The 51171-nt window shown below is 54.1% G+C and carries 48 protein-coding genes, 1 tRNA gene, 1 pseudogene and 1 riboswitch; of the genes and pseudogenes, 28 read left to right on the top strand and 22 right to left on the bottom strand.

Annotated features, from left to right (window positions below; genetic code table 11):
- Positions 1–76: 76 nt before the first annotated feature.
- From IGQ15_RS10430 to murQ, 4 genes are all read left to right on the top strand, one after another.
- A complete protein-coding gene (locus IGQ15_RS10430; RefSeq protein ID WP_297051521.1) occupies positions 77–382 on the top strand; it encodes a DUF1877 family protein in 306 nt (101 codons plus the stop codon).
- A gap of 192 nt (positions 383–574) precedes the next feature.
- Complete coding sequence (gene pdhA, locus IGQ15_RS10425; protein WP_297051519.1) at positions 575–1603, top strand: pyruvate dehydrogenase (acetyl-transferring) E1 component subunit alpha; 1029 nt, start codon at positions 575–577, stop codon at positions 1601–1603.
- Between the two features lie 54 nt (positions 1604–1657).
- Positions 1658–2227: a glyoxalase-like domain protein gene (locus IGQ15_RS10420; RefSeq protein ID WP_297051518.1), complete on the top strand. Its 570-nt coding sequence runs from the start codon at positions 1658–1660 to the stop codon at positions 2225–2227.
- On the top strand, positions 2224–3150 hold the full coding sequence (murQ, locus tag IGQ15_RS10415; RefSeq protein WP_297051516.1) for an N-acetylmuramic acid 6-phosphate etherase: 927 nt from the start codon (positions 2224–2226) through the stop codon (positions 3148–3150). The genes IGQ15_RS10420 and murQ overlap by 4 nt, the downstream gene beginning before the upstream one ends.
- Here murQ and IGQ15_RS10410 read toward each other — a convergent pair.
- Complete coding sequence (locus IGQ15_RS10410; protein ID WP_297051515.1) at positions 3147–3431, bottom strand: hypothetical protein; 285 nt, start codon at positions 3429–3431, stop codon at positions 3147–3149. The genes murQ and IGQ15_RS10410 overlap by 4 nt on opposite strands.
- Positions 3432–3581: 150 nt before the next feature.
- Positions 3582–3666: transfer RNA gene (locus IGQ15_RS10405), tRNA-Ser, on the bottom strand.
- A 36-nt stretch (positions 3667–3702) separates the two neighbouring features.
- Here IGQ15_RS10405 and IGQ15_RS10400 point away from each other — a divergent pair.
- Entirely contained in the window at positions 3703–4317 is a 615-nt protein-coding gene (locus tag IGQ15_RS10400) for a cobalt-precorrin-8X methylmutase (RefSeq protein WP_297051513.1), read from the top strand.
- Complete coding sequence (gene cbiE, locus IGQ15_RS10395) at positions 4314–5561, top strand: precorrin-6y C5,15-methyltransferase (decarboxylating) subunit CbiE (protein ID WP_297051511.1); 1248 nt, start codon at positions 4314–4316, stop codon at positions 5559–5561. Before IGQ15_RS10400 ends, cbiE begins: the two co-directional genes overlap by 4 nt.
- On the opposite strand, the gene IGQ15_RS10390 is transcribed toward cbiE, so the two are convergent.
- Positions 5552–6082 carry a pentapeptide repeat-containing protein gene (locus IGQ15_RS10390; protein ID WP_297051509.1) on the bottom strand — a complete coding sequence of 177 codons (531 nt, stop codon included), beginning with the start codon at positions 6080–6082 and terminating at the stop codon, positions 5552–5554. The two genes, cbiE and IGQ15_RS10390, sit on opposite strands and share 10 nt — an antisense overlap.
- 122 nt (positions 6083–6204) lie before the next feature.
- Here IGQ15_RS10390 and IGQ15_RS10385 point away from each other — a divergent pair, with 122 nt between their 5' ends.
- The 6 genes from IGQ15_RS10385 (at position 6205) to IGQ15_RS10360 (ending at position 10125) form a co-directional block, all read left to right on the top strand.
- On the top strand, positions 6205–7737 hold the full coding sequence (locus IGQ15_RS10385; protein WP_297051508.1) for a SagB/ThcOx family dehydrogenase: 1533 nt from the start codon (positions 6205–6207) through the stop codon (positions 7735–7737).
- Entirely contained in the window at positions 7734–8180 is a 447-nt protein-coding gene (locus tag IGQ15_RS10380; protein ID WP_297051506.1) for an Rrf2 family transcriptional regulator, read from the top strand. The genes IGQ15_RS10385 and IGQ15_RS10380 overlap by 4 nt, the downstream gene beginning before the upstream one ends.
- Before the next feature lie 42 nt (positions 8181–8222).
- Positions 8223–8627: an FHA domain-containing protein gene (locus IGQ15_RS10375; protein ID WP_297051504.1), complete on the top strand. Its 405-nt coding sequence runs from the start codon at positions 8223–8225 to the stop codon at positions 8625–8627.
- Between the two features lie 118 nt (positions 8628–8745).
- Entirely contained in the window at positions 8746–9081 is a 336-nt protein-coding gene (rplU, locus tag IGQ15_RS10370) for a 50S ribosomal protein L21 (RefSeq protein WP_297051502.1), read from the top strand.
- 1 nt (position 9082) lies between these two features.
- On the top strand, positions 9083–9346 hold the full coding sequence (rpmA, locus tag IGQ15_RS10365; RefSeq protein WP_297051500.1) for a 50S ribosomal protein L27: 264 nt from the start codon (positions 9083–9085) through the stop codon (positions 9344–9346).
- A 183-nt stretch (positions 9347–9529) separates the two neighbouring features.
- Positions 9530–9642, top strand: a riboswitch (Glutamine riboswitch).
- 39 nt (positions 9643–9681) lie between these two features.
- Positions 9682–10125 (top strand): DUF4278 domain-containing protein, encoded by a 444-nt coding sequence (locus tag IGQ15_RS10360; RefSeq protein WP_297051498.1) that lies wholly within the window; start codon positions 9682–9684, stop codon positions 10123–10125.
- A gap of 93 nt (positions 10126–10218) precedes the next feature.
- Here the strand turns inward: IGQ15_RS10360 and IGQ15_RS10355 are convergent, their stop codons facing one another.
- Entirely contained in the window at positions 10219–11553 is a 1335-nt protein-coding gene (locus tag IGQ15_RS10355) for an alkaline phosphatase PhoX (protein ID WP_297051496.1), read from the bottom strand.
- Between the two features lie 145 nt (positions 11554–11698).
- On the opposite strand from IGQ15_RS10355, the gene IGQ15_RS10350 reads away from it, so the two are divergent.
- The 3 genes from IGQ15_RS10350 (at position 11699) to IGQ15_RS10340 (ending at position 13773) form a co-directional block, all read left to right on the top strand.
- Entirely contained in the window at positions 11699–11959 is a 261-nt protein-coding gene (locus IGQ15_RS10350) for a sulfiredoxin (protein ID WP_297051494.1), read from the top strand.
- Positions 11960–12022: 63 nt separating this feature from the next.
- Entirely contained in the window at positions 12023–13195 is a 1173-nt protein-coding gene (locus tag IGQ15_RS10345; RefSeq protein ID WP_297051476.1) for an ABC transporter ATP-binding protein, read from the top strand.
- On the top strand, positions 13192–13773 hold the full coding sequence (locus IGQ15_RS10340; RefSeq protein WP_297051474.1) for a helix-turn-helix domain-containing protein: 582 nt from the start codon (positions 13192–13194) through the stop codon (positions 13771–13773). The genes IGQ15_RS10345 and IGQ15_RS10340 overlap by 4 nt, the downstream gene beginning before the upstream one ends.
- Here the strand turns inward: IGQ15_RS10340 and IGQ15_RS10335 are convergent.
- Both IGQ15_RS10335 and IGQ15_RS10330 read right to left on the bottom strand, forming a co-directional pair.
- On the bottom strand, positions 13655–14062 hold the full coding sequence (locus tag IGQ15_RS10335; protein ID WP_297051472.1) for a ferredoxin: 408 nt from the start codon (positions 14060–14062) through the stop codon (positions 13655–13657). The two genes, IGQ15_RS10340 and IGQ15_RS10335, sit on opposite strands and share 119 nt — an antisense overlap.
- A 12-nt stretch (positions 14063–14074) precedes the next feature.
- On the bottom strand, positions 14075–14866 hold the full coding sequence (locus IGQ15_RS10330) for a proteasome-type protease (RefSeq protein WP_297051469.1): 792 nt from the start codon (positions 14864–14866) through the stop codon (positions 14075–14077).
- Positions 14867–15004: 138 nt separating this feature from the next.
- On the opposite strand from IGQ15_RS10330, the gene IGQ15_RS10325 reads away from it, so the two are divergent.
- From IGQ15_RS10325 to IGQ15_RS10315, 3 genes are read left to right on the top strand one after another with little or no spacing between them, the layout of a single operon-like run.
- Positions 15005–16618 (top strand): cation:proton antiporter, encoded by a 1614-nt coding sequence (locus IGQ15_RS10325; RefSeq protein ID WP_297051467.1) that lies wholly within the window; start codon positions 15005–15007, stop codon positions 16616–16618.
- Complete coding sequence (gene crcB, locus IGQ15_RS10320) at positions 16615–17046, top strand: fluoride efflux transporter CrcB (protein WP_297051465.1); 432 nt, start codon at positions 16615–16617, stop codon at positions 17044–17046. The genes IGQ15_RS10325 and crcB overlap by 4 nt, the downstream gene beginning before the upstream one ends.
- Positions 17033–17422 carry a CrcB family protein gene (locus IGQ15_RS10315; protein WP_297051463.1) on the top strand — a complete coding sequence of 130 codons (390 nt, stop codon included), beginning with the start codon at positions 17033–17035 and terminating at the stop codon, positions 17420–17422. Before crcB ends, IGQ15_RS10315 begins: the two co-directional genes overlap by 14 nt.
- On the opposite strand, the gene acnB is transcribed toward IGQ15_RS10315, so the two are convergent.
- The 3 genes from acnB to pheS form a co-directional block, all read right to left on the bottom strand.
- Positions 17419–20025 (bottom strand): bifunctional aconitate hydratase 2/2-methylisocitrate dehydratase, encoded by a 2607-nt coding sequence (gene acnB, locus IGQ15_RS10310; RefSeq protein WP_297051461.1) that lies wholly within the window; start codon positions 20023–20025, stop codon positions 17419–17421. The two genes, IGQ15_RS10315 and acnB, sit on opposite strands and share 4 nt — an antisense overlap.
- Before the next feature lie 136 nt (positions 20026–20161).
- Positions 20162–20797 carry a ParA family protein gene (locus IGQ15_RS10305; RefSeq protein ID WP_297051459.1) on the bottom strand — a complete coding sequence of 212 codons (636 nt, stop codon included), beginning with the start codon at positions 20795–20797 and terminating at the stop codon, positions 20162–20164.
- 12 nt (positions 20798–20809) lie between these two features.
- A complete protein-coding gene (gene pheS, locus IGQ15_RS10300; protein ID WP_297051458.1) occupies positions 20810–21820 on the bottom strand; it encodes a phenylalanine--tRNA ligase subunit alpha in 1011 nt (336 codons plus the stop codon).
- Positions 21821–21946: 126 nt separating this feature from the next.
- Here pheS and IGQ15_RS10295 point away from each other — a divergent pair, with 126 nt between their 5' ends.
- Positions 21947–23311 (top strand): CPBP family intramembrane glutamic endopeptidase, encoded by a 1365-nt coding sequence (locus IGQ15_RS10295; protein ID WP_297051456.1) that lies wholly within the window; start codon positions 21947–21949, stop codon positions 23309–23311.
- Here IGQ15_RS10295 and IGQ15_RS10290 read toward each other — a convergent pair.
- Positions 23308–23811, bottom strand: a complete 504-nt coding sequence (locus IGQ15_RS10290) for a L,D-transpeptidase (protein WP_297051454.1) — start codon at positions 23809–23811, stop codon at positions 23308–23310. The genes IGQ15_RS10295 and IGQ15_RS10290 overlap by 4 nt on opposite strands.
- 87 nt (positions 23812–23898) lie before the next feature.
- Between IGQ15_RS10290 and IGQ15_RS10285 the strand changes: the two genes are divergently transcribed.
- From IGQ15_RS10285 to IGQ15_RS10270, 4 genes are all read left to right on the top strand, one after another.
- Positions 23899–24540 (top strand): cofactor assembly of complex C subunit B, encoded by a 642-nt coding sequence (locus IGQ15_RS10285; RefSeq protein WP_297051452.1) that lies wholly within the window; start codon positions 23899–23901, stop codon positions 24538–24540.
- 59 nt (positions 24541–24599) lie between these two features.
- The gene (gene hemF, locus IGQ15_RS10280; protein ID WP_297051451.1) at positions 24600–25616 is read left to right on the top strand and encodes an oxygen-dependent coproporphyrinogen oxidase; all 1017 of its coding nucleotides are present in this window, start codon (positions 24600–24602) and stop codon (positions 25614–25616) included.
- Positions 25617–25629: 13 nt separating this feature from the next.
- Positions 25630–26955 (top strand): cytochrome c biogenesis protein, encoded by a 1326-nt coding sequence (locus IGQ15_RS10275; RefSeq protein ID WP_297051449.1) that lies wholly within the window; start codon positions 25630–25632, stop codon positions 26953–26955.
- A 66-nt stretch (positions 26956–27021) separates the two neighbouring features.
- Positions 27022–29268, top strand: coding sequence for a heavy metal translocating P-type ATPase (locus tag IGQ15_RS10270; protein ID WP_297051448.1), 2247 nt, complete (start codon positions 27022–27024; stop codon positions 29266–29268).
- Positions 29269–29399: 131 nt separating this feature from the next.
- On the opposite strand, the gene IGQ15_RS10265 is transcribed toward IGQ15_RS10270, so the two are convergent.
- The 7 genes and pseudogenes from IGQ15_RS10265 to IGQ15_RS10235 all read right to left on the bottom strand — a co-directional run bounded on the left by IGQ15_RS10265 (position 29400) and on the right by IGQ15_RS10235 (position 38866).
- Positions 29400–30008 (bottom strand): type II secretion system protein, encoded by a 609-nt coding sequence (locus tag IGQ15_RS10265; RefSeq protein ID WP_297051445.1) that lies wholly within the window; start codon positions 30006–30008, stop codon positions 29400–29402.
- Positions 30009–30069: 61 nt separating this feature from the next.
- A complete protein-coding gene (locus tag IGQ15_RS10260; RefSeq protein ID WP_297051443.1) occupies positions 30070–30657 on the bottom strand; it encodes a prepilin-type N-terminal cleavage/methylation domain-containing protein in 588 nt (195 codons plus the stop codon).
- A gap of 13 nt (positions 30658–30670) precedes the next feature.
- Positions 30671–31696 carry a prepilin-type N-terminal cleavage/methylation domain-containing protein gene (locus IGQ15_RS10255; RefSeq protein ID WP_297051442.1) on the bottom strand — a complete coding sequence of 342 codons (1026 nt, stop codon included), beginning with the start codon at positions 31694–31696 and terminating at the stop codon, positions 30671–30673.
- A 12-nt stretch (positions 31697–31708) separates the two neighbouring features.
- Positions 31709–32362, bottom strand: a complete 654-nt coding sequence (locus IGQ15_RS10250) for a hypothetical protein (RefSeq protein ID WP_297051440.1) — start codon at positions 32360–32362, stop codon at positions 31709–31711.
- Between the two features lie 20 nt (positions 32363–32382).
- Complete coding sequence (hpsA, locus tag IGQ15_RS10245) at positions 32383–37563, bottom strand: hormogonium polysaccharide biosynthesis protein HpsA (RefSeq protein ID WP_297051438.1); 5181 nt, start codon at positions 37561–37563, stop codon at positions 32383–32385.
- Positions 37564–37804: 241 nt separating this feature from the next.
- A pseudogene (locus tag IGQ15_RS10240) lies at positions 37805–37945 on the bottom strand (DUF2887 domain-containing protein); the annotation flags it as partial.
- A gap of 3 nt (positions 37946–37948) precedes the next feature.
- The gene (locus tag IGQ15_RS10235) at positions 37949–38866 is read right to left on the bottom strand and encodes an Rpn family recombination-promoting nuclease/putative transposase (protein WP_297051435.1); all 918 of its coding nucleotides are present in this window, start codon (positions 38864–38866) and stop codon (positions 37949–37951) included.
- 132 nt (positions 38867–38998) lie between these two features.
- On the opposite strand from IGQ15_RS10235, the gene IGQ15_RS10230 reads away from it, so the two are divergent.
- Positions 38999–39319: an MgPME-cyclase complex family protein gene (locus IGQ15_RS10230; RefSeq protein ID WP_297051433.1), complete on the top strand. Its 321-nt coding sequence runs from the start codon at positions 38999–39001 to the stop codon at positions 39317–39319.
- Here IGQ15_RS10230 and IGQ15_RS10225 read toward each other — a convergent pair.
- Together IGQ15_RS10225 and IGQ15_RS10220 are read right to left on the bottom strand one after the other, a co-directional pair.
- A complete protein-coding gene (locus IGQ15_RS10225) occupies positions 39316–42807 on the bottom strand; it encodes an AAA-like domain-containing protein (RefSeq protein ID WP_297051432.1) in 3492 nt (1163 codons plus the stop codon). The two genes, IGQ15_RS10230 and IGQ15_RS10225, sit on opposite strands and share 4 nt — an antisense overlap.
- A gap of 10 nt (positions 42808–42817) precedes the next feature.
- The gene (locus tag IGQ15_RS10220) at positions 42818–43618 is read right to left on the bottom strand and encodes a helix-turn-helix domain-containing protein (RefSeq protein ID WP_297051430.1); all 801 of its coding nucleotides are present in this window, start codon (positions 43616–43618) and stop codon (positions 42818–42820) included.
- A 140-nt stretch (positions 43619–43758) separates the two neighbouring features.
- On the opposite strand from IGQ15_RS10220, the gene purC reads away from it, so the two are divergent.
- Together purC and IGQ15_RS10210 are read left to right on the top strand one after the other, a co-directional pair.
- Positions 43759–44490 (top strand): phosphoribosylaminoimidazolesuccinocarboxamide synthase, encoded by a 732-nt coding sequence (gene purC / locus IGQ15_RS10215; protein ID WP_297051428.1) that lies wholly within the window; start codon positions 43759–43761, stop codon positions 44488–44490.
- Between the two features lie 13 nt (positions 44491–44503).
- The gene (locus tag IGQ15_RS10210) at positions 44504–45487 is read left to right on the top strand and encodes a glucokinase (RefSeq protein WP_297051425.1); all 984 of its coding nucleotides are present in this window, start codon (positions 44504–44506) and stop codon (positions 45485–45487) included.
- A 3-nt stretch (positions 45488–45490) separates the two neighbouring features.
- On the opposite strand, the gene IGQ15_RS10205 is transcribed toward IGQ15_RS10210, so the two are convergent.
- Positions 45491–46426: a DUF1517 domain-containing protein gene (locus IGQ15_RS10205; protein ID WP_297051423.1), complete on the bottom strand. Its 936-nt coding sequence runs from the start codon at positions 46424–46426 to the stop codon at positions 45491–45493.
- 244 nt (positions 46427–46670) lie between these two features.
- Here IGQ15_RS10205 and IGQ15_RS10200 point away from each other — a divergent pair, with 244 nt between their 5' ends.
- Together IGQ15_RS10200 and IGQ15_RS10195 are read left to right on the top strand one after the other, a co-directional pair.
- Positions 46671–47138, top strand: coding sequence for a DUF4079 domain-containing protein (locus IGQ15_RS10200; protein WP_297051421.1), 468 nt, complete (start codon positions 46671–46673; stop codon positions 47136–47138).
- Positions 47139–47304: 166 nt separating this feature from the next.
- Positions 47305–48375 carry an ABC transporter ATP-binding protein gene (locus IGQ15_RS10195; RefSeq protein WP_297051419.1) on the top strand — a complete coding sequence of 357 codons (1071 nt, stop codon included), beginning with the start codon at positions 47305–47307 and terminating at the stop codon, positions 48373–48375.
- Here the strand turns inward: IGQ15_RS10195 and IGQ15_RS10190 are convergent.
- Together IGQ15_RS10190 and IGQ15_RS10185 are read right to left on the bottom strand one after the other, a co-directional pair.
- Positions 48372–50573, bottom strand: coding sequence for a transglycosylase domain-containing protein (locus IGQ15_RS10190; protein ID WP_297051417.1), 2202 nt, complete (start codon positions 50571–50573; stop codon positions 48372–48374). The genes IGQ15_RS10195 and IGQ15_RS10190 overlap by 4 nt on opposite strands.
- A gap of 81 nt (positions 50574–50654) precedes the next feature.
- A complete protein-coding gene (locus IGQ15_RS10185) occupies positions 50655–51017 on the bottom strand; it encodes a single-stranded DNA-binding protein (RefSeq protein ID WP_297051415.1) in 363 nt (120 codons plus the stop codon).
- Positions 51018–51171 lie beyond the last annotated feature (154 nt).

Raw genomic sequence — 51171 nt, 5'->3', positions numbered from 1 at the left:
ATAAGCACTTCGTGCGGAGTTTAAGGGGGAACTTCAAGCAGTTCACACTGAGTTAAAGGGAGACTGACCCAGTTGCATCCTAGAAACTGCATGGCACGGTCTGCATTGGTTATTCACCGGCACTGCCGATGGGGGTGACGAGCCTTGGTGCTATCTCCTCAAAGGAGGAACAGAAATGACCACTGAAGACAGGGTGGACAGTGTGCCCCGTTTCCTTGATCGCCATCAGGTGAATGCTTGGCATCAAGCCTTGCAATCGATCACTGAAACGACCCTGGCACAACGTTTTGACCCAGAGGCAATGGCTGCCGCCCACCTCTATCCCTCCTCTCTTTGGAGCCGCAGCAATCAAGAGCCTTGGCAACTTCTTTGGCGATCCTAATTGCGATCTACGGGACTTTTTCGCAAACCAGCAAGGGGCAGGGGTACTCATTTACTTTGATTAGCAGAGGCTGGCATCCCCTTGTTGGCCCTATATTTAAGAAAAGGGCTGTAATTTGAGTACAATAGGGTGATGCCAACGGCGGCTTGCCCTGTTGGTACGGCGTTTACCCTAGGTTGATCACTGCCTGCTATGGTTCAAGAGCGTAGTCTGCCCTCTTTGTCCATTCCCCAAACCACGATTACTCGTGAGCAGGGGTTAATGCTTTATGAAGATATGGTACTGGGGCGCATCTTTGAAGATAAGTGTGCCGAAATGTACTACCGAGGGCGGATGTTTGGCTTTGTCCACCTCTACACCGGTCAAGAGGCTGTCTCTACAGGTGTGATCAAGGCGATGCGTCCTGATGATTACGTGTGCAGTACCTATCGCGATCACGTTCATGCCCTGAGTGCCGGTGTTCCTGCCCGTGAAGTGATGGCCGAACTCTTTGGCAAGGCGACGGGGTGTAGTAAAGGCCGGGGCGGCTCAATGCACCTCTTTTCCGCTAAGCATCATCTCTTGGGGGGCTTTGCCTTTGTGGCTGAGGGGATTCCAGTGGCAACGGGGGCAGCATTTCAGACGATGTACCGCCGTCAGGTGATGGGTGATGCTAAAGCCGATCAGGTCACCGCTTGCTTCTTTGGTGATGGTGCCAGCAATAATGGCCAGTTCTTTGAGTGCTTGAATATGGCGGCACTCTGGAAATTACCCATTCTTTTTGTGGTGGAAAATAACAAGTGGGCGATCGGCATGGCTCATGAGCGTGCTAGTTCCGAGACGGAAATCTACAAGAAAGCCAAGGTCTTTGGCATGGTGGGTGAAGAAGTGGATGGCATGGATGTGCTGGCGGTACGTACAGTTGCTGAGGCGGCGATCGCTCGGGCCCGTGCCGGTGAGGGCCCTACCCTGATTGAAGCTTTGACCTACCGTTTCCGGGGCCACTCCCTTGCCGATCCCGATGAACTGCGCTCCAAAGAAGAGAAAGAATTTTGGCTGAAGCGCGATCCCATCAAAAAGCTGGGGGCCTACCTCGTGGAGCAAGAACTGGCCACTAACGAAGACCTGCGTGCCATTGAGCAAAAAGTACAGGCGATTGTGGATGATGCTGTCGCCTTTGCCGAGGAAAGTCCTGAACCTAAGCCCGAAGAACTCTACGACTACATCTTCGCCGAAGAATAACTGAGGATTCAGTCTGTTGACTAGAATAAAAGGAGCTTTCCCTAGAATATTGGCATGTTGTTGACTCCTCCTTTGTTTGCTTGGCTGGATGGCCTTTGGGATGGAGTATTTTCCACCCAAGGAATCATGATCATGCTGCTGATGGGCTACGCAGGGGCGATGTGGCTCTTTTTGTCCAGTGCTCCCAAGGTCTATACGATCATGGTTTCGGATCTAGAACACGCGCGGCAGTTCTACGAGCAGGAGTTGCATTTGCCGATCGCCGATGTGCCGTTGCACTACTACTACAACTATGAGCAAACCCTTGGCGTGGCTTCGATGGATCCCCTCTATGTGCCTTCGGCCTTGAGCTACAGCAGCCCCAAGCGCCCCAGCCCCAGTGATGGTCTGTGGTACCAACTCAAGAAAAATACCCAACTGCACGTGATTAGCGGTGCCAGCAAGGGGGAACGCAACCGTCAGCGCCATGTCTGCTTTGACCGTGAGTGCTTGGACCTCCTGTTGCTGCGGATTCAACGGCGGCAGTTGCGCTACAAAGTGCGGAGCGATCGCCCCCTCAATTTCCTTGTCAAGGACTACGCCGGCACCGTGATTGAAATGGCAGAAATTTCGGCGCGGCCATGACAAATCTCCAAGAACTCCCTAGTCGTGGCCATCTCTTGACAGAGCAGATCAATCCCGCCAGCCAGACTCTGGATCAGCTTACTCCCTTGGAACTGGTTGATCTCTTTAATCAGGAAGATGCCCAGACGCTGCGGGCGATCGCCCAAGCCCGCGAGGCCTTAGCCCAAACCATTACCGCCACAGCAGCCCGCCTCCGCCAAGGGGGACGGCTCTTTTATGTTGGTGCCGGCACCAGTGGTCGCTTGGGGGTTTTGGATGCTGCGGAATGTCCACCCACGTTTTGTACGCCGCCCCATTTGGTTCAAGGCATTCTCGCTGGCGGTGACGCAGCCCTTGTGCGCAGTTCCGAAGGCCTTGAGGATCGCTACGAAGATGGCGCCGCCGTGGTGCGCGATCGCCAGATCACTGCTCAAGATGTGGTGATTGGTATTACCGCTGGCGGAACTACTCCCTACGTTCATGGGGCACTGGATGCGGCTCAAACAGTAGGGGCACTTACGGTGTTTATGGCCTGCGTTCCTTCGGATCAGGTACAGCGGGCTGCCGACATTGACATTCGCCTACTAGTAGGGCCTGAACTCCTTGCTGGATCCACCCGTTTGAAGGCCGGTACGGCAACAAAAATGGCACTGAATATCATTTCCACGGGAGTAATGGTGCAGTTGGGCAAAGTCTATGGCAACCGCATGGTGGATGTGGCGGTCACCAATCGTAAGCTCTTGGATCGTGCCCTGCGGATTCTCACGGATCTCACGGAGATTGATCGTGCAGCAGCAGCAGATCTCCTCGAACGCAGTAACTACCAAGTGAAACGTGCCCTGCTCATGCACTGGACAGGGCTGGATGCCCTTGCCGCTCAAGCCCTACTGGATCAACACAATGGCCAACTGCACGCGGCCAAAAGTGCTGCCCTGAGTCCCTAGATGCCCACTTTGAAGCTGAGACCGCGATTATTGCGGGGTTCCTCAAACTGCCTATAGACTCTTGGTTCTGGGCGGGCAGGCACAGGCGAAATCTCTAGGCTGTTTTCAATCTCTGCTATATTACTTGCAGGTTGGGCGACATTGGGGTTTGCCGCAGGATCGAGTGCCGATCGCAAGTCGGGACTCACTTGAATCCTGCCAATGGCAGCAGAATTAGCAAAGGCAGGTACAGCAGTCAGCGTGCTGGCAACTAGCATCAAAGGGATTGAGGAGAAACGCATAGTAAAGAATCCTCACGGGGGTTAGAAATTAAGGACCAAAGAACCCCTAACTGCGTTGGGAGTATTCTTTATGTTCTCTATTTTAGGGCAGCCGCCTCTCCCTTGGTTGCGGCAAGGGGTACCCCCTGTAGTGGCAAGATAACAATAGGACGGAGAGAGAGGGATTCGAACCCTCGGTGAGTTGCCCCACACAGCATTTCCAGTGCTGCGCCTTCGACCACTCGGCCATCTCTCCAAGTTTAGGCAGTTCTACTATCCTACCAGAAGTCCTGTGTCTCTGCTGCATCCAATTGCCCAAGCCAGTTTTGCCATCATTGATCGCGAGATCGGCACTCATGATTTTGATGCCCCAAGCTATGCAATTTTACGGCGGATTATCCATAGCACAGCAGATTTTGAGTTTAAGAACCTCCTCGAGATTTCGCCGGGGGCGATCGCCCACATCATACAAGCCCTGCGCGCAGGTGTGCCGATTATTACCGATGTGGCAATGGTCAGTGTCGGCATTCAAACGATGGTCAGCCGTACCTTCCAGAATCCGATCATTACCGCCCTCGACGATGGCAGCCACACCGCTCCCGGTCAAACCCGCAGTGAAGCAGGGATGATCCGCGCTTGGCAACAGTGGCCCTATGGTTTGTTTGTGGTTGGGAATGCGCCAACGGCACTCCTTGCCCTGTGCGATCGCCTGCAACAAACCCGTGTGTCGCCGGCGGGTGTCATTGGTGTCCCCGTTGGCTTCGTCAATGTGGTGGAGTCAAAAGCAACCCTTGCCCAACTGCCCGTGCCTCAAATTCGCGTTGCCGGTCGCAAGGGGGGATCGCCTGTGGCGGCAGCGATTGTGAATGCCCTGCTGGAGTTGGCCTATAGTGAGGAGCCAGTGTGACCCCGATTCATGTGGTGGGCATTGGCCTAGAGGGGCTGGCAGGGTTGGGGGAAACAGTTCAGGGCATGATTCGCACAGCGACGCTCTTGGTGGGGAGCGATCGCCATCTTCAGTTGATTCCCCAAGGAGACGTCCCCCGCTTGTCTCTACGAGACTTGAATGCCACTCTCAAGGCGATTCAAACCCACTTGGCAACAACCCCCGACCCCCAAGTGGTGATCCTCACCAGTGGTGATCCTCTGTTTTACGGGCTGGGACGCTGGCTCCTTGAAGTTTTTACTCCCGATCAGTTGACGTTTCATCCCCACCTCAGTGCGGTGCAGTTGGCCTTTAGTCGGCTCAAGCTCCCTTGGCAGGATGCCGTGATCTACAGTGCCCACGGTCGCGATTTAGCCGGATTGGTCCCCCTGTTGCAGCGGGGGGTGGAGAAAATTGCCATCTATACCGATGGCGAGGCCAATATTGCTGCCATTAGCCGCTTATACCAAGCGTTGCACCTGCCTGTGTCCTATCGGGCATGGGTGTGTCAGGCCTTGGGTAGCGAAGACGAAGCCATTCTGCCGTGGGACTTAGCCCAACCAGTGACGGAACTTCCGCCGGTACATCCCTTGAATTTGGTGGTGCTTCTGCGTCAACCTCAGCACCTGCTCCCTCGGGAACAGCCCGTTTTTGGCTTAGGGGATGATCAATTTTTCACCTTTGGCGATCGCCCCAGCCTGATGACGAAGCGGGAAGTGCGAGTACTGGTCTTGGCGGAACTTGCCCTCACCAGCACTGTCGAAACCGTTTGGGATGTGGGCGCCGGCACCGGCAGTGTCGCTGTGGAAATCGCCCGCCTGGTCCCCCAAGCCACCATCTATGCGATCGAGAAAACGGCTATTGGCTGCCAACTGATTGAGCGCAACCGCAAGGCTTTTGGTTTGACCAACCTCATCCCGATCCCAGGGGCAGCGCCCCAGTGCCTCAGTGGCTTGCCGCAACCGGATCGCGTGTTTATTGGCGGCAGTGGTGCCCAGTTACTGGCCAATCTTGACTATTGTTGGTCGCACTTGAAAGCTGGCGGCCGGGTCGTGCTGGCGATCGCCACTCTTGAACACCAAGGCCAAGTTCTCCACTGGTGTCAGACCCATCAAATTAGCCCACAAGTGCTACAGGTGCAACTCAGCCGCTCCGTTCCCTTGGGTCAGGGCCACCGCCTCCATCCCCTTAATCCAGTCACCCTGATCACCCTGAGTCAGGGGTAAAAATAGCCATCGGGATAAACTGTGGTGCGATCGCACACCGCAGCCGACAGATCAACACCCCTTGCCCGAAAAAAATTACACCGCTGTACCTGTGCTGCCGTTAAATCTGCCTGCTCTAAATTCGCCTGTTGCAGATTGGCCCCTTGGAGATTCGCTTGTCGCAAATTGGCATAGCGCAGATCCGCCCCCTGAAGATTGGCGCCTTGCAGGTTTGCCCGTTCCAAATTGGCCGACCGGAGGTTGGTGCGGACAAGGTTGGCGCATTCAAGATCTGCTGCCGCAAGGTTCGCTTGATACAACTGAGCATCCCCTAATTCACTGTGGCGCAGATTAGCGGCTGTCGCTTGAATTCGATTCAACTGGCAATAGGGCAGATAGGCATTCTCCAGATCACTGTCACTAAAATCGGCATCGCTGAGATTGGTGTCAAAAAGACTCAGACCCGTCAGATCGCTGCCGCGAAAATCCCGTTCCCCCGCTGCGTAGGCTGCCAATAGTTCCTCATTGCTGAATTTGGCCATAATGGTATAGAGAGTGTTGTACTGTGACTAAGTATTTCTACCTAAAACCTTTTTGACTCTATGGGAAATTATTGGCCAAGTTCACATTCTTTAATGCTTTCTTAACTTGGTGAGGCACTACAATGGGTGTTCAACCGCTTTCCTTGGCACAGCATTACCACGAACGCACCAAGTACGCCCCTGAGACCTTAGCCCAACAGGCAGCACCGCTGGATTTTAGTCGCCAGCCCAGTCCCTTCAAAACCTATCCTTTTGGTCCGTCTTTCTCCCTCAAGCCGTTTTTAGAACCTGACCAAAGGGCAGCCCACCCCCACTGGCAGCGCCTCTCACAGTTGTTGTACTGTACCTATGGCATTACTGGGGTGGTTCCCTATCCCGATCAGCCCTTTTATATGCGGGCAGCACCCTCTGCCGGGGGGCTGTATCCAGCGGAAATCTATCTCCTCACTCGCAGCGACACCGCCATTCCCGCTGGCATTTATAACTACCAAGTGAAAGACCATGCCCTTGTGCAGGTATGGCAAAGCTATTCCTGGTCAGCCCTACAGGCTGCTTGTCTTTGGCATCCAGCGCTAGAAAGGACACACATTGCGCTGATCGTGACAGCCGTCTTTTACCGTTCCGCCTGGCGTTATGGCGATCGCGCCTATCGCCGCATTTGCCTCGACATTGGGCACCTTTTAGGGAATGTGGCACTGGCCGCCAATATCAATGACTTTCGCGCCCACTTCATTGGTGGTTTTGTCGATGCCCAAATGAATGAACTGCTTTACCTTGATCCAGAACAGGAGGGGGTGTTGGCCGTGGTTGCCCTTGCCAATTTACTCGAAGTGGGTGAAAACTTGTCCACGTTCCCCTCGGTGTTGGCCTCCGCCACCTGCTATGACTATGGGGCGATCGCCAGTGGCGAGCTACTGAAGGCTTACCATCGTGCCAGTGCCCTCACCAATAGTGACATTATCTACAGCATGGCCAAAGTCGAGGAGACCAGTGCCCAAGAGCCGACCGAATCCCCCGCTAGTAAGTACAACTTCCCCTTTGGGCTGCGGGTGAGTCTCAGCAAAACCATCATTCACTGGGAAACCAATCTAGCCGCTCTCCAGCAAACCATTCTCCAGCGGCGCTCGACCCGTCAGTACAGTGGCCAAGGCATTGAGGTGGATCAACTGGCCGCCCTGCTCACCTTTGCCTACCATCCTCAGGACTACCGCGATCAAGGCCTAGACGAAGCCCCTAGTTTCTTTGACCCGACATTGGTGGAAACCTTTATTGCCGTGACGCGGGTCAAGGATCTGGAGGAGGGCTGCTACTACTATGCTGTGGCCGAGCATGAGTTACGCCAGATTCGCTTCAAGAACTTTCAGGAACAGTTGCATTTCCTCTGCCTCCATCAAGACCTCGGTCGCGATGCCGCAGTGGTGATTTTCCATACCGCCAATCTCGAGCGGGCGATCGCTCGCTATGGGGAACGGGCGTATCGCTATCTCCACATGGATGCTGGCCACCTCGGACAGCGGATCAATTTGGCTGCCACCGCTTTGGGGCTAGGGGTCAGTGGCATCGGCGGTTTCTTTGATGATCAGGTCAACGATCTCTTGGGCATTCCTCCGCAAGAAGCGGTTCTGTACATTACCACCGTTGGCAAAGCAGCGTGACCCTCACCACCCGTGGCCACTACAGTATCAAGGCTCTATTGGACTTGAGTTTGTTACCCAACTATGGGCCTGCCTCCGTGCGCGCCATTGCTGAGCGGCAAAAGATTCCTGCCCCCTATCTGGAAAAACTCTTGATTGAATTGCGGCGGGCTGGGTTGGTGCGATCGCTGCGAGGCATCTATGGGGGCTATCAACTCGCCCGTCCCCCGGCCGCTATTTCCCTGCGGGATATCCTTACTGCCGTTGGAGAATCGCCGACCCCCCTGTTTTTGCACCCTCCCCAACCGGAAGATGGCACAGTGGATTGGGTGACCTTGAGTCTCTGGCAACGACTCCACCAAAAACTGCAGGATGCCCTGGCCAGTATCTCCCTTGAGGATCTATACTTTGATGCCCGCAGTTGGCAAGCAGCCCAAGGGGAGGGGGCAACATTTGTCATCTAGGCGATCTAGGCTGAGGGCATCCCAGAGGGGGGGGAGACACCCATGTCGGCACTAACCTACCCCAAAGCGTGGCTGATCATTCGCGAACGTGGTTTGCCGAAACGGGAAGTTATTCTCAGTCCCGATCGCCAGTGGACCATTGGTCGCCAACTTGATTGCAGTATTCTCCTCAAAGATATCTACGTCTCGCGGGTGCATGCCGTCATCAACGCTTTTCTCTTTAAGGGGCAGCCCCTCTATTTCGTTAGTGATTACCACAGCCGCAATGGCACGTTCCTCAATGGCCTGCCGATTCGGCACAGCACCCTCCTCCACCACGAAGATGTCATTACCGTCGGCACTACCCCCATTGTTTTTTACTATCCCGACATGTTTAAAGAAATCTCCCTCCATGAGCGCCCCGAACTGAGCAAATGTTCAACCGGCAGTCTGCCTTGGGTCGGCTAGGGGTTTGACAGCCACAGGGGATAAATTTTATGATGGAAGACTGTTGAGTTTGCACGGAACAGGTTTTCCAAGAGGCACGCATCCCCTCACCTGCACGGCAAGGAGTTTTTGAGTTTCTATGGCATACGCAATTATTGAGACCGGTGGCAAGCAACTGCGCGTTGAAGCCGGGCGCTTTTACGATGTGGAGCGGCTCCCCGTCGAGCCAGAGGGCACAATTGATCTAGAACGGGTGTTGCTGGTGCAAACCGATAGCCACGTCCACGTGGGTCAACCCTACGTTAGTGGTGCGGTTGTCTCTGGTACGGTGATGGAGCATCGTCGCGGCCCCAAGGTGATTGTCTATAAAATGCGTCCGAAAAAGAAAACCCGCAAAAAACAAGGCCATCGCCAAGAACTGACCCGCATCATGATCAACGAGATTCGTCTCAACGGTGAATCCCTAGGAGGTTAACATGGCACACAAGAAAGGAACAGGTAGTACCCGCAACGGTCGTGACTCCAATGCCCAGCGTCTGGGTGTCAAGCGCTTTGGTGGCGAAGTGGTGAAAGCCGGTCATATTCTTGTGCGGCAACGGGGTACGAAGTTTCACCCCGGCGTCAATGTCGGTCGCGGCAGTGACGATACTCTTTTTGCAACGATCGCGGGTGTGGTCACGTTTGAGCGCTATGGCAAAAATCGCAAGCGCGTGAGCGTCTATCCCCTAGCCGAGGGCTAAAACCACTCCTCAATAAACGTTCACAAATTTCACAAATTATGTAATGGGGTCAATCCTTTGGGTTGGCCTTTTTTGTTGTCTCTGCCAATGACATCCCTAGGGGAGTAGTAAGCTGAGTATTGTAAATTTCTATGAATAGCTTGCTTTAAGGTCGAGAAATTGTTAAATTAGATACAGAAACAAATCGTTCATCTCTCGCAGGACATCAGTAAACGCTTTTCAGACCGAGTTTAATTGTCAGCGTTGTACCTTTGCGAGGGACGGAAGTAGGGAAAGAGATCCCGAAGGAACGCGCCTCCATCAGTCCACCTTGTAATAAAAATGGGGCGAAAATTATGACTACTCTTACTTATCGCGGCGTTCAATACAACTACGTTCCTCCAGCGATCAACACCCAAGCAACGGATGTCGTGGCCAAATATCGCGGTAGTACCTATCGTGTGGCTGCTGCGACGAATCCACCGGAAGAATCCTTAAAAGTCATGACCTATCGTGGCGTCAAGTATCAAAAAGGCAAACAACCCGCCGGTGTTCCCGCAGCTCGCTTGGCCGATAATGTGGCTTCTGTGCCCATGACGGCAACAGTTAACGAAATGGCTCGCTTCTTGGCGATGGCACATCATGTGATGATTAAAAGCCGTGAGCAAACCCTCCTCGCGCGGATGGCACAAGCAATCAGCATGCCAGTGACGGCAGCCCACTACTGGAACCAAATCCAAGGGAAAGTGAACCCTGTCTTTGGTGCTACCTACGATCGCTCCCATGTAGCGCTGAGTTAAGGCAGAAATGACACGGGGTTAAACTGTTAAGTTGAGTCAGTAGGAAAATAACGAGGGAGTCAGGTCATCCTGGGCTCCCTTTTGCTTTGGGCATTAAGCCCGCCGATCCCACGGCCCCCAAATGGCAAAGGTCATCCCCGGATGGTAGAGATTGACAAACAGGGTTTGGCCGTCGGGAGAGAAGCAAACTCCCGCCAGTTCTTGATCATTGAGGGCATTGCGAGCAAAGGTGTATAGCTGTCCTTGGGGGGTGATACCAATCAGGCGATTAATGGCATCGTCGCCATCTTCGCAGCAAATGAGATCTCCCCAAGGGGCCATTGTCAAGTTATCGGGATAATCAAGAACCTCTTTGCCGGGGGACTCGACAAACAACTCAATCGTGCCACCATCTGCTGCGGTGCGACCGGGGCGGTATCGCCAGATTTGGCCTAGCCGCTTTTCACCACCACTGGTGGCTGTAAAGTAAAATTCGCCATTGTGGTAGCAAAGACCTTCGCCGCGTACAAATCGGGCTGCCCCTTTGTCGTAGCCCTCATAGCGCACGGTGTCTAGGGGTGGGTCAGGCTGGGTGATATTTACCCATTCCACCTCGAAGGGTTTGCGTAGGGGAAAATCCTGACCGGTGTTGATTTTCGGGTAGCGTTTGATTTTCAGGGCTTGGAGTTGGCCACCAGCGGCAAGGTTAGTGGGTTCCTTGGGAATAAAGCGATAAAAGAGACTATCGCCGCGATCCTCGGTTTGATAGACGATATTCGTTTTCGGATCAATGGCGATCGCCTCATGTTGAAAGCGCCCCATCGCCTTGAGGGGAACTGGCGTCACGGGTCCTTGAGCACTGATCGGTACTTCAAAGTTGTAGCCGTGGCGTTTTTGCACCGGGCCTTGGTTGGCAGGATGTTCGGGCGTGGAAATCGTTTCCTCGCAGCTAATCCAACTGCCCCAAAGGGTTTTGCCGCCACTACAATTGCGCGAGGTGCCCGCCAAAGAAACGTAATGGTTGAGGAGTTGCCGATCTTTGCTCACCACGAGTGTAGTGGTGCCGCCGGGGGCAATGGGGTCATACATCCGGTCCTTGGGAGCCACAACCCCCTGAAAGCCACGGGGTAGCCCCGGATATATCTCATGGTTGCGCACAAGGATGGTCGTGCCATCGGGGCCGGGGAAGGCGGCCATGCCATCATGGAGCGTTGGGACGGGAGTACCATCACTCAGGCGATCGCCCAGCTTTGAGAACACCCGATACTGAAAGCCTGCCGGTAGATCCAACAGGCCATTGGGATCCTTGACCAAGGGGCCAAATCCGGGGGTGGTCAGCGGTTCACCTTGGGCTGCCCGTTGATAGAGAAGCTGTAATCCTTGCGGAAAAAGTGCTGCCCCCATACCAGCGGCGGCGAGGGTGAGGAAGCGACGACGTTGCAAACCCATAAAAAACCCATGTAAACTGCACAACCAGCAGCTAAAAGCCGACCTCTATTGTCTTACTGCAAATCTAGGAAGTTATTCAAGGGAGTTTTGTTGCCGATTGGGGATTGCCTGCTAAAATAAAGTCATAACGAGTTTAGATAAGCCAATGCGAGTTATCGATTTGCCCCTCAATGCCATTCGTCGTCCCCTGATTCGGCAAACGGATCCTGCGAAAGTCGCAGCATTGATGGCCTCCATTGCTGAAATTGGCCAGCAGGAACCCATTGATGTCCTTGAGGTCGAAGGGCAATACTATGGCTTTTCGGGGTGCCACCGCTACGAAGCCTGTCAACGCCTCGGACTGCCGACGATTCGGGCCCGAGTCCGCCGTGCGCCCCGTTCGGTACTGAATCTGCACCTTGCCTAGGTGTCTTGTCAGATTAGCCTCAGTGTGGGATTCTAGCCAATTAGTCCCTCTAGGATAGCGATCGTGATCGGTGTACGCCTTGAACAACTGACCAAGGTCTATCGCGACCGCCAGCGCGGGCATGCTGTCACGGTACTGCAGGGGATTGATTTGAGGGTCGGTGCGGGCGAGTTTTTGGTGCTGGTGGGGCCTTCGGGGTGTGGCAAAAGTACTCTGCTGCGGCTTATTGCGGGTTTGGATGAACCAACCACGGGCACAATTTGGGTGGGCGATCGCGTGGTCAATGGTTTACCCCCCAAAGCGCGGGACATTGCCATGGTTTTTCAAAGCTATGCCCTCTATCCCCATCTCACGGTTTATGACAACTTGGCCTTTGGTTTGCGCCGCAACTCGCAAATGAATGGTCTGTTACCCGCCCCCATCGAGGCCACTTTAACGCGCTGGACGCGATCGCTCCCCCAGGGGATGCAACTGTCTTTTCCCCGCGAACGCATGATTCACCAGCGGGTGATGCAGATTGCGGAGATGTTGCAAATTAGTCACTTGCTCTATCGCTATCCCAAACAACTCTCCGGTGGTCAGAAGCAGCGGGTGGCCCTCGGACGAGCCATGGCACGCAATCCCCAAGTCTTTTTGATGGATGAACCGCTTTCTAACCTAGATGCCAAGCTGCGCACTGAAACCCGCACCCAAATTGTGCAACTTCAGCAGCAATTGGGTATCACAACCATTTATGTGACCCATGATCAAACGGAAGCAATGACGATGGGCGATCGCATTGTGGTGCTGCACCAAGGCCAAATCCAGCAAATTGCCCCCCCCCGCGACCTGTATCAACGCCCTGCCAATCGCTTTGTCGCCGAGTTTATTGGCTCACCACCGATGAACTTTTTAGCCGTGACCCTCAACCAAGGGAAGATTCAGTACCACAATTGGCAGTTGTCCCTGCGCCAACCCTTACCCCCAGTATCCAAGGCATGGTTGGGGATTCGTCCTGAGCATTTCCTGCTAGCGACGGCTGATGCGGAGAATACGCTGCCCGTTGAAGTGGATCTGGTGGAAGCCCTTGGCCATGAAACGGGGCTAGCAGTTCACCTCACTGCGACAGGAGAATTGTTGCGGGTGCGCCTGCCGGGGCAGCAGCCCATTCAGCGGGGCGATCGCCTGTATTTGCGCCCTGATCCGCAGCATCTTCACTTTTTTGATGAGAACACGGGGCAGCGCCTAGAACCATGAGCCAGCGTCTGCAAGCCCGCCTTGCGATGGCCGGCATTACCCGCAAGAGTCAACTACGCCGTAAAGGATTTACCCGCCAGCAAGCCAATGCCATTTGGTCTGGCGACCTACACCGACTGCGCCTGGAAACCCTCGAACACCTTGCCCAGGTTCTGGGGGTAACTCCCTTGGCGTTGTTTCAGTGGCTCTATGGCGAATCGGCTGCTGAGGTGGCGCTCCAACACCAAGCGCTTCAGATTCTTGAGCCGTTTCTGCGTTTCTGGCCCACTGCCGCCTATGCTGCTAGCCAAAACCCCACCGCACCTGCCCAGCGGATTTTGCCCCTGGTGAAGCCAGTGTTTCAACTCCTCGAGCAGTGGGGGATTCGGTTGATTGGTGAGGTTGGAAAGTGTGTTCCTTTTGATCCACACCAGCACCAGAGCGATCGCGCACCGTTAGAGGAAGGGACACCTGTGCGCATTACCCATGCGGGCTATTGGTGGGGCGATCGCCTGCTCTTTCGGGCGGTGGTGACGCCAGTAGATACTCTTGGACCCTCTGCCCCCTCAGCACATGTTCCTGAATCACCCGCTCAATAACTGCTGGCGTTGCCGAGTGATACCACACGCCATCGGGATAGACCACTAAAATTGGCCCCTGTTGGCACACCCGCAGGCAATTGGCCTTTGTGCGAAAAATACAGCCCTCTGGGCGCGGTTGATCCAAGCCCAATTCCTTGAGGCGTTTTTTCAAATACTCCCATGCTTCTAAACCCACCGCCTTGTCACAGCACAGGGGTTTGGTTTGATCGGCACATAGGAATAGATGCCGCTGAATGTGACCAATGCCGAGAGCGGCTACTTGCTGCGCTAACGAAGGAGATGTCATAGTTGGCTTTTCCTACTCTGCAACAAGGGTTTCCGATGTTGGTAGCACCATTGAGGACGTGGGGGAAGGCTGGCGCCGATTCCATTCAATGTCGGGCATTTCCTCAAGTGCTCGCCGCAGGGAGGCCTCCCAGAACTGTCGCACCTTCGACAAAAAAGGATCACCCAAGACAAATTCGGCGCGGTGACAGATCTGAAAGCTATCGGTGCGGTACATGATCAGATCAAGGGGGGGGCCGACGGAAATATTGGATTTCATCGTTGAATCAAGGGAGAGCAGCGCATACTTTGCCGCCGCATCTACCGGCGTATCGAAGCGCAACGTGCGGTCTAAAATCGGTTTGCCATATTTTGTTTCACCAATCTGGAGAAAGGGAGTTTCGGGGGTCGCTTGCAGAAAATTGCCCTGACTGTAGATCAGGTAGAGGTAGGGTTCCTCACCACGAATTTGCCCCCCCACCAGAAATGTGCATTGGTAGTCAATGTTATCTTTGGCCAACCAAGGGCGATGACTATCGGTGACCTCCCGCAGCTTACTACCGACATAGCGGGCTACCTCGTACATATTGGGCAGCGAGTTGAGACTGTGCTCCAACTGACCCTTGAGATCACGGCGAATGAGCGTGAGCACTTCCTGAGTAATTGAAAGGTTACCAGCGGTACAAATGACAATCACCCGCTCCCCCGGCACCGAAAAATCAAAGAGCTTCTGATAGGTGGAGATGTAATCCACCCCCGCATTGGTGCGAGAGTCTGCCGCCATCACCAGACCCGACGTGGTGAGAATTCCCAAGCAATATGTCATCTTGCTGATGCTCCGCCAATAACCAAGCACTATAGAGCATATAAGGGATTTGCGGCGATCGCTAGGGACGCCGAGGATTGGAAATCAACCTAATGATCCGATAGGGTAGGGTGCGGTGTCCCAGTGAGGTTTGCAGCGATGTCAGCCATTCTAGAAACCCTTGCCCTTATTCTCCTGCTGGGATTCTTGGCAGGGCAGTTGGCGCGGCGACTGGGGGCGCCGGCCTTGATCGGCATGATTCTTGTGGGGATTGTCCTCGGGCCTGCGGTCTTGAATCTGTTGCAAACCGATGTCCTAAGGGCAGCCCCCATCTTTCGGGCCGTGGCGGTGATGGTGATTTTGATGAAGGCGGGGCTAGGCTTGGATCGCCAAAAATTGGCACAACAGGGCACAGTGGCGCTACGCCTCGGTGTATTACCCGCACTGTGTGAAATGGCAGTTGTGGCCGGGGTGGCCATGCTGCTACTGGGATTTGATTTGCGCCAAGGGCTATTGCTGGGGGCGATCGTGGCACCAGAGTCCCCGGCTGTCATTGTGCCGGGCATGCTACGGCTAAAAAGTTTGGGCTGGGGTGTGGACAAGGGGATTAGTGATGCGATTCTCTCGGGCAGTGCCATTTCCGATGTTGTGGTGCTGCTGCTGTTTAGTTTGCTGATGGGGTCTGAGCATGAGGGAGGATTCCTAGGGGCTTTGCCGCCAGCCTTGGGGGTGAGTGTGCAGGCACTCCTTGAAATTGGGGGGGGCTTGATCGTGGGCTATGGCTTGGCATGGGCGCTGGTCTTTTTGTTGGTCAAGCAAAACTGGAGTCAAAATCGGGTACAAACAACCCTCGTGGCAGCAGCAGTGGCCTTGGGAGCAGTGGGCTTGGCCGATCGCCTGCCCTTGTTTTCTGGCTACCTTGCGGTTATGAGTGCAGGGTTTTTCTTGATTGAGATGGATGCGCCTCTAGCGCGGCAATTGCGGGGGGGCTTTGATGTGCTGTGGCAGGTGGCAGAGATTTTTCTCTTTGTGCTGTTGGGTGCCAGTGTCCAGTTGGGGGTATTGCAAAGTTCCCTTGGTGTGGGTTTGGTGATATTAGCGGTGGGTACCTTGATTGGGCGGGGCATGGGTTGGTATCTTTCCACCCTTGGCAGTAATTGGACACTCTCAGAACGCCTCTTTTTGCTGCCGGGGAACTCCGCAAAGGCAACGGTGCAAGCGGCGATCGGTGCTTTGCCCTTATCCGCTGGGGTGGCGGGGGGTGAAACGATGCTGGCGATCGCTGTCCTCTCGATCCTGATTACGGCTCCCTTGGGGGCATGGGCAATTCCCACGTTTGCGCCAAAACTTCTGCAAAAGGGCGCGGTGGATCCCACCAAAGTCCTGCTGCAACCACGGGTTGTTCTCTTAGCACCGGTGGATGTTTCGAGTGTCACCCCCTATGTTCTCCAAAAGACGGCGGAATTAGCGCGGCGTGCCGATGCGGAAGTGATTGTGCTCCATGTGCAGGACCTACCTGACCCCAAGGCAGTGGCCACACTCGAAGCGCAAATGAAGCAGTACCTCGCAGACATTCGCTATCGTTTCATTGTGACCGCTGGCCCGATTACCGAAGCCATTTTGGATACCGCCGCCCTGTACAACGTGACTGAAATCATTCTTGGCAAACATGGTCAAAAGGGTCTCAAGCGTGTCCTCATGGGGTCTGTATGTCAGAGTATTCTTGAGACCTCAACTCGACCCGTGTTGATTGTGGAGGAGCCACGCTCATGATCTCGATGCATCCTCGGTTGCGCCCTGCGTTGGCCGTTAGTCTTGGAGCCATCCCCGGTGCCTGGAGTCGCTGCTTACTGGAGGCCTATTTGGAACCCTATCTTGCGGGTAATGTGCCCTTTGCCACGTTGATCGTGAATGTCACTGGCTGTTTTTTGCTGGGGGTGATTGCTCCCCTTGCCTTTGCCCGCGCGTTTGTACTGCACCCCGATTTGCGCTTGCTATTAACAACGGGATTTATTGGTTCTTACACAACCTTTTCATCCTACGAGTTGGATAACGACAAGCTCTTGGGGATTAGGGATGCGGCAGTCGAGGGTTTTTACTGGCTCGGCAGTACGGGACTGGGATTACTGGCCTTGGAGTTGGGCAGCCGCCTCATGCTGCGGGGGTTAGCCTATTGGGAGAAGTGGGATGATCTCACCTGAAGGACTGTTGGCGATCGCCCTTGGGGCCGTGGCCGGCGCTTTGACACGCTACTACGTCGGTTTATGGAGCGATCGCCGCTTTGGCACTCCCGTCTTGGGTACCCTGAGTGTGAATCTCATGGGTGCCTTTCTCATGGGCTTTTTGAGCCATATTTTAGCCCGTTGGGGGGCACCGCAATGGCTTAGCGATGGCATCACCGTCGGTTTTTTGGGGTCTTTGACCACCTTTGCCACATTTACCTTCGAGGTATCAAACCTGCGCCGCGAAGGCTATCCTCGGATTGCGTGGTTCTATTGGCTCAGTACGCCTATCCTCGGCTTTCTTTTTGTGGAAGCCGGTATCGCTTTCTCCCATTGGGTTGAGATCAAGGGCTAGCCGCCAATACTGGCTAATAGCTTCGCTTCCTCCTCCTTCGAAATGAGACGGCCTTGGTTTTCGTAGTCGGGAATTTGGTCAAAGTACAGGTAGCGATAGAGATCCGCTGCAAAGGGATCAATTTTCCGCGTCACAATCTCTAGGTACTCCTCGCGGGTGGGAATGCGCCCCAGTAGGGCACAAACTGCTGCTAGCTCTGCAGAACCAAGATAGACCCGTGCCCCTTTGCCCATGCGGTTATTAAAGTTTCGTGTGGAGGTGGAGAAAACCGTGGTGTTATCAGCAACGCGGGCTTGGTTGCCCATGCACAGAGAGCAGCCCGGCATCTCCATGCGTGCCCCAGCAGCAGCAAAAATACTGTAATAGCCCTCTTCGCGCAACTGCTGCTCATCCATACGGGTGGGAGGTGCAATCCAGAGGCGAACCTTCACAGCCCCCTCTCCTTCAAGCACCTTGGCAGCGGCACGGTAGTGGCCAATATTGGTCATACAGGAGCCAATAAAGACCTCCTGCACTGGATCGCCGGCACATTCTGAGAGGGTTTTGATATTGTCGGGGTCATTGGGGGCAGCCACAAGGGGTTCCTTGATCTGATCGAGATCGACCTCAATCACATCGGCATACTCGGCATCCGCATCCGCCGCGAGAAGACTGGGATTAGCCAGCCATGCTTCCATCTTTTTCACCCGCCGTAGGATCGTACGAGGATCGCCATAGCCCCGAGCCACCATGTTTTTCAGGAGGGCTACGTTCGATCGCAGGTATGTTGCCACGGTGTCTTCACTGAGTTTAATCGTGCACCCTGCTGCCGATCGCTCCGCTGTGGCGTCGGTCAGTTCAAAAGCCTGCTCCAGTTGCAAGTCTGGCAGCCCCTCCATTTCCATGATCCGTCCGGAGAAAACATTCTTTTTATTCTCCTTGGCAATGGTGAGCTTATCCTGCTGAATAGCCACATAGGGAATGGCATTGACAATGTCCCGCAGCGTCACCCCCGGCTGCAACGAACCTTTGAAGCGCACTAGCACCGACTCCGGCATATCCAAAGGCATCACCCCCAAAGCCGCGGCAAAGGCGACCAAGCCAGAACCTGCTGGGAACGAAATGCCCAAGGGAAAACGGGTATGGGAATCACCCCCCGTGCCTACGGTATCGGGCAGCAGCATACGGTTGAGCCAAGAGTGGATAATGCCATCCCCCGGTCGCAGTGAGACGCCCCCCCGCGAGGTAATAAAGTCCGGCAGTTCTTTGTGGGTTTTGATGTCAACGGGCTTGGGATAGGCCGCCGTATGGCAGAAACTTTGCAATACCAAGTCGGCACCAAAGCCAAGGCAGGCCAGCTCCTTGAGTTCATCGCGGGTCATTGGACCTGTCGTATCCTGCGAGCCGACCGTTGTCATCACGGGTTCACAGTAGGTGCCGGGGCGGACGCCGGGGAGACCACAGGCTTTACCGACAATCTTTTGCGCCAAGGTATAGCCCTTACTGCTCTCGACAGGGGGCTTGGGACGAGTAAAGAGGGGACTGGGTTCTAGGCCAAGGGCAGCCCGCGCTTTGTCGGTGAGGGTACGCCCAATCAGAAGGGAAATGCGACCCCCCGCCCGCACTTCGTCCAAGAGGGTATCGGGCTTGAGAGTAAAGTGACTAATCACCTCCCCCGCGTCATTGGTGATTTCGCCTCGGTAGGGGTAGATTGTGATCACCTCCCCCATATTCATTTGGCTAACATCGCACTCAATGGGCAGCGCGCCGGAGTCCTCCATGGTGTTGAAGAAAATGGGCGCAATTTTGCCACCGAGACAGACGCCCCCTGTGCGCTTATTGGGGACGTAGGGAATGTCGCGACCAATGTGCCAAATCACAGAGTTGGTGGCGGACTTGCGGGAGGAACCGGTGCCGACAACATCACCGACAAAGGCAAGGGGATAGCCTTTTTGTTTCAGCTCAGCAATGATTTGCAGTGCCCCCGGCAAGCGGCTTTCCAGCATCACCGTGGCGTGCAGCGGAATATCGGGGCGAGTGGTGGCATGGGGGGCAGGGGAAAGATCATCGGTGTTGGTTTCACCCGCCACTTTGAAGACAGTGACGGTAATTGCTTCTGGAAGGGGTTCACGGCAGGTAAACCAGTCACCATTAGCCCAAGATGCCATCACTTGCCGGGCATAGGTGTTCCCTTGGTGCATCAGGTCTTGAACATCGTGAAAGGCATCATAGACCAAGAGGGTATGGCTGAGGGCAGTGGCCGCCGCACGGGCAAGTTCTGGGTTCTTGTGGCGCAGCAGCTCAATGAGGGATTGAACGTTGTAGCCCCCCAGCATTGTCCCTAAGAGTTCCACCGCTGCAACAGGGGTGATGAGGGGACTGGTGAGTTCTCCTTTGGCGATCGCTGTCAAAAAGCCCGCTTTAATGTAGGCCGCTTCATCGACACCGGGGGGCACGCGATCGCGAATCAGGTGCAATAGGTATTCTTCCTCTCCCGCTGGGGGGTCTTGCAGCAGATCACAGACCGCCGAAGTTTCTGCCGCCGTCAGAGGTAAGGGGGGAATTCCCAAGGCAGCACGTTCTTGGGTTTGCTGACGGTATTGGCTGAGTACGGTTGTGTCCACGCTATTTTGACCTCAATTTACAAACACAGAGAATGTCAGGGAAAGCAGTTTTATGTGCGGATCTAGATTTTAGAGTACAGATTCGCGTTTGGTTCTTTGGTTACTTTTGATACGGATACCGTTGGGGCGATCGCCCCTATTGCCAGTCCCGTTGTAACTCTTCAGCAACGCGACGGTAATCTGCTTGGGCTTCCTTCGCCTGTTTGCCCTTCCATTGGGTAATGGGAACCCCATCGAGAGCCGCCCGTTCATGGGCTTTGTAGGCGCGAATAAAGGAATGACAGGCCGCCACCCCCAACTGCAAGAGCGTATTTTGGGCTTCGAGGGCTTCATTGACACAGCGGGGATCAACGCGGGTGAGCAGGACGCGGTGAGGAACCTTAGACGGTTGCACCACTTGCTTCACTGTTTCAATGAGGGCGGCAAGGTCAATGGGGGCGGGGGGGGTGGGCAGCACCAGATAGTCGGCGATCGGTACCACCGCCGCTAGGGCACTGGAGGCTAAGGCCGGCGGCGTGTCGACAACAATCAGGTCATAGCTAGAGAGCTTGCGCACATGGCTGAGGAGTTTTGGGTTGACCTCCTGCGCGAGATCAAAGCCCATGGATTGGCCACTGCGCTGAAACCACCACGTTGCCGAGGCTTGGGGATCCGTATCCACTAACAACACTTTGTACTGCTCAGCATAGGTGGCTGCTAGGTTGATGGCCGTTGTGGTTTTGCCAACGCCTCCCTTACCGTTAAGGACAGCGAGCAGACGGGGTTCAGCCAAGGTTCTGCCCTCCTAAAACTGTTGCAAAAAGCGCAGATCACTGGTGTAAAAGCGGCGAATGTCGTCAATTTGATGCAACACCATGGCAAACCGCTCTACGCCAAAGCCAGCAGCGAAGCCCGTATAAACCTCTGGATCGTAGCCGACATTTTTGAGAACGGCGGGATCCACCATGCCACAGCCCATCACTTCTAACCAGCGTCCCTGCCACTGCACATCCACCTCCGCCGAGGGTTCTGTAAAGGGGAAATAGCTGGCACGGAAACGAATGGGCACATCGCCAAAAAGTTCTGCCAGAAACGTCGTGACGGTACCCTTGAGGTCTGTAAAGGTCAGCCCCTCATCCACTGCCAAGATCTCAATCTGATGGAACACAGCCGCGTGGGTGGCATCCTCCGTATCCCGACGGTAACAGCGGCCGGGGGCAACGATGCGAATGGGGGGATCATTGAGTTCCATGTGGCGAATCTGCACCGAGGAGGTGTGGGTGCGCAGGAGATTGCCATCGGGCAGGTAAAAAGTATCCTGCATATCGCGAGCTGGGTGATCCGCAGGTGTATTCAGCGCCTCAAAGTTGTAGTAGTCGCTTTCCATTTCGGGGCCATTGGCAACGGTATAGCCGAGACCCACAAAAATATCGAGGATGCGGTCAATGGTGCTATTGAGGGGATGAATGTGCCCTTGGGGACGATAGACGCCTGGCATGGTTACATCAAGGCTTTCAGCCGCCAGTTGAGCAGCAATTTTTTCGGCTTGCAGTGTTTCGCGGCGGGCTTCTAGTTCTTGGAGCAGTTTTTCCTTGAGGGTGTTGGCGAGGGTACCGATGGTGGGGCGATCGCTAGCGGGCAACTTGCCCATAAGGGCGAGAATTTGTGAGAGTTGGCCTTTTTTTCCCAAGTAGGCAACACGCAGTTGCTCTAGGGTATCGAGGGTGCTGGCTCCAGCGATCGCCTGCAAGGCTTGGGCTTCTAAATCTTTGAGTTGTTGGCTCAGCCGATCACGATCAAGGGTGGGGGTGGTCATGGCAAAATGCAGTTGCGGGATAGGCAAAAATCAACATTAACGAGGCGTCTCAAGAAATTCCCACGGGCTGGGAATAAGCCTTGATTATAACGCTATGCCCGCAGTTGCGATCGCGATGGTTCTAGAATGCCGATGCCTCATCTCACCACCCAGCCTAAAAATACGGTCAGTTATTGGTTGACCAGAGCACCCCAAGCCTTTCTCCGTTCACCCCGCTTTTCTGCGAAGCGCGAGCAACCGATGGCGATCGCTGCCTGTGGGCTGTGGTTTTTGGCACAACTCCTTTATCTTCACTATTTGTCTGCAACCCCTTGGCCATGGCTAGAAAGTCTGGTGGAGTCCGCTGCTGTCGTTATCATTGGTGGTTTCCCAGTGCTGTGGTGGGCAAGTGGCCAGCGTGATTTTGAGAAGATGGCTCAACGGTGGCAGGCACGGTTACTCCTGAGTGTGGGACTGTACATTGCCATTGGCTTGGTGCTTCCGCAGGCAACCCGCTTTCGTTGGCATCCGATTCTTACGAACTTGATCTTTGCCGATCAGCCGGCGCTGAATTTGCTGATCTTTCTCGGGGGGGTCTGGGCAATGGTGCGCGTTCCTTTCCTCTTGCGGCAGAATAGGACACCGGCACCAGTGTTGTGGGCTTGGATCAGTGGAGCAGCGCTTTATTTGTTGCTCAGCCACAGTGGGCTGATTTCGCTAGCCTTCCCCAAAGCGTACACGGAAGGATTCATCATTACCCCTATCTATCTGTTCCTATGTGCCTGGGGCGATTGGCAGCGGCGACACCCCCCACGGACAACCCCCACGGGATTGGGACTACACGACATTCCCTTCATTGCCGTCTCGCTTTTTAGCCTCTACTGGTTCTCGACGCCCTACTTTCGCTTTGGCCCTTTTGTGGCGCTGCAACTGTTTATTCTTGTGATCATTTTCGGCAGTGGGCTGGGGCGAGCGCACTTTGGCTATAGCTTTGAACCCCGCTGGCGCGATGCCCGTTTATTGGCGGGAATGTTCTTGGCGGCCTTGGTGACCCTGGTGCCCTTGGGGAGTCTATTGGGCTTTTTGCCCTTGGCGGAATTCAACCTGACCCCCTCGCCGCTGGAGGTGTTTGTCTATGTAACACTCTTTGCAATGCGGGTGGGCATTTTTGAGGAAGTGCTCTTTCGGAGTGGTTTGATGATTTTCGTGCGGGATCGGTTGCAGCACTATGGGGGCGATCGCCAACGGCCGCTGGTCATTACTTGGGGTGCCATTCTCATTTGTTCGCTTCTTTTTGGCCTTCTCCACGTAGGCAATGAGCCGAATGCCGATATTCAACTGCCCCTCATGGCCTACCGAGCGGTGTATATCGTCATGGCAACCTTGGCCTCGCTCTTTTACTGCCTCATCTTTGCCTGTACCCAGCGCCTCTGGGCGGGCGTTCTCCTTCATGGTCTCGTGGATGCGATCGCCGTCGTCTTTTTTGGCGCAGCCCTCGTCGCCCCTTTTTAGCGCACAACAATTACAGGTACACCCGGCTTTATTTTTTCAAAAAGCTCCTCAATATCGCGGTTGTACATACGCACGCAACCGTGGGAAACCGCATGACCAATGGAATCAGGATTGGGGGTACCATGCAATCCAACCCAATTGGTGCCATCACTCCAAAAGCCAATCCAACGCCGCCCCAAGGGGTTGCGGGGATGTCCGCCAGCAATCACTGCCCCGGTAAAGGGGTTTTTCCAGGCAGGATCACGAATCATCTCCCGAACTTGAAATTGACCCGTGGGGGTTTCCCACCCAGGTCGGCCGACGGCCACTGGATACTGGCGCAGGGGAGTTTGTCCTTGATAGAGGGTCAATTGGCGCCGCGATAGGCTGATTTCTAGGCGTAGGGGAGGTGGGGGAGCAGTGGCGAGAGCAAAGGGGAGACGACCCAAAAGACTCAAACTCACCAATCCAACAACCGCGAGCGATCGCTGGCCAGCTTTTAGGAACCCCTGTCCTTTCATTGCTCTATCCACTCCTACCACCATGAGATTGACATTGGGGAATAATAGATAGCTACGTTGCTACTGAAAAATTTTTCAAAATTTTAGATGAATGACCCAGTTCTGCGCTATTTACCCCTTGCAACGGGGGTGTTGGGGGGCACACTTCTCCTCATCAATCGCCTCTTAACCCCCATGCTGACCCCTTCCCAAGCGCGTGCCGATGTCGTGGGGGTCATCCTTGCAGCAGTCTTGATTTTGACGACGCTGATTTGGCAGCGGGTGCAGCCCCGTCCCCCGGAAGCGGTGATCCTTGAAGGGGAAGAGGGATTTGAACTTGCCGATGATCTGGAGGCTGCCCTGAAAACAGAGCTGGCGTGGCTCTCCTACACATTACTGACGAATACGCCCACAAAGTCCATTGTTATTTGGCAGGGCGATCGCCCCCTCTTGCGACGCGGCATTCTCGGCCCGAAACCGATGACGGCCACGGGTGCCATTGTCCAGCGAGCACTGCAAACCCAACGCCCCATCTATTTAGTGAATTTGGCTCTTTACCCCGGACGCATTGAATTTGACTATTTGCCCCCCAATACCCAAGGAGTGATCTGCCAACCCGTGGATGAGCAAACGGTGATGATTCTCGGCACCAATGCCCCCCGCAGCTATACCCAGCAGGATGAACAGTGGGTGGCTGCCCTTGCCGCAAAGTTCGCCCAGGTGCTGGCAGAACAGTACAATAAAGCCTAGACACGCTTGCAAGCGACTTTTGACACTCAAGACCGTTCATTAGGATTTCGATATTTACTATGACTGTTGCAACTTCTGCTACCACTGCTGTGCCCAGGGACTCGCGCCAACGGGTGGCCACGTTTCTCAAGGATCTACAGGATCAGATTTGTCAGGGCCTAGAGGCTGCCGATGGCGGTGCCCAGTTTCAAGAGGACGTCTGGGAACGACCCGAAGGCGGCGGCGGGCGATCGCGGGTAATGAAAAATGGCCAGCTTCTGGAGCAGGGGGGCGTTAATTTCTCGGAGGTATGGGGGGAGCAGTTACCTCCTTCAATCTTGGCGCAGCGGCCAGAGGCGGCGGGTCATGGCTTCTATGCCACGGGTACCTCAATGGTGCTCCATCCCCGCAATCCCTATGTGCCAACGGTGCATTTGAACTACCGCTACTTTGAAGCCGGGCCGGTGTGGTGGTTTGGCGGTGGGGCGGATTTGACCCCCTACTACCCCTTTGCCGAGGATGCCAAACACTTCCATCAGGTACATAAGGCTGCCTGCGATCGCCACCACAGCGAATACTATCCCGTCTTCAAACGCTGGTGCGATGAATACTTTTACCTCAAGCATCGCGGCGAAACCCGAGGCGTGGGCGGCATTTTCTTTGACTACCAAGATGGCAGCGATCGCGAACTGTACCGCGGGCCCCATCCCGATGGCGAGGCAGCTCGCTATAGCCAAAAGGTGGGTTCTGTGGGCAGTCGGTCGTGGGAAGACCTCTTTGCCTTTATTCAAAGCTGTGGCCAAGCCTTCCTGGAGGCCTACCTACCAATTGTCGAACGGCGGCGTCACCTCGAGTATGGCGATCGCGAGCGGCAATTTCAGCTCTATCGGCGCGGGCGCTATGTAGAATTCAACCTTGTCTATGACCGCGGCACGATCTTCGGCCTGCAAACCAATGGCCGCACCGAGTCTATTTTGATGTCCTTACCCCCCCTTGTCCGCTGGGAATATGGCTATACCCCGGAACCCAACAGCCGCGAAGCGGAACTGTACACCACATTTTTGAAGCCCCAAGACTGGGTCAATTGGCCACTCTAAAACAACTCTAAAGATGGACGCCCCTGTGTTTCGCCGTGTTCTTGCTCTCCTTGGAGATTTGCGCCTAGCAATTCTCTTGTTGCTCGTGATTGCGATCGCCAGTATTGCCGGCACTGTGATTGAGCAGGGGCAATCCCTCAGCTTCTATCAAGCCAACTATCCCGAAGATCCTGCCCTGTTTGGTTTTCTCAGTTGGCGGGTACTGCTGGCACTGGGGTTGGATCATGTGTATCGCACCCCTTGGTATCTCACTCTGTTGGTGCTCTTTGGCGCCAGTTTAATTGCCTGTACCGTCAGTCGTCAGGTACCTGCCCTAACCACCGCCCAACGCTGGCAGTACTACCAAAAACCGCGTCAATTCACAAAGCTTGCCCTCAGTACCACGATTCCCCAAGGCTCCCTCAAGGAACTGGCCACTGCCCTGAGCGCAAAGGGCTACCGCGTCTGGCAAACCGATAATCAACTCTATGCCCGCAAAGGCATTGTTGGTCGCATGGGCCCGATTGTGGTTCATGCCAGTATGATCCTGATTTTGCTGGGGGGGATTTTGGGGGCGCTCACGGGCTTTATGGCCCAAGAACTCATTCCCAGTGGTGAAACCTTTCATCTGCAGCACATTGTTCAGGCGGGGGCGTTGGCACGGGTCCCCCAGCACTGGTCAGTCAAGGTGAATCGCTTTTGGATTGACTACACCGATGCCGGTGACATTGACCAGTTCTACTCGGATCTGTCGGTACTGGATGCCGACGGTCAAGAGGTGAAGCGGGGCACGATCCATGTCAACCGGCCCTTGAAGTATGGCGGGGTCACCTTCTATCAGGCAGACTGGAGTATTGCCGCCATTCGCTTTCGCCTTAACAAGAGTCCCGTGCTGCAACTGCCAATGGCACAACTCGACACCCAGGGGAAAGGTCGCCTCTGGGGCACATGGCTGCCCACGAAGTCGGATCTCTCGGAGGGGATTTCTCTGATTGCGCGCGATCTCCAAGGCACGGTACTGATTTACAACCCTAAGGGAGAGTTTCTCACCAGCTTGCGCACGGGCATGAGTACAGAGATTAACGGTGTGACGCTGACATTGGTCGAACTGGTGGGCAGTACGGGGCTGCAAATTAAAGCAGATCCAGGGATTCCCCTGTTTTATGCGGGCTTTGCCCTGTTGATGGCGGGGGTAATCATGAGCTATGTGTCCCACTCGCAGGTGTGGGGGCTGCAGGAAAACGATCTCCTCTACATCGGTGGACGGACGAATCGGGCGCAGTTGGCCTTTGAGCAGGAATTGGTGGCGATCGCCCGCGCATTGGCTTCCCAAAGCCAAACTATAGAAGTGGAGGTTTAGCCCCTTGACTCTCTAGTTGACTGGAGACTTCAGGATCAATAGGGAGTGCTTTAGGGGAAGGTCATCATGACTCACCTCACCTTCAAAGTGCAGGGAATGCGCTGCGCCGCTTGCGCCAATGTTGTTGAAACTGCCCTGCGATCGCTGGCGGGGGTGGTGGATTGTGAAATTCATTTTGCGGCTGCCCAAGCCACCGTCACCTACGATCCGCAGCGCGTCACATGGTCAGATCTGCAAGGGGCGATCGCCAAAGCCGGCTACCACCCAGAGCGACTCCCCGAAGAGGGCTTGGTGACTGATACCGCTGCCGAAGAATTTGCCTATCGGGCTGAACTGCGCCGTCTCAAACGCCGACTCCTCTTTGCCGGTAGTGCAACCCTACTACTGCTGCTGGGGAATCTACCCATGATGACGGGCTGGCATCTCCCTTGGCTCCCCCCATGGCTGCACCATCCTTGGGTACAACTCCTGCTCACAACACCCATTCAGTTTTGGAGTGGTGAATCCTTTTACGCAGGGGCATGGCGGGCACTGTGCTATCGCACGGCCACGATGGACACCCTAGTTGCCTTGGGCACAAGTGTTGCCTTTTTCTATTCTCTCTTTGTGACGCTCTTTCCCCAAGCCTTCCATGCCCACCCACCGGAAGTCTATTACGAAGTCTCAGCCGTCATCATTACCCTGATTCTCTTGGGACGCTTTCTCGAAAGTCGCGCCAAACGGGAAACGGCAGCCGCTATTCGCAAACTCCTCGCCCTGCAACCGAAAACGGCACGGGTGATTCGTCACGGGGAAGCCGTGGAGGTGCCCCTCATTGAAGTGCAAGTGGGGGATCTATTACTGGTGCGTCCCGGCGAGAAAATTCCCGTGGATGGTGAGATTGTGGCCGGGGCTTCGACGGTGGATGAATCCATGGTGACTGGGGAGAGCCTACCAGTGGAAAAGCACGAGGGGGATGAAGTCATTGGTGCCACTCTCAATCAAACGGGCAGCCTACAAATCCGTGCTACACGGGTGGGGCAGCAAACCTTCTTAGCCCAAATGATTCAACTAGTGCAGCAGGCACAGGCCTCAAAAGCCCCCATTCAAAAACTGGCGGATCGGATCACGGCTTGGTTTGTACCGACGGTGCTGGCGATCGCTCTCCTCACGGGGTTGCTGTGGCTCACTATTGGCCGTAACCCCCCCCTTGCCCTATTGACGAGCATTGGCGTCTTGATCATCGCCTGTCCCTGTGCCCTTGGCTTGGCGACCCCCACCTCGATTATGGTGGGTACGGGCAAAGCAGCGGAGTATGGCATTTTGATTAAAGATGCCCGCAGTCTCCAACTTGCCCATCGTCTTCAAACCCTTGTCCTCGACAAAACAGGAACCCTGACCCAAGGTCATCCCAGCGTCACAGACTTTTATACACAAGAGGATGCCCCAACCCTTTTGCGTCTTGCCGCCAGTGTGGAATGGCACTCAGAACATCCCCTTGCTGCTGCCGTGGTCGAGTATGCCCAAGGGCAGGGGGTATTGCCGCAAACAGTTCGCGATTTTGTGGCCACAATTGGTCAAGGGGTACAAGGCATTGTTGAAGAGCAGTGGGTTCTCATCGGTACCTCCGCCTTTCTAGAAGCCCACAACATTGACCTCACCCCTTGGCAGCCCCAAGCCCAGCGCCTTGCCCAAGCGGGAAAAACCGTCGTTTGGATTGCCGTGGAGGGGAAAGTCAAAGGTCTGATGGCCATTGCCGATACCCTTAAACCCGAAGCCCCAGCGGTAGTGGCTGCCCTCAAGCGCATGGGATTAGAAGTGATTCTGCTGACGGGAGATCATGCCGTTACGGCTGCGGCCATTGCTCAGCAAGTGGGAATTGAGCACTACGTTGCCAGTGTGCGTCCCGATCAAAAGGCAGCGATCATTGCTGAACTGCAACATCAAGGGAAGTGCGTGGCCATGGTGGGAGATGGCATTAATGATGCCCCCGCTCTCGCCCAAGCCGATGTGGGGATTGCTCTGGGCACGGGGACCGACGTGGCGATCGCCAGTAGTGACATCACCCTCATTTCCGGTCATCTTCAGGGCGTTGTCATCGCCCTACAACTCAGCCGCGCCACGATCCGCAATATTCGCCAAAATCTCTTTTTTGCCTTCATCTATAATGTGGCTGGCATTCCCATTGCCGCTGGTATCCTTTACCCCCTGAGCGGCTGGCTCCTCAATCCCATGGTGGCCGGTGCAGCAATGGCCTTTAGTTCCTTCTCAGTAGTGATGAATGCCCTGCGCCTGCGCTATTTTCAACCAAGACTGCCAGCCCAGGCGAGATAACGAGAGGCAACAGTTTGCCCAAAGCCGCCATTTACCTTTGCTGATTATTGCAAAATCAACCTTCGCCAGTGCCATACCCTGACTCAAGACTTGCATCTCTACCGCAACCTGCTGCGAATTCTCGTAGAAATTTACTCCGTTGTTTGAATCGAGTAGAACTTCACTGGCTCACCAGAACCTTGCGGTACGTCCGCCGCCCAGCAATCACCGGGGGGTGCCGCCGTTGTTCCCTCCTTCACGGAAGCAGTGGTTACACCCAACTGGCCGGGTTTTGCCCAGACGCAGCCAGAGACACCTCTACCGGCTGGATCAATAGCCTGAGCATGCACTGACACATACCACGGATTGCCACCCCCATAGAGCACGGTATTGGTGACTGCATGTTTGACTTGGTCATAAGTGAGGACAAGGGGATGGTAGCCCTCGATTTTATAACCGCCGCCACTGGTATCATAAATTTTCAGCAAAGATAGCTTAGTTGCAAAAATCTTATGGCGCACGCGGTAGGCTTCCTGGGCACGGTTAATCGCCCCAATTGTGGATTTGGCACTAGCCAGTTGAGCCTTAGTGCGCTGATTGAGCAGTGAAGGCAAGGCAATCAGAGCAATCACCCCGATAATCACCATCACCGCCAGCACCTCTGGTAGCGATAACCCACTATTGCGATTCCGTTGGCGGCGCCGCTCCAGTTGTTCATTGAGCGTAAAGAGCAATTTCAAACGAATAATGGCTTGGGGCATAGGAGCTCATCCTCAGTGGAGATTGGTTACGGCCTTCTACTTCTAGGTTAGCGAGTTCGAGCTATTCCATGTATTCGGTACAAACACTCCCCTCCTCAGTGCGCATCGCGCCCAACACCGTTGAAAGCCGCACACAGCGCAAATAGTCAAATTCATAGGCAAAGATGCTAAAGGAAATCCGCCGCGGGGTAACAGGTGTAATCACCCGACCCTGATGGTCAAAGGCTAGTTCACACTGATTGCTGTCCCGTGCCGCCTCTTGCCAGCACTCCAATACTCGTCCCTCAGAGTTAGTGACAGGACTATTAAAGTCTGTCCCCCACATCACCATCACCACTTGCTCATCATCTTCAATCAGGGGTTGCCACGTCCATTGATTGCGAGGAGTAGTGACGCGGTTCATTGTCCACTGCACACCCGTATCCGTATTGCGAAAAGCCACAACCCAAGGCAAGTTTTCCTTTTTGGCGGCGGCTTGGGCAAGGCGCAAAGCATTACGGGCATTATTCGTTGCCGCCCGCACCCGTTGCCGTTGCAACAAAGGGAAAATGCTCATTGTGCCGATGCCAATGACCACCCCAATCAGGACAATGACGACCAAGACTTCAACAAAGCTGTATCCTCGCGTTGAGTGTCGTGACACTTGCATACCAGATTCCTTCCTAGAAGTTGGGGACTTTGCGATGCACAGAGCGACTCAGCACTGTGGTTGTAATAACGGGTCGAGTGGCTTCATCTTGGGGACGAATGCCCGGCATCCCTTGGGGATTCCCCCGCAGATAGACCAATGTGGCATTATTAAAGCTCGCCCCGCGTGACTGGACACAGGCATAGAAGCTATTGGGCACACCACTACTAGCCAAGGGGGTTCGCACATAGGCCGGGGTAAAGGGCGTTGCCACAGCTCCTTGGCAAGGGATGAGGGCATTCGGGTTGTCCCAGTTGAGGTCTATAAAATCCGTAACCACTACTGCCCGTCCCATATTGGCTTCGGGTCGAGCGCTTTGCATACTCGTATTTGTGTTAACGTTAATCGGCCATTGGGCAAAGCTGGTGGAGCCCGTTGGCTCCACATAACCTTGGTTGAGTTCAAGGTAGGTATTTGTTAAGACACGATATTTGCGCAACGCATAACGACGCAGGCGGGCACGACCTTGCCAGAGGGAGCTAGGAGTCGTATCGAGATAATAGACCACTAACGTGTGGGCGCGGCGCGCATTTTGCAGGGCAATGCAGTCCGGTCGCAGACTCTCTGGCCAAGCATTGTTGCAGTTTTGGGGGATGGTGTAGGTGTCATAGCCCAGTTGATTTTGGTCGTAGGGCACTGGCTCCAGAATCCACATTGCCAACACAGGCTGCATTGTGCTAGGGAAGGCGGGCAAAAAGTTCGTCAGGGCTTGACTGCGAGTCCCCTCACCGCACTGGCCACTGGTGTCTCCTGCCAAACAGTGACCGTTGTAGACAAAAACAGCTTGCGACAGATCGGTGCTGATTAAATCCATTGCCGCCTTGAGGTCTTGACGCAACTGGTTCAACGACGCCTCACGGGTCTCCGTTTGCAGCATATCAACTAAGAGTGCTCCCAAAGAGACCACAATCACTGAGGCCATCACCAGGGACACCAAAATTTCCACGAGGGTAAAGCCTTTTTGCCCTTTCTGTGGCCGCCGCCACTGCCAAAGCTTCATAGCGTGATCTCCTTAGGAACAGTTGGTTAACCGACACAGGGCTTCTGAAGAGTCACTGCGAATGATTTCCGTTGTCAGCACCGCTAAGGGTCGCGTCTCTGCGCCCACCAATGAACTGGTCATCGCTGCTGGTTCTTGAGCCACAGGAACTGTTGCTGTTGTAACGGGAACGACCTCAGCGCTATAGACGCGCACCTGCACTGGGTAGGCCAGCACCAGGTTAGAACTGTTGACGGTCAGTTGACCGCGATACACTTGGACAGCAAACTCCGTATTGTTAAGGCGACGGCGGCAGGCTCGGGTCGCGCTGGTTGGCAACCCTAAAGCGCCAGAGCAATCCTCAAGGCTACTGGGGGGTGACTGTGCCGAAAGTTGATTTGCTTGGCCAATGGTCGCTGACACAGAACTCTGGGGAGGCAACAAACTGGTTGTCGTGCTGCGAATTTCTACCCCCTGCTCCATCATCACCCGCAGTCGATCCACCTCTGCCCGCGCTAGCTCCGTAGCTTGGTTAATGCGGTCATTGCGCAACCTTGTGGCTGCCACCATCAGCAGGGGTGCTGCCAACATGGCCACCCCCAAGTTCACTACCAGAATGGCAATGAGACATTCAACCAATGTGAGACCATGATTGGCGTGTTGCTGCCGGTCAAATCGAGGATTCATAAAGAAATCACCTCCATAGGTTAGGCAGGACAGTTGGTTGCACCCGGATCAATGCGGCCACTGCCCATGCCACTGGGACGTTGGGCACAGCGTAGGCGCAGGATGTAGGGATCGTTCGCTGACAGCTCAGTAAAGTACTCACTGCGTTGGCGAGCAGGGGAGATAAACCGTGAGGCGATAGGCCCAGCAGGTGCGAGTTGCAGACCCACATCATATCCCCACCGGCGAGTAGGAGCGTTGTAGTAGTAAATCAGCTCAACAGATTGTGCTGGGCAATTGAAAGCTGTATTGACATTACGGCAGGCACTATCTGTGGGAATGGTTGACGAGATTTCCCACTGGTCTTGGTCAAAGGGAGCAGTAGCTTGGGTCGAGAAGTTGAGTTGAACAAATGACCCTTGAATCGTCAGCGTTGAGCTTGACCAATTTTCAAGAAAACGCGGGAAGTTGTGAATGCCACCATAGGATTGGGTAGGCCGCGAGGGTACCGTGGCACTAACGAGCACAGCATTGACTCGGGTATCTTGAGCACTGTTACGGGTGCGGTTGTCATTAAAGGTGTAGAAGCTGTTGTAAAACTGTGATGGAGAAGCTTCACCCGTTCCACCACTTGGGTATTGAGTGAGAGGCACAGCAGTAGCTGCAGTACCTGATATGTTAACGCCAATGCGTTGACCGGTTGTATAGTCTACTGCCCAAGGAATGCCATTACGATCCACGTAAATCGGTGAACTGGGATCAAAGGGACTCTCCCGCAGCCAGACTGTGTTGGGCGGTAAGTCTATATTGGGACGATTGGCATTCAAAAAGGAGGGACGGAGTTCTGCTATATTGGCACAACCCAAGTAAATTTGGCCAGGACTAGTACTATTGTTCACCCGAGCATCAGTAGATGAACTCGCATTTTGTACGAAGTTTAATGCCAAATTCTCAGGTGAGTTGTTACCCAATGACTGAACATTATTATTGTAGGCTTGAGCAAAGTAGTCATTGGCAGACCCATTGCAGAAGTTACTGGAGAGAATTGTGATCGCATCCGCCACAATTTCTGTGGGTCGCCAAGTATCCCCCGTAGGACGGGCAAAGTTATAATTTAATGTGCTGCGGGTATAGAAGTTGTTCCAGTCAGCCGCAAGGGTTTGGGTAAATTCCTCAATTAGGTTACTCGTTGTGCCATTAGTGCTGTGGAGATTAAAGTCCCCCTGAATATAGACAGGGTTATCCGTGATAAACGACAGGCCAGCAATATTCTTATCTGCGGGGATCCCTTGGCGGTCAAGGCGTTGCCCATTCCAGAGACGGAAGCCATTGGGTCGCCGCATGGGATCGGCAAAGAAGTCCACCGGCTTCGTGGAAATACCATTGGCCCCCAAAATCGGATCATGGGGGCCACTGGGGTTGGTATTCATCCAGTTTTGCCCACTGACAGCAGGACGGGCAATGGCATCTTCACGCACCGCATCTTCGCGGAAGGCATAGACAATGCCCCCCATCGGCAACCACGTATCGCCACCAATGGGACTGCGCCGCAGTAGATCAAGGTCAATATCCATCTCCCCCACGGCCATCTCTTCACGGCCATTAAAGAGCGTGTTATTGAGGAAAGCGACATTGCGGGCATTGCCATTAAAGTCAATGATTTGATTCAGTCGGTTGGGATAGGGGGTATTATTCACGACAATCCCAGCAGCATTCTCAGTGGGGGTGAGGAAATTGCTGGTGCTGCTGCGTGGGGTAGCAGCAATACTCGCTGGAGTTACAGGCGCCCCCCCTGGTGGGTTGAAGAGCGCCCGCAAGGCAGGATATTTGATAACGGTGTTAAATGTCCCCAAAATAGGTGCAGTGGGGTTACTGCTTCGCCGTGAGAGGACAACCAGTGTGGAGTTTACAGCAATGTCTGTACTACCAGAGCCACTACGTTCTGTGCCGCCAATATAGCGCACTGTTGCTGTTGTGGTTGTAGGTGTGTTTTCCACGACAAAGCGTCCTTCTAAGCGACCCAGGTTAGGTGCTGACCCACTGGTGGGACGGCGAATCTCGATAATATCTCCTGGCTGGAGTGGATTGCTGCCTAGCCCTGTGTAGGTGATCAGCACAGTGGAACCGTTAAGACTTGGGGTATTCGGAAATCCAACAGCAAGGGTAATGGTACCTGTTTCCAGAGCAGTGGTCATTATCGAAGCGGAGGCACCTGCTGGAATCGGTGTGCCTGCTAGCGCATTACCTTGTTGGTTGGGGTTTTCTAAAGTTACTGTGAGTACTTTGCCTTGGGAATCTGTCGTAAAGCTTCTCAAGATCATTCGTCCTGCACCGGCCACATAGACATTTGTGTTAATATCCGAACCAGGACGCAGGTCAAAGTTATAGCTGGGGGCATCTTCAACTCTGACACTCACACTCTGACCAGGGGAAGGCATAGAAAACCCCTGACCAATCACAAAGCCCCGTTGGTTTAGGCAAAAAGCATTCCGCAAATGCGTATAACTATTGGGAATACTACAGCTGTAGCCTGTTGGATTAAGCTCATAGGCTACTTGTTCCTTGAGGGCAAGGAGGCGAGCCAGACGGGCATTGACATCAGCATTGGTTTCTTGGAGAGGTCGCTCACTCCAGCGAGCATTGGGAATCAGGGCGGTGATGTAGGCATTGGCATCCAAATAGCCCCCTCGGTAAGACAGAGGATTAGAAAATCCTTGGCGAATGACTTGGACAGTACCTGTTCCCATTTGTGGATAATTACCAAGACCTAAGGGAATCACTTCACCATCACTAAAAGCAACGCTATCGCTAACAGAAGTCGGACGATAGTAATCATTTAATTTACCGATAGCATTGTCCAGGTTTTGCAGTTGATTCCCTGCGTTGAGGTTACCAACATTCAGATTTTGAAGAGTGTTCACACTGTGCGCCAGCATCCCCAACATACACCCTGCGGTGTGCCTTGCACTTTCATCCGCTAGGCTATCCCCTGCAGTGGCGAGAGCCCGAGCAAGGTTCGAGAAGTTTCCTGCACGGGTTCGATTTGGGTCGGGGTGAATCAGGGTACCCCCTGTTTCCTGTTTTGGTGGAAAGGCACCAGCTACGCCGTCACTGGCATAGGCGACAAGGTTTTGCATCGCCTGCCCCATCTGCGGGGAATTAAAATTTGGGGGAATAAATTCCCAGCCATTTGTGCCGCGCCCCGTGAAGAAATCAAAAAATTGGAAACCACTGGGCAAGCCTTGAATGCCACTGTACTGGTTGAACATGATGCTGCGCAGAGCAGTTTGGGGGGTACCGTAGTGGTGGGTTGTGGCAAGGCACGCAATGGGTTGATAGCCCCCTGTGTTTTGCCCCGGATAGGGATTGGTTAAGGGGTCAGGAATTGAAGGGTTAATTGTTGTCCCCCCTGCCTTGTAGTGATAAATGGCTGTGGCTTGTACGGCTGCAAGGTCATCCCGGAGGGTACGATGCTGATAAAATTCATTGCGGCGTTGAGTGTTGGCGGCATCAGCAATGTTCCCAAGTGCTGGTGCATCTAAAGGTTTGCCGAGTTCAAGACGTTCACCCACAATAATCCGTAAGCCCTCTTGGCGTGCCCGCCGCTCCCAATAGCCATCCAAGCCCAAATCAGTACGCTTGTTTGGGCTATCATTAGGAGCAATGTTACGAGTCAGTAGGTCTCGGGCACCGGGGACTGAGTTACCAATCGGATCTCCCACTTTGCTACCCGCTGGAATTTGCCGCCGGGGATCAGAGGGGGGAATGCTCACGTCATAGACGGGTTTAGGACCATAGCGGTTGTCAGCACGGTACGTATCATCCACGTAGGGTTTGGGTTGGGCCTTGTTGGCAAAACGCCCTTGCTGCACATAAAACTGATTCCCCCAGTTGGCAGCCCGTACGCTTAGGTTGGTTGGGTCAGCCCCACGAGCCATACTGCGGTCTTGGGTCAAGATAGCCACTGGGTTTAGGGCAATATCGGCAGGAACACGTCCATCAATAACAGAATCCCGACTATGCGTCAGTGTTACATTTTCGTTAGGTGGGTCTGCGTTCCCAGTGGTATATGGTAAAGCAGGCGGTTCTCGGTACGAATGAATATTAACGGTTCCTGCATTCGTATTATTATCCCGCAAGCTCCCCGCCATGAATTGACCTTGGAAGATAATTTCGCTGGTGTTGCCGTCGCCATCTACGTCGTTGACATCCACCACTTCTGCGGTTGTGATTTCTGAGGCCGTGCGGGTGTAGATGCAGGAGTTAGGCGAACTGACAAGGAAGGCTGTGTAACCACTGCCACTCGTAAGGAAGATACTCCCCTCGGTGTGCATTGCGCCATTCCAGCGGAAGGCAGGCCCCGGGAAAATTTCAAGGTCATTACGGAACCAGGCCCCCCATTTATTCCCGCGATCCAGTTCTCGTTCTTGGGTGAAGTCAATGGTTGCAAGGGCTTGGCCGCCATTGCGGTTTTCATAAACAAAAGCGTTAATTTGAAAGTTCTTGCGCAGGGTTGCTGTGCCCACGGCATCCCAGCCGGCTTCTGCCTGTTGTGCTGCCGCACTTGTCGGCCCAATATTCGCACACTGATTGCCCTGTTCAGTAATCCCCACAGGACGACTCCGGGTCAGCAAGCCAGCTGCTTTTTGAGCATCCGTTTGACTGATTTGAGTATCGTTGGGTCGCCGCATCAGGATCGAGTAGGCAACAATGGAGTCGGCCGTGGGTTGAAATGCCCAGGCATTGTCCACATTCCCATCGCCATCAATGTCAATTCGCCGCTCATCGGTAAAGGTGTAGGGATCGGGGTTGCGGTTAGCAGTGTTGAGCATAATTTGCTCAATTTGGGCTTCACCGGGAACGCCTTGGGGTCGCAGCGGGTCTTGGTTAAAGAAGTACTCTAGCTTCGCCTTAGCACGGTCAACTGCGGGAGCGGTGGCATTCAACACCTGTAACTCTTGCCGTTGGGCACCCACCTCTGCTGTGCGATTCAGCGTCCGCAACATCAGTGCCCCCACTGTTAGCGTGATCACCACGAGGACAATGACTGCTGTCGGCAACACGAAGCCAGCGCGGCCAAACCGCACTTGTCGGCGTCCCAGAAGTGGACTGAGCCGTCGCTGCAACCAGAGGCGCAGCTGGTAGAACAAATGCCGAATAGTTCGCATTAACTTGCGATACTGCCGTTTCGAGAGGCCAAAGCGCCGGTCATTCTTTTTCATAGGGGCACCTAGTCAACGCAGAGTAGCGGCAACCTGCTACTAGTTACAGAGTCTGGAAATAGACTAGTAATTAGTATGGTTTTTCTTTAGTAAAAAATTTCAGGCTTCAGACAATTTTTCAGATTTTTCCGGACAGCAATAATACTTATTCGGGTAACACTGTGAGCTGCATCAGGGCCAGGCTCTAGGGAACCGAGTTTATTCAAATACATCCGATGCAGGCGATCGCTATTCACAAGGAGACGCCATCGATGCGAAAGGCGGTTTGCTTCAACTCGACTGAGTCAAAACGATACCCCGGAGGTGTGTCGATTCCCAATAGGTCAAAGAGGGTTTGGGGGAGCTGGGCAAACAATTGGTAAAACAGGGAGTCGCGGTGCATGGGCTAGGAAGAGCGATTTAGCCACGCAGACACTGCCCCTAGGTCAGTAAAGTCTAGGAGTGCTTCTGCCAGCGCTTCGATTTGATGGGGAGAGAGCTGACGAATGCGTTCTTCAAGGTCACTGGGGACACTGCCAAATCGCCGCCTTAACTGCCGTAGGACAATGGCTGCTTCGCCTTGTTGCAGTCCCTGTTGCAAGCCTTCCTGAAGCCCTTCTTTGCGTCCCTCTTGTCTTCCTTCCAGTCGCCCCTCTTGTCTTCCTTCCTCTCGCGCCTCAGCATAAACTTCTTGATAAAATCGCGTCCGCTTTAGTTCCTCAGTGGTAAACCCCAGCATGCGCAGCACCTCCTCGCGACTCAGCTTGGTGAACTTGTACAGAACAATGGTTGTAATCAACTCCATTATGACTTCTGGCCTTGGAACTGCCTCTGTGCGAGTGCGCTCTGCCAAAAACCGTGCTGCTGTCGCCATTTCTGCTTCGGGTAACACTGTGAGCTGCATCAGGGCCAGGCTCAAGGGCAACGCCTCAAGGGAACCGAGTTCATTCAAATACACCCGATGCAGGCGATCGCTATTCACAAGGAGTTGATAAGCTTGAAAAGTTTCCTGTTCTGCTTGGCGATCAGGATAAATCACCACGGCTTGCCAGTCAGAGAAGGTACCATCGTGTAACCGTAGATAGAGAAAAATCTCCGAAAAGAAGCGTTGGTAGAAGGTATTGTCTCGTTGAAACTGAACTTCACAGAAATAGACCGTTCCTGAGGGGTCGGGGGGCACGAAGACGCCATCGATGCGAAAGGCGGTTTGCTTCAACTCGACTGAGTCAAAACGATACCCCGGAGGTGTGTCGATTCCCAATAGGTCAAAGAGGGTTTGGGGGAGCTGGGCAAACAATTGGTAAAACAGGGAGTCGCGGTGCATGGGCTAGGAAGAGCGATCGCTCCGACCAGAAACTTCAGAAAACTTCAGAACTAGGGCGTTATGGAGGCAGGGATTCCCCCTATGGTAAGCTGGGAACTGTATAGAATATGTTGTGGTTTTGCATAGATCCCTATGGCGACGTACTATTACATTCTCGCAAGCAAAAAGTTTTTGACTGAGGAAGAACCCCTTGAGGAAGTGTTTCGCGAGCGACAGCGTCACTATCGGGAGCAGGGTAAAGAGATTGATTTTTGGCTGGTGCCAGAACCTGCCTTTTTAGAGCAACCCCAGTTTGCTGAACAGAAGGCGCGTTGTCCGCAACCCGCCGCAGCCATTATCTCCACCAACCAGCAATTTATCCAGTGGCTGAAGCTGCGTTTGGAGTATGTGCTAATGGGGCAGTTCACCAGCGATGAGGTTCCGAATCCCCTTGCTTCCCTAGCGAGTGTTTAGGGACAGGCTTGAGTAACAGCGGAATTTTGTTGACGGTAGTCCTTGAGCCAATCACAGGCGCTGGTTAATAACTGTTCTAGGGTGGCCAGCGGGCTAATCAAGACCTCATCATCCTCGGTACCGATCGCCACATAAAGTTCGTCTTGGCCACTCACATCAACGCTATAGGGAATGGCGGAAATGCGATCAATGAGTGTAATGAGTTGGCCTCTTTGGTTCCAAACCCGCACACTGCGATCGGGGGAGGCGGTGGCAATCATTTCACCATTGGGGCTAAGACCGAGACTGACAATACTCCGCTGGTGAGCACGAAACACACGGGGGTTGCTGGGGGCACTTTTGCCGTGAATCGACCACAAATAGACGGAGCCACTTTCGCCCGCCGCCGCTAGGAATTGGCCATTGGCACTAAATTCAAGACTGGCCAGCCATCCTGCCTCTGGATGCAGGCGATAGGCAAGGCGATCGCCCTCAAAATCCCAGACTTCAATTGTGCCCGCCGACCCCGTACTCCCAAGGAGGGGAAGTGTTGGATGGAAGCTGAGGCTCCAAATTTCCCCTTCACTTTTGCGTTTTTGGATGTTCTCTGGTTGCTGTAGGTCAACAAGATAAATGGTACCTTTTTCATCCCCTGCGGCTAAGTACCGTCGTTGGGGATCCATGGACACGGTATAGAGGGGAGCCTCGATGGGCAGTTGCCACGTTTGTTGGGAGCGATCCGCAAGGTTCCAGATCACCAATTTTCCCCCCTTGGTGGCGATCGCCACCCGTTGACCACTGGGACTAAAGAGCACTTGGTTAATGCCTTGAGGATCGAGAACTGGAGTCGTCGCCAAGAGAGTGCCATCCCGTCGCCAGTACTTGACGCGACCATCTTTGCCCCCCGTGACCACTGTGGCCGCTTGCGAATCTAAGGCCACTGTCCAAATACTTTCTTGATCGGCAAGCCACTGTTCCGTGCGGTGATGATCGAGGTACCACAGCGTCATTTGCCCCCCGCGATCGCTACTGAGGAGGACTGACCCCGTTGGATTAAAGCTGACGGTATTGATCAGGCGTTCATGACTCCCCAACTCAGCGATCAGTTCACCCGTTGGCTGCCACAGACGCATCGTGTTATCTGTGCTCAGGGTCAATAGACGATAGCCCACAGGAGACGTGCCCACAAAATACACTGGGGCTGCACTAACGCGCCATTGATTGATTTGTTGCCCCTTGGGGTTCCAAAGACGGAGGGTGCCATCTTTGCCTACCGTCGCCAGTTGGCCATTGCTGAGATATGTCAAACTGGTTTGGGGAACGGGAAGATCAGCTTGGACTTGCCATGCTTGGAGCAGTTCCCCCTGACGAGACCAAACCCGAATCCAGCCTTCTTCATCGGCAGTGGCCAAGCGATCGCCCCTGATGGCATAACTCAAGCTATTGATACTCTGACTAGGGGTGGGAATAGTGGCCAGTAATTCCCCCTTAAGGCTCCAACGCAACATATTCCCTGTAGTTGTGGTGGCCGTCAACTCCTGCCCCTCTGGACTAAAGCGAAAGTTGTTGATTGGCAAGGCAGGCAAACGCCGTTCAAAGACGAGTTTTTGCAGCTCGACACGCCATAGAGATATTTCGCCCTTATCATTGAGCAGACCCACGCGATCGCCCGCAGGGCTGATCCGCGCCAGTTTAACATTGCCAATCTCCAAAGACTGGGCACCCAGCAGCTCCCCGTTCACTCGCCAAAATTCGACAAGGCCGCTTTCACTAATGCTGAACTGCTGGCCATCAGCCGTCAAAAAGGCCGCCATCAGGGGGGTATTGTCACTCTGCCATTGGTTGCGGGCTTGAATGTGATCGAGGAAAAAATTAAGCACAAAGAGGGGGCGCGTGGTGGGGTATTGACTCAGGGGGCGATCGCCCACCAATCGTTTGAGGTCACGTCCTGCCTGAATCCCCGCTAAAAGGGCAGGCAACTCTTGCCTTTGAAACTGCTCTAGGAGATCGTTACTGGTTTGCTCAAGGGCTAAACTTTCTTGGCTGGCTTGCAAATCGGCGTAGGTTTTGGCCAAAATCGCAGCTATCCCCAAGGACATCACAGAAATCATGCCCAGCGCCATCAAGGCCCGCTGCGTTAGGCGACTGGCTTTGCGGCGAGCTGCTTCCAGAATCCGATTGGCAGCGCTGATAGCTTCTTTTTCTTGGCGCTCGAGGAAGAGGGTATCTTGAATTGCCTTTTGGTTTGCTTCTTGACTGGCAGAGAGGTACTGATAATCCAGATCACTGAGACTTTTGCCACTGGCCCAGATCAACGCTTCCTCAAGGGCTTGTCCCCGCAGGAGACGGGAGCTATCACTTCCCCCAGAGCGCAACCATGCTTGAAACTCCTCACTATAGGGGCGCAGTTGTGCCAACTGTTGCTCAACCCACTGGGCATCAAAAACTTGGGCATAGATGGGATTAAACACCTGCAATTTCCCTTGGCGCTGGCACACCAATCCCGTCAAAGCTAGGGCACGCTGCTCACTACTACCATCAAGGGGAATGCCCCCCGTTTCTAAAACGCGCTGATAGAGACCCAAAAGACGACCGATGCGCTGTTCATCGGCCAGCAAGCGATTGCGAATCGTCTTTAGGTGTTCGGGTTCATCTTGCCGCTCCCAATCCTGAAGGATATGCTCTTGGACAAACTGGGCTAACTGCTGAGAGAGGGTCGACGTTGGCATGAATGACCCGTGGTGTTGCAGCAGGCGACAGAGTTTTTGGGTCAAGAAGGGTTGGCCACCTGTCCAGTTGAGAATTTCCGCCAAGAGTTGATCGGGGTTGTCGCTGAGATGGGCAATGCCCTTGAGTAGCGGTGTAGCTTCCGCAAGGGTAAACCCCTGTAAATCAATGGCACAACCAATGTTAAAGGGGGTACGCTGCTGATCTTGAATCAGTTGATCGGGGGTGGCCACGCCAAAGAGGGCAAAGGTTAAGCGCTGATATTCGGGACACTCCGCCCGTTGGTTGTAACAAGCACGGATCCAAGCAAAGAAATCATCGGTGGAAAAGGGCAGACTCAACAGACTATCAATTTCATCAATAAAAATCACTAGAGGCTCACGGGTGTGGGCAAGCAGCACTGTTTCTACGAAATCACTGAGGCGCTGAATGGGTGACACCAGCTGGCGATCGCGCCACCAAGAGCGCAAGGAGACCACATCAGTTAACTGAAATCCCTGAATGAGGGCACCAACAAAGCTGGCATACCACTGCTCAGGTTGAATATTTTGGCTGCCAATTTTGGTAATGTCGAGGGCAGCACAGCGGTACCCTATTGTGATCAATTGCTGCGTCACTTGCACCCGCAAGCTGGATTTGCCCATTTGCCGCGAATTGAGAATATAGCAAAACTCGCCAGCGGTGAGGGCGGCCAAGAGAGCGGCATCCGCTTGCCGTCGGACATAGACTACCGATGTGGTCGGTAAACTGCCCCCCACTTGATAGGTGGTTGCTGCATCCATTGAGGGTGACCTAGTTGGAAACGGTACGCTCAGGTGCTGTTGACGTGGTTGCCCTCTCTGAAGTGGCCTGACTAGCAAGAAATTCTTTTTCTATCACTTCTCCCAGTTTCCCCATCGGTTGGGACGGCCCATTATTGACACTCACTTTGACAGCGCCAGCATTCCCCGTGCGAACAATTAAACGTTCCTTGGCTTGCCAACTGCGCTCTGTTCCCGACTGCAAAATACCGGCATGGACGACTCGACCATCCGCTTCCACCTCTAGCCATGAGGCATCGGAGAGGGACAACTTGACCTCAACCGTTTCAGGGGTAGCGGGACTGGGCGTCGGCGTTGCCGCTGCTGTGGGGGTGGGACTGGGGGACGCGGTAGGGGTAGGTGCAGGGGTTAAATTGGTGATGCTTTGGGCTTGGGGACGAAAGAGATAGGCCAACCCAGCCACTGCCGCTGCCACGAGGGCAAAGTACATCAGGTAGAGGTGAATTGGGCGCAACTGCCAACCTATTCCACCCTTGGGAACACTGGGTTTATGGAGGCGCTCCACAGGGTCAGCCACTGTTGGAAAATTAGCGGCAATCCTTTTGCCATCAAGGCCAAGGGCATCGGCAAAACGGCGAATAAATCCTTGGGTATAGACGGGTTCGGGCAACTCCTCAAGGTTGGCATTTTCAATGGCTGCAAGGATTGACTGGCGCACCAAGGTTTTGGCGGCCAACTCCTCAAGGCTCAGACCCAGTTCGAGTCGCTTGTCGCGGAGGAAGGCACCAATTTCTGCCAGTTTTTCTGCCTGTTGATCACTGAGGTGAGGCATCTCTATCTATCTCCTGCCGTCAGTCTATGCTAATTTGCCGAAGAGGGGTTTAGCCATTGGGATTATCCTATAGCAAGCTGCTGTGGATTGGAGGACTGCCTTTGCTAGGCTAGATCTGGCTTTTAGACGCACCTCTTTTTATGACTCAGTTCTCTCCCTTGTACGAAGGCAAGGCAAAGATTATTTATGCCACAGCGGATCCAGACCTCTTGCTGGCGGAGTTCAAGGATGATGCCACCGCCTTTAATGCTCAGAAGCGTGGTTTGATCCAAAACAAGGGAGTGATGAACTGCGCGATCGCCAGCCATTTGTTTCAGTTTCTGGCGGCTCAGGGCATCCCCAACCATTTTATTGCCCAAGTGGCGCCAAACAAGATGCACATTCGGCGGGTAGAGATTATTCCCCTTGAGGTGGTGGTGCGCAATCGGGCAGCGGGAAGCCTTTGTCGGCAGACGGGATTGCCCTTGGGATTAGAACTCAATCCCCCCTTGGTGGAGTTTTACCTCAAGAATGATGATCTCGGTGATCCGCTGCTCACGGGCGATCGCCTGCGCCTATTGCAGATTGCTACAGATGAGGAAGTCGCAAAGATCAGGGAAATGGCCTTGGCCGTGAATACCCACCTCAGTCGCTTTTTTGCTGAGTGTGGTATTAGCTTGGTGGACTTTAAGCTAGAGTTTGGCCGCAGTCCGACGGGTGAAATTCTCTTGGCGGATGAAATTAGTCCCGACAGTTGCCGCCTCTGGAATCAGAGTGAAAGGGATCCTGAGAAGCGTATCCTCGATAAAGATCGTTTTCGCCAAGATTTGGGCGCCATTGAGGATGCCTACGCCCTTGTGATGCAGCGAGTGTTAGCCCATAGCGTCAGTTAGCAAGGGGTGGGTAATGACCGTTGTACTCGGCGCCGATGTGGGTGGCACAAAAACTCTCATCGAGTTATGGGATGTGGTGGGGAGTGATTGGCATTTGCTCCACAGGGCTAAATACGCCAGCCGCGATTTCCCTGACTTGACAGCTCTTTTGCAAACGTTCCTCAAGGAAAGTCCTGCCCATCCACAGCGGGCTTGTCTGGGGATTCCAGGACCCGTGATTGACCAAGTGGCTCAGGTGACCAACTTGGGCTGGCGGGTCAGTGGTGCTGAATTAGAAACGGCATTGCAGATTCCTTGCGTGACGCTGCTCAATGATTTTGCCGCCGTGGCCTATGGTGCATTGGTGTTACCGCCGACGGATTTTGTTGTCCTTCAGGAGCGGCCTCGGCGTCCCCAAGCGCCTATTGCCCTATTGGGAGCAGGTACTGGATTAGGGGAAGCGCTGATGATTTGGCAGGGCGATCGCTACCAAGTGATGCCCCTTGAGGGTGGCCACACCGACTTTCCACCCCGCAATGAACAGGAAATGGGTCTATTGCGCTATCTCTGGCAAACCTACGAGCGAGTTTCTGTGGAGCGGGTGGTTTCTGGTGCAGGGCTAGTGGCGATTTACGACTATCTCAAGAGTGTCCACTGTGCTCCCGAATCAGCAGCAGTTGCAGCAGCCATGGCAGAGGTGGAGGATCGCGCCGCCGTGATTAGTCAATATGGCCTTGAGGGGGATCCCCTGTGCACAGAAGCCTTGCGGATGTTTGTGGATGCCTATGGAGCAGAGGCTGGCAACCTTGCCTTGAAAAGTTTGCCCTTGGGCGGGGTGCTGATTGCCGGGGGGATTGCCCCGAAAATTCTGCCGAAAATGACTGATGGCACGTTTCTCCAAGGGTTTGTGAATAAGGGACGGTTTCGCCCCCTGATGGAGCAGTTGTACGTTGCAGTGATTACGAATCCAGAGGTGGGATTACGAGGCGCAGTACATTTAGCGGCTCAGGGGGCCTAGGGGTTAGAGGTGCTTCAGTTGTGGATAGGCCATCAGCAACTCATCGGCAGTGAGGGTGTCACCCATTGCCTGAGGTTGCCAGAGCACTTCGACCGCCAGTAGGCGATCGCTACCAATGCTCCCCAACTGTTGCAGCGCTTGCTGTAGCTCGAGGGCGTTGTTAACTGCGGGTAATTTCAAGCGGCCAGTGGCAGCCACCACCAAAGTTACGACAATATAATCACCCACATCATTGCTCACCACAGGAGCGATCGCCGTCTGCTTAATTTCACGGCGGTAGTTAGACAGGGTTTCCGCACTGAGTTTGCTGCGCTCCGCAAGGGCCAGTTGGTTAAAGGCCGTTTCCGCTTGCAGCAGTTTCGTTTCTTGGCTGCTGGCGTGGGCATAGACCCAGTATTGGGGGTGGCGCAGCAGAGCAAGGGTTGCCTCTTGCAGCACTTTGGTCAGACCTTCGGGACTTTGGGTATCAGCGGTGAGCGCCAGTTGATTCAGTTCCTCTTGGAGTTCGCGAGCTTGGGCTAGGAGTCCCACGTGCAGCGTATGCAGCGAGACCACGGGGTTATCTGGGTAGATCTCTGAGTCATCGCCGCTGTTGCGGAAGTTGCGGAAGGTGGAGATCACGATATTGGCCAGCACACCAATCATGATGATCGTGAATAGGCCGCCAAAGCCGCCGCCAAAACCAAAGAAGGGAATCAGAAAGGGAAAGCCAAAACCACCGCCATAGACTGGAACGGGCTGAGCATAGCGGCCGTAATCACTGCGGGGGGCAGGGTAGGAACGGGTGGGTGCCGGACGACTAAAGGAGCCACCCCCGACACGTCCACCACTGCGGGCTGCCCAAGCGGCACCACTGTCAAGAACCAGATGGGCAATCAATACCCCCACTGCCACAATTGCTGTCACAGATTTGAGACTTTGCCAAAAAGTTTTTATCATAAATTGTGTTCCCAAGGATTGACACACCAAAGGAGATGTCCTGCTCTCAGTCTAACGTTTTGTTATCTTTAGAACAGAGGGGGAAACCCTACAGCTCTTTTTGCAGGGATGGAATACGCTTGTAGCCGTCAAAATTCCGAGAAGTTCCCGCCCCCTTGGTGTAGGCCATAAAAGGGCTGTATTACGATATGAGAAGCAAACTTTCGATGAATGCTTTGCCTGCCGAGTTCTGTTCACGAAAACAATGATTGAAATTCCTGAGCCTCTTAAGCCCGTGATCACCTTTGCCCACCCAGTGCTGATGTGGGTTCTTTTTGCGCTCACGCTCTATGCCATGTATCTAGGGATTCAAACCCGTCGCCTACGTTCCCTCAGCGGCGAGGAAAAGAAAGCACTGATCCAATCGAAGGTAAATATCAAACACCACCAAGTTGGCGCCATCCTATTGGCCTTGATGGTCATGGGTACGATTGGCGGGATGGCGGTCACCTACATTAATAATGGCAAGCTGTTTGTCGGTCCGCACTTGATTGTCGGGCTAGGGATGACGGCATTGATTGCGATTTCTGCCAGCTTGACCCCCTTTATGCAAAAGGGAAGTGAGGCCGCTCGTGCCCTGCACATGACCCTGAATCTGTTTCTGGTGATCCTCTTTGGTTGGCAGGCGGTGACGGGTCTGCAAATTGTGCAGCGAATTCTCAATGCTAGTTAGATGCGGGTGGCAACCTAGGAAGCGATCGTAGCAATTGCAAAATCTCTGCAACAAGCGAGAACTTTTGTGCCAGAATATGAGGAGCACTGATTACTGCAAATAATTCCTAATGCAGTGAGTGCTCCCTAGCTTTACTGATTGCAGACGGTTCGCTTTCTGGGTGATCATGACGACACTTTCCCTGATGCCAACGCTTAAAACAGCCGTCCGGGTTGAGCACTTACATAAATCCTTTGGCCGCTTTACGGCGATTTGCGATGTTAGCCTCGGTGTCCATGAGGGGGAAATTCTCGGGCTATTGGGGCCTTCGGGTTGCGGCAAGACAACGCTACTGCGCTTAATTGCGGGTCTGGACACGCCAGATGCTGGGGAAATTAGGGTGGGCGATCGCTGTGTGGCAGCGGCAAATGTCTTTGTGCCCCCTGAGCAACGGTCTTTGGGAATGGTCTTTCAGGACTTTGCCCTTTTTCCCCATTTGACGGTGGCCGAGAATATTGCCTTTGGTTTGCAACAGCAACGCCTGAGCAAGCAGCAAATTCAGGAGCGGGTTGCAGCAGTTCTGGCCTTGGTGCACCTAGAGGGAATGCAAAAGCGCTATCCCCATGAATTGTCCGGTGGGCAGCAACAGCGGGTAGCCTTGGCGCGGGCGATCGCCCCCCAACCAGCCGTAATTCTCCTTGATGAACCCCTGAGTAATCTTGATGCCCAAGTGCGCCTACAACTGCGGGAAGAATTACGCACCATTCTCAAGGGCACAGGGACAACGGCGATTTTTGTGACCCATGATCAAGAGGAAGCCCTGAGTCTGTCGGATCGCCTAGCGGTGATGCGCCAAGGCAAGATTGAGCAGGTGGGTACTCCCCAAGAAATCTATTGCCAACCAGCCTCGCGGTTTGTGGCGGGCTTCATTACCCAAGCCAACTTTTTGCCGGCCTGTGCCGAAGGGTCTCAGGTGCGCACGGATGTTGGCACGTTTCCCCTGTTGGAAGCTTTAGCCAAAGGAGAAGGGGAAGTGATGATCCGCGAAGAGGATCTCCAGTTGCAGCCAGACACTGAAGCCACCAGTTGCTTTGTGATTCGCGATCGCCAGTTTCTTGGTCGTGAGTATCGCTACTGCATTCAACTGCCCTGTGGCAAAGAACTCCATGCCCGCCAGCCCCTTGCGGTGGATATTCCCATTGGAACTGCTGTGAAGGTGGCGGCTGAAGTGGTGCGCTTTTTCCCAAAGGAAAACTAATCTAGGACGCGTCCCATATACTCACCCCAGAGGGCGGCAGCCAGACCGCTACTGCCTTGGGTAGGGCTATTGTCGTCATTGCCGAGCCAAATACCGGTGAGAACATCGGCAGTGGGGACATAGCCAATAAACCAAAGATCCCGACCATCATTGGTAGTGCCGGTTTTGCCAGCGACTGGACGGCCAATGGCGGCGGCACGACCCGTTCCCCGGCTCACAACAGCCGTAAGCAAATGCGTCATTTCATTAGCGATCGCGGGGTCGAGAACCCGTTGGGGCGTTTCATCACTGGCGGCATAGATGAGGCGACAGGTCTGCCAGTCGTTTACACTTTTACAATCACCGCCATCACGCACTGAAATAATGGTATGGGGCGGAATGCGCTGTCCCTCATTGGCGAGCACGGCAAAGGCACCACTGATTTCAAGGAGAGTGACCTCACTTTGACCAAGGACAAGGCCGGGCACGGCCTGTAGGGGGGTGGTAATTCCCATGGCTCTCGCTGTGCGAATGGTGGCCTGTAAACCAACAGTTTGGGCAAGGCGCAAAGCAATCGGATTTTCGGAAAGGGCTAACGCTGTGGCCAAATCCATCGCACCACCTCCCCCCCGACAGCCTTCGAATTGTTGCCCTTGCCAGAAGACAGGAGCGCAGGAAAAGGTTTCACCAGCCGTGTGGCCTTTCAAGAGGGCTTCAGTATAGACAAACACCTTGAAGGTAGAGCCGGGTTGGCGCAGCGCAAGCGTAGCACGATTAAACTGGCTTTTTTGGTAGTCCACCCCCCCCACTAGAGCCAGAATCAAACCACTACTGGGCTGAAGGGTAATCAGTGCCCCTTGACTGACGCCATAGCTGCTGCCAGTGGTGGTAACGAAATCGCGCAGACTCGATTCAGCCCGTTCTTGCCAACGGGGGTCTAAACCTGTTTCCACAATCAGGTTGCCCTCTTGAGCAAGGTTTTCACCGAGGAGTTGGGCAAGTTCCTGATAGACATGATCCGTGTAGTAGGGAAAGCGCTGAGAGGTGAGCAATTGCCGCGCCTTGGGACTAATTTCAATGCGGGAGCGACGGGCGCGATCGCCCTCTTCTTTGCTGATGTAGCCCTGCTGCACCATGCGCAAAATAACACGATTGCGATAATCCACGGCAGCATCGTAGTCGCGCACAGGATTAAAACGGTTGGGGGCGGGCAGAATCCCCGCCAGCGTAGCAGCCTCATTGAGGGTCAAGTCTTTGGCAGGTTTATCAAAGTAGAATTGAGCCGCATCCTCAAAGCCGCGATTTCCCATCCCCAAATAGACACGGTTGAGGTAGGCCAAGAGCAACTCATCTTTGCTGTAGAAAAATTCCAACTTGAGGGCAACTGCTATTTCACGCCACTTGCGACTGAGGCTGTCCTCCATCCCCACATGGGAACGAAAAAGTGTACGGGCCAATTGTTGCGATAGGGTACTTGCTCCTTCACGTGTTTGGCGAGTTAACAGGTTAGTAACTACCGCTCGCACCATGCCCAGAGGATCAACGCCGAAGTGCCAGTAGTAGCGCACATCCTCAGAAGCCAAAACCCCATGAACGAGATAAGGGGAAAAGTCATTGAGCCGTTGCAGTTCGCGGTGGGGGCGATCCTCCACTGGATTGATCAGTTCCCCTTGGCGATCGAGGAAAATGATGGGTCCTTGCTCAATGGGGGGCAGGGGGCGCACCGCCACTTTGCTAGCTTCGGCAGTCAGTAATCCCATTACAAGGCCACTGATGCCGATCACCCCCCAAATGCCGTAGGTGAGAACATGAACCCAAGGGGGGGGTGGATTGTGGAAGCGGAGGGTAACGGCACCTTTGACCTCGGGGGGACCAAGGGTCATGACATCGCCGTGGTGTAGCTCACTGGTTTGTAGGCGCTGCCGTTGGCGATAGATGCCATTGGTGGAATCTAAGTCTTGGATTTGAAAGATGCCTGTGGGGGTGAGCCGTTTTAGGCGGGCATGGGTGCCACTGACAATCTCCGCGTCAATAAGAATATCGGCGCGACTCTGACTACGGCCAAGAATGTAGCGATCGCCAACCAAGGGAAAGACTTGACGTTGGCCTTTGAACTCAACCCATAGTTCGGGCGTGCGGGCATTTTCGCGCAGGGAAACCTGTTGCCAATCAAAGCGAGAGTGTACCGTTTGCACCGCTTGGGTGACGGTCTGAGTCATAGACTGCCAAAAATCTCGGGCAGGATTGGGCATGGCTATAGGGACAATGCTATTGGACGCACTGGTAACCTGATTGTATCCCTACATTTCTGGCACATAGCCTGCTGGCACGGCATTCGGATCCGTATCCCGCTTGGAACTGAGGATATCCATGCGCTCAACTAAAATGACCGGTGAGGAGCGATCAACCCCCGTGTTGCGATCTTGCCAGCGATCGAACTTCAGACTGCCCTTAATACCCAAAAGCGTTCCTTTATGCACATAATCAGCAGCCACCTGAGCCGTTTTGCCCCAAATTTCTAGGTTAAACCAATCGGGTTGATCATCCTTGCTGGGGCGATTCACTGCCAACGTCAGCCGACACTTCACATTCCCCGACTCAAAATAGCGCACCTCGGGATCACTGCCGACACGACCCACTAGATGAACCACGTTTAGACTCATGGCCAACTGCCTCAGATTGCTCTTCGCTTCATTATCGCAAAATTTAGCTTTGTAATGATAAGTTTCCATTCACTCCACTTCTCGGAGGAGAAGCAAGCACTATAACTTGTAAATACGGCACTGAGCTATTTCTGTAAGTTTTTGTACTTTTTAT

Source organism: Thermosynechococcus sp. M98_K2018_005, from assembly GCF_015295825.1.
Taxonomy (GTDB): domain Bacteria; phylum Cyanobacteriota; class Cyanobacteriia; order Thermosynechococcales; family Thermosynechococcaceae; genus Thermosynechococcus.
This window is presented reverse-complemented; position numbering and strand designations above follow the sequence as displayed.

Excerpts from the sequence above, each read along its gene's own strand:
- IGQ15_RS10335 (WP_297051472.1), bottom strand. The coding sequence starts at position 14,062 with ATGACATCTCCTTCGTTAGCGCAGCAAGTAGCCGCTCTCGGCATTGGT.
- IGQ15_RS10190 (WP_297051417.1), bottom strand. The coding sequence starts at position 50,573 with ATGACTCAGACCGTCACCCAAGCGGTGCAAACGGTACACTCTCGCTTT.
- IGQ15_RS10200 (WP_297051421.1), top strand. The coding sequence starts at position 46,671 with ATGATTGAAATTCCTGAGCCTCTTAAGCCCGTGATCACCTTTGCCCAC.
- pdhA (WP_297051519.1), top strand. The coding sequence starts at position 575 with ATGGTTCAAGAGCGTAGTCTGCCCTCTTTGTCCATTCCCCAAACCACG.
- IGQ15_RS10390 (WP_297051509.1), bottom strand. The coding sequence starts at position 6,082 with ATGGCCAAATTCAGCAATGAGGAACTATTGGCAGCCTACGCAGCGGGG.
- IGQ15_RS10185 (WP_297051415.1), bottom strand. The coding sequence starts at position 51,017 with ATGAGTCTAAACGTGGTTCATCTAGTGGGTCGTGTCGGCAGTGATCCC.
- IGQ15_RS10205 (WP_297051423.1), bottom strand. The coding sequence starts at position 46,426 with ATGATAAAAACTTTTTGGCAAAGTCTCAAATCTGTGACAGCAATTGTG.
- IGQ15_RS10210 (WP_297051425.1), top strand. The coding sequence starts at position 44,504 with ATGACCGTTGTACTCGGCGCCGATGTGGGTGGCACAAAAACTCTCATC.
- IGQ15_RS10195 (WP_297051419.1), top strand. The coding sequence starts at position 47,305 with ATGACGACACTTTCCCTGATGCCAACGCTTAAAACAGCCGTCCGGGTT.
- IGQ15_RS10260 (WP_297051443.1), bottom strand. The coding sequence starts at position 30,657 with ATGCAAGTGTCACGACACTCAACGCGAGGATACAGCTTTGTTGAAGTC.
- IGQ15_RS10355 (WP_297051496.1), bottom strand. The coding sequence starts at position 11,553 with ATGGGTTTGCAACGTCGTCGCTTCCTCACCCTCGCCGCCGCTGGTATG.
- IGQ15_RS10270 (WP_297051448.1), top strand. The coding sequence starts at position 27,022 with ATGACTCACCTCACCTTCAAAGTGCAGGGAATGCGCTGCGCCGCTTGC.
- IGQ15_RS10255 (WP_297051442.1), bottom strand. The coding sequence starts at position 31,696 with ATGAAGCTTTGGCAGTGGCGGCGGCCACAGAAAGGGCAAAAAGGCTTT.
- IGQ15_RS10385 (WP_297051508.1), top strand. The coding sequence starts at position 6,205 with ATGGGTGTTCAACCGCTTTCCTTGGCACAGCATTACCACGAACGCACC.
- IGQ15_RS10410 (WP_297051515.1), bottom strand. The coding sequence starts at position 3,431 with ATGCGTTTCTCCTCAATCCCTTTGATGCTAGTTGCCAGCACGCTGACT.
- IGQ15_RS10340 (WP_297051474.1), top strand. The coding sequence starts at position 13,192 with ATGAGCCAGCGTCTGCAAGCCCGCCTTGCGATGGCCGGCATTACCCGC.
- IGQ15_RS10295 (WP_297051456.1), top strand. The coding sequence starts at position 21,947 with ATGCCGATGCCTCATCTCACCACCCAGCCTAAAAATACGGTCAGTTAT.
- IGQ15_RS10250 (WP_297051440.1), bottom strand. The coding sequence starts at position 32,362 with ATGAATCCTCGATTTGACCGGCAGCAACACGCCAATCATGGTCTCACA.
- IGQ15_RS10420 (WP_297051518.1), top strand. The coding sequence starts at position 1,658 with ATGTTGTTGACTCCTCCTTTGTTTGCTTGGCTGGATGGCCTTTGGGAT.
- IGQ15_RS10375 (WP_297051504.1), top strand. The coding sequence starts at position 8,223 with ATGTCGGCACTAACCTACCCCAAAGCGTGGCTGATCATTCGCGAACGT.
- IGQ15_RS10290 (WP_297051454.1), bottom strand. The coding sequence starts at position 23,811 with ATGAAAGGACAGGGGTTCCTAAAAGCTGGCCAGCGATCGCTCGCGGTT.
- IGQ15_RS10225 (WP_297051432.1), bottom strand. The coding sequence starts at position 42,807 with ATGGATGCAGCAACCACCTATCAAGTGGGGGGCAGTTTACCGACCACA.
- IGQ15_RS10315 (WP_297051463.1), top strand. The coding sequence starts at position 17,033 with ATGATCTCACCTGAAGGACTGTTGGCGATCGCCCTTGGGGCCGTGGCC.
- murQ (WP_297051516.1), top strand. The coding sequence starts at position 2,224 with ATGACAAATCTCCAAGAACTCCCTAGTCGTGGCCATCTCTTGACAGAG.
- IGQ15_RS10235 (WP_297051435.1), bottom strand. The coding sequence starts at position 38,866 with ATGCACCGCGACTCCCTGTTTTACCAATTGTTTGCCCAGCTCCCCCAA.
- IGQ15_RS10220 (WP_297051430.1), bottom strand. The coding sequence starts at position 43,618 with ATGCCTCACCTCAGTGATCAACAGGCAGAAAAACTGGCAGAAATTGGT.
- IGQ15_RS10360 (WP_297051498.1), top strand. The coding sequence starts at position 9,682 with ATGACTACTCTTACTTATCGCGGCGTTCAATACAACTACGTTCCTCCA.
- hemF (WP_297051451.1), top strand. The coding sequence starts at position 24,600 with ATGACTGTTGCAACTTCTGCTACCACTGCTGTGCCCAGGGACTCGCGC.
- IGQ15_RS10275 (WP_297051449.1), top strand. The coding sequence starts at position 25,630 with ATGGACGCCCCTGTGTTTCGCCGTGTTCTTGCTCTCCTTGGAGATTTG.
- IGQ15_RS10265 (WP_297051445.1), bottom strand. The coding sequence starts at position 30,008 with ATGCCCCAAGCCATTATTCGTTTGAAATTGCTCTTTACGCTCAATGAA.
- rplU (WP_297051502.1), top strand. The coding sequence starts at position 8,746 with ATGGCATACGCAATTATTGAGACCGGTGGCAAGCAACTGCGCGTTGAA.
- IGQ15_RS10350 (WP_297051494.1), top strand. The coding sequence starts at position 11,699 with ATGCGAGTTATCGATTTGCCCCTCAATGCCATTCGTCGTCCCCTGATT.
- IGQ15_RS10285 (WP_297051452.1), top strand. The coding sequence starts at position 23,899 with ATGAATGACCCAGTTCTGCGCTATTTACCCCTTGCAACGGGGGTGTTG.
- rpmA (WP_297051500.1), top strand. The coding sequence starts at position 9,083 with ATGGCACACAAGAAAGGAACAGGTAGTACCCGCAACGGTCGTGACTCC.
- hpsA (WP_297051438.1), bottom strand. The coding sequence starts at position 37,563 with ATGAAAAAGAATGACCGGCGCTTTGGCCTCTCGAAACGGCAGTATCGC.
- purC (WP_297051428.1), top strand. The coding sequence starts at position 43,759 with ATGACTCAGTTCTCTCCCTTGTACGAAGGCAAGGCAAAGATTATTTAT.
- IGQ15_RS10325 (WP_297051467.1), top strand. The coding sequence starts at position 15,005 with ATGTCAGCCATTCTAGAAACCCTTGCCCTTATTCTCCTGCTGGGATTC.
- crcB (WP_297051465.1), top strand. The coding sequence starts at position 16,615 with ATGATCTCGATGCATCCTCGGTTGCGCCCTGCGTTGGCCGTTAGTCTT.
- pheS (WP_297051458.1), bottom strand. The coding sequence starts at position 21,820 with ATGACCACCCCCACCCTTGATCGTGATCGGCTGAGCCAACAACTCAAA.
- IGQ15_RS10330 (WP_297051469.1), bottom strand. The coding sequence starts at position 14,866 with ATGACATATTGCTTGGGAATTCTCACCACGTCGGGTCTGGTGATGGCG.
- IGQ15_RS10230 (WP_297051433.1), top strand. The coding sequence starts at position 38,999 with ATGGCGACGTACTATTACATTCTCGCAAGCAAAAAGTTTTTGACTGAG.